This is a genomic window from Paenibacillus azoreducens (genome assembly GCF_021654775.1).
Lineage (GTDB): Bacteria > Bacillota > Bacilli > Paenibacillales > Paenibacillaceae > Paenibacillus_AQ > Paenibacillus_AQ azoreducens.
Genome location: NZ_AP025343.1, coordinates 6,450,001 through 6,507,671 on the forward strand (window position 1 = coordinate 6,450,001; position 57,671 = coordinate 6,507,671).

The following is a 57,671-nucleotide window of genomic DNA, read 5'->3' on the forward strand; positions in this document are numbered from 1 at the left end:
TAACCAATTCCTTTGTAACTCCATGTGAGACGTCCCACAACCCCGGCCAGCAAGCTGACCGGTTTAGGCTAATCCACGTTCGCTCGCCGCTACTGACGGAATCACTATTGTTTTCTCTTCCTCAGGGTACTTAGATGTTTCAGTTCCCCTGGTATGCCTCTTCACACCCTATGTATTCAGATGTGAGTGACTGACTATTACATCAGCCGGGTTTCCCCATTCGGACATCCCCGGATCAAAGCTTGCTTACAGCTCCCCGAGGCAGTATCGTTGTTCGCCACGTCCTTCATCGGCTCCTAGCGCCTAGGCATCCTCCGTGTGCTCTTAGTAGCTTAACCATATTCGCTCAAGTTTCGTGCTAAGTGCTCTGTTGCTCGCCAGTTTCTTGATTGGAATAAAACCAAGGTGGAAACTGTCTCACGAAGGATCACCTATCACGAATCTTTCGCTGCTACTTTTTACTTACTTGGTCAATCACTTGACACAAGTTCAGCTAAAAGGATATTTCTAAAACGCAAATTCGTTTCGTATCTAGTTTTCAAGGATCAAGACCGGCTCTCATGTCATTCTCACAAGTGGAATGAACAGAATCGGCGATTTGAAAGAGTGTTTGCTCTCTCAAAACTGAGCAACGAGTGAGATGGTTACTTTGCATTCGCAAAGTGATCCGGCAGCTTTCGCTGACCGTTACATTGTACCGCTTCGCTACGGAAGCGAGGTACTCCATAGAAAGGAGGTGATCCAGCCGCACCTTCCGATACGGCTACCTTGTTACGACTTCACCCCAATCATCTACCCCACCTTCGGCGGCTGGCTCCTTGCGGTTACCTCACCGACTTCGGGTGTTGTAAACTCTCGTGGTGTGACGGGCGGTGTGTACAAGACCCGGGAACGTATTCACCGCGGCATGCTGATCCGCGATTACTAGCAATTCCGACTTCATGCAGGCGAGTTGCAGCCTGCAATCCGAACTGAGACCAGCTTTGATAGGATTGGCTCCATCTCGCGACTTCGCTTCCCGTTGTACTGGCCATTGTAGTACGTGTGTAGCCCAGGTCATAAGGGGCATGATGATTTGACGTCATCCCCGCCTTCCTCCGGTTTGTCACCGGCAGTCATTCTAGAGTGCCCACCTTAAAGTGCTGGCAACTAAAATCAAGGGTTGCGCTCGTTGCGGGACTTAACCCAACATCTCACGACACGAGCTGACGACAACCATGCACCACCTGTCTCCTCTGTCCCGAAGGAAAGGTCTATCTCTAGACCGGTCAGAGGGATGTCAAGACCTGGTAAGGTTCTTCGCGTTGCTTCGAATTAAACCACATACTCCACTGCTTGTGCGGGTCCCCGTCAATTCCTTTGAGTTTCAGTCTTGCGACCGTACTCCCCAGGCGGAATGCTTAATGTGTTAACTTCGGCACCAAGGGTATCGAAACCCCTAACACCTAGCATTCATCGTTTACGGCGTGGACTACCAGGGTATCTAATCCTGTTTGCTCCCCACGCTTTCGCGCCTCAGCGTCAGTTACAGCCCAGAGAGTCGCCTTCGCCACTGGTGTTCCTCCACATCTCTACGCATTTCACCGCTACACGTGGAATTCCACTCTCCTCTTCTGCACTCAAGTCACCCAGTTTCCAGTGCGAACCAAGGTTGAGCCTTGGCCTTAAACACCAGACTTAAGCGACCGCCTGCGCGCGCTTTACGCCCAATAATTCCGGACAACGCTTGCCCCCTACGTATTACCGCGGCTGCTGGCACGTAGTTAGCCGGGGCTTTCTTCTCAGGTACCGTCACTCCGTTAGCAGTTACTCTAACGGTCGTTCTTCCCTGGCAACAGAGCTTTACGATCCGAAAACCTTCATCACTCACGCGGCGTTGCTCCGTCAGGCTTTCGCCCATTGCGGAAGATTCCCTACTGCTGCCTCCCGTAGGAGTCTGGGCCGTGTCTCAGTCCCAGTGTGGCCGTTCACCCTCTCAGGTCGGCTACGCATCGTCGCCTTGGTGAGCCGTTACCTCACCAACTAGCTAATGCGCCGCAGGCCCATCTGCAAGTGACAGATTACTCCGTCTTTCATTACCGCTTCATGCGAAGTGATAAATTATCCGGTATTAGCTAACGTTTCCGCTAGTTATCCCGGTCTTGCAGGCAGGTTGCCTACGTGTTACTCACCCGTCCGCCGCTAACCATCAGAGGAGCAAGCTCCTCATCAAGTCCGCTCGACTTGCATGTATTAGGCACGCCGCCAGCGTTCGTCCTGAGCCAGGATCAAACTCTCCAAGAAAGTTTGTGACTCATTTTGAATCTGACGAGAAATTAATTCTCATTTGCTTGATCATCGATTCAGACAGTTGTCATGAACCCGACAATCTTGCGTTTTGGTTTCGTTACCGAAACCTTTATCTCACTCGTTGTTCAGTTTTCAAAGATCAAAATCTTTCATTTTGTTCACCACCGCATCTCAGCGGCGACTTTTATAATATATCACGCGAACCACTATTTCGTCAAGCACTTTTTTCGATCTTTTTTTCAGTTCGATTTTTTGCTTGTCGAATCGTCGGGATTCATTCAGTCCCAAGCTTTCATGGGGCGAGTTATAATTTAACATATAAAACATTAGGGAGTCAACCTTTAATTAAAACATTAAATGCCTCATTTAACTTTCCCGAAAATATTGCGAATATGCATGATTCAAGGGGAGACGACATCCCTTCTCTCCCCCGCTTGCACTTGCAGCTAACATGAATTTATTCAGCGGAATAACGTATGCTCTGACTGCCATATCCCGCAGCCTCCGACCATACCACCGATTCTTTTGCCAAAGATCTGTTCACCAACTTACGCATGACGATCGGCAGTTCATTTCTGATCATGATGAGCTCCGGATGATGAATCAACTCTTCAATACTCCATGGTTTTGGCCTGCTTCTCAATATTTGCAAAAGAAGCGCGGAGCATTCAGCCATCTTGGACATAACAGAAAATTCGCAGGCGAGCAGGACGAGTTCCACACGCTGCCGTATGGTTTCCGTGCTTTGAGTCAATTCCTCATACAGTTTGAAGATTGCCGTATTAAGTTCCTTTACCTGTTCCCATACGGCTTTATCAGGCAAAACCTCGCGCTCGATAAGCTCTATTCTTGCCCAATGCTTCAGAGAATCCAAGACGCATTGATACGCGTCAATGACATACCCGGCCTGCATGTAGCGTTTTGCTTCGACATAAATACTTAAAAATCGCGAAAACTCATATAACATTTTCCGATCCCGAAGAGGCTGTCCAAATTCGTTATATTCCTTGCGCAGCATAGTCAGCTTGCCATCTTGATCCTTGACGATTTCACCTTCCATAAAATAGCGGACCATGTCTCCCTTTTCCCCGGCAATCAACCAGCGCTGAAGCGAATCCGCTCTGACATTCAAAATCTGGCAAGGTAAGTCCCCAACCAGCGTATGCTCCACAATCAGCTCCGCATTCTGCTCTTCATGGATGGCGAGAACGATGAAATCGAAGTCATGAAGCAGAGACCCATCAAATTTATGCGCTTCCTGACGATATATAATGGTTCCTATGGCATCGACATCAAACGACTCTCCATAAATAAAAGACAAATTGGACAAATCCATGTCTCCCTCCATGCATTCCTTGGCGAAAAGCAGCCAATTCAGTTATAATATACTTCTACATGAATATTGTTAGTTCCTTCTTTTTTTCAATCCAACTAATTGATGATAGGAGCCTGTGATCCATGATCTTCAAAACAGCAAAAATTGTCGCCTTCCGCACCTGGGGACTGCTGCTTACAATACTCGGCATGGGGCTGATGGTCCTTGGTACCGCGGGGATCGTCTTCTGGGGACAAGCCGGGAAGATCGTCGCCGGCATCGGTCTGGTCGTCGGGTTGATCGCCATGATGGGCAGCCTGGGGATTTATTTCTGGGCCGGGATGCTCTCCACAAGCGTAAAGCAAATCGAATGTCCCGAATGTCATAAACCGACGAAGATGCTCGGAAAAACCGACCGCTGCATGTTCTGCCGCACAATGCTGACAACGGATCTTCGGCAAGCGACCATAACGGATGACGAGTTGGAGGAGAGCCAAAAGCTTGAAACTCAAGCCACTCCTTCGTCGCCTGCCCAGCCACGATAATCCGCATCAGAACTCGGCACGAAACAATTACTGCAGCTTGAGGAACCGGAATTCAACTTTTTGCGTTTTTGACATCATCCAGAATATAACCACCAACCCTAAATAACCCCACAAAGTGGAGCCTATGCTTCGATGCTTATTCCAAATACTTTGCGGGGACCCCGGAAGTTTATACTTTCTGATATGTTAAAAAACCGGCCATCCTTTTCGGGAAGACCGGTTTTTTAATGATTCAATCATAAGATATAAGTGCTCATTTCGATGAAATATCTTTAAGAACCTCCCAGGCATCCTGGGTTCCAAAACTGCGGGTCCATGCCGCTACACCGCCAAGCTCAAGTTCTTTTGCCAGCTTCACTCTTTCTGCCAGCGAGGTTTTATCTTCGATCCAGATTTTCTTCAAAACGCCATCTTCCGTATATTCCACGTAATTTTGTTTGACGTCGTCCAGATATTGGGGTTTCAGCTTTTTCTCCGCGATGATATCCTTTACGGTTTTCATGCCGACCGCCTTTGATGACACTTTCGTTTTGCCGTCCTTGATTTCCTCGGACCAGATCCGTGTATACAGCGGAACGGCCAATATCAATTTCTCCGGCGGGACATCGTCTTCTTCAAGAATTTTGCGGACTGCATCTTCCGCCCATGGCAGAGATGAGACAGAGCCTGCTTTCGGACTGGACGCCCAATGTTCGTCATATGCCATTAGTACGACGAAATCCGCCGTTTCGCCCAGCGAACGCCGGTCCAAAAAACGCGACCACATTTCGCTGCCTGATTTCGGCGTTACATCCACTGAAACGATCAAACCCTTGGCCCGCGCCAGCGGCTTCAGCTCACGGACAAACTGGGATACATTTTCCCCGTCTTTCGTTTTTACATTTTCAAAATCCAGATTAATGCCGTCCAAATGGTACATCTTCGCAAACTGGATCGTCTGGTTGATTGCGTTAAGCCTTGTTTCATATGTGGCCATCGCGCTGGATGTTATATCCGGATCAAAGCTATTATCCAAAAGCCCCCAAACATCAATCCCCTGCTCATGGGCTTTCTCTACATAAGCCGTGTCCGCCTTACTGCGAACATTCCCTTCTTTGTCAATGATGCTAAACCAGGTTGGGCTGACGACATTGACCCCGGATAACTGATCGATGACAGAAGGATCGGGCTTTTTCTTATAAACGGCCTCCCAAGCCAGGTTCACCGGTTTGCCTTGCCAGCTTCGCTCGGCTTGGGTCGGAGGTTGAGGTACGTCAGGAACCGTCTTCTTTTCTCCCAGCGTTACCTTTGTTTTCGGCACATAACCGGCATAGCCGTTATCCATCTGTGCAAAATACCAAGAGTCATCCGATCCCCAAATCCGCAGGGACGTGCCTCCAGGCATGTCGGCCAGAATCCGCTCATGCTTGGATGGCCCTTTTCTCAACGCAGTTTTCGAATCAGGTTCTCCAACAACCTCACCCATTTGTACCGTATCCCCGGCTCTCATCAGCAATATTGCGCCCGTATTCGGATCTTCGTGAAAAGTTATGCCGTACAGCTCCTTCAGCGGCTGGATCGGCATATACGGTACGCCGTTTTTTTCTTCCGGGGCAAAACAGAGCTGTATCTGCTTATTATTCAGCTGCGCTTTCGTTTCCCCGGTCTGTAAATGCATCACCTGCACCGGGGTCGTCAAAATGATCGACTGCGTCCCTTTTTCGTAACGAATATTAGGGTCGATCCCCTCCTGAAGCACCTGCAGAGGGAGCCGCAGCTGTTCGCCGGAACCATCGGCAGATTGATCAAGAAGCTTGCCTTTTACAAAAACGGGCTTGTCCATCCCCTTCCAATCCGGCTTCTCATGCAGCGGATTCGGAAGAATCTCGGTTATCGTAAAATACGCACCAGCCGCAACCAAGCATAATCCCAGCAGAATGGAAAAACGCCTTTTGGCCGAAGAGCGGTGCTTGCGTTTTCTGTTTCTAGTCAAAGGTTAATCCTCCGTTATGATTAATGTGTACTTTTTTTAGAAAACAGGATGCCTACAGCTTCCCTCTCCGAAAACAAGCTTGGCATCCAGCGCCTTGAACGTGCATTTTTCGATTTAAACGCATACTTGCGACCTTCCTTAAATAAAAAAACGCGGGAATCCATTACAGGAATCCGCACGTTTTTTCAAAACAGAACCATGAAACGGATGCTTCACTTATTTTTGCAGCTGCTGCAAACCCCGTACAGTTCCATACGCAAACCCTGGATCTGAAAGCCCGTGCTTTTCTCGGCAGTCTGCTCCACATCATGAAGGGAGGGGTAGCTGAAATCTTCGATTTTGCCGCATTTCTGACAAATCACATGGAAGTGATCCTCCACGTTCGCGTCAAAACGGCTCGAATTGTCTCCATAAGTCAACTCATGGACCATTCCCGCTTCAATAAGCATTTTCAAGTTATTATATACGGTTGCTACACTCATGCTCGGAAATTTAGGCTCCAGCGCACGATAAATCTCATCCGCCGTTGGATGACTCATGGAATCCATGAGGTAAGCCAATATCGCGTGACGCTGGGGCGTAATCCGAACACCATTCGTTTTCAATTGTTCCAATGCATGCTCGACCCGCGTCGACATCTTACCCACCGCCTTATAATTTAAGCAATTCATATGCTGCATTGAATTTAAAATGGATATAACTCTAGTCTGTTTATAATCTTTATAACTTTATTGTACGTTCATCATTTCAAATTTGTCAACGAAAGGACTCTCGTTGATAGAATTTGAAGCAAGGAATTACACTCCGATTCAATATTTATTCACAAATAAATCGCTGTTGCCTTCGATATGAACCTTATGTTCACCCAAACCTATTGTACCCATTATATTCTTTTTATCCACCATAAATTCCGCAAACTCGTTATGGATATCGCCGTAGCTGATCACGCCGTCAACTTCATAACTTCCTGTCTCGGGAAGAATGACTTTCAGCTCTCCAACGGCACTATAGATATCCCAGTCTCCTTCCACCACGCTGGAACGTACGGTTATGCCTCCATTTAAAGATTCCGTCTTTAAGCCGGAACGGACATCAGCAATATCGATATTGCCGTTTTTGGTACGGGCATCGATTTTCCCTAGCACACGGATAACCGACAAATTACCCACCTGCGTGGAAAGTGTGGCGGTATCGGAAATATCCACTGCCTGCACATTGCCCTGGCTTGTGGTGAGATCCACGGAACCCGTCACATTAAAAGCGCTGATTTTCCCGTTCAATGTGCTGCCTTTAACATTTCCCGTCACATGATCCATTTTTAGTTCCCCGTTCGCCGTCTCCATCGTTATTTGCTTGATGGCATCCACACGCTGTAGGCTGATGCTGCCGTTCATCGTGCGCAGCGACAGATCAAAATGTCGGTCTTCAGGAAGTGTAATCGTCAAGTTTATTCGGGGCTGCCTTTTACCTGATTGGCCGTACGGCTTAGCCTTAGTCTGAATAGTAATGGTGCTGCCTCTGTTGATTTCAAGCGTGGACTCCCTTCCGATCACTTCCGCTTCCGGCCCCGTAATCTGATCGACCCAGGTTTCCGCTTGCACGCCGATATCTGTAACCGGACCTCGCTGCACCACGATATCTCCGTTAATGCTTTCTACATTGATATTTTGAGTATCCATCTCCACAGGAACGGCAACCATATCTTTACCGACGCTGTTTCCCTCTTGTTCGCTGTAATCCACGCCGGCTGCCGTTAAATTCAGGCTCACTTTATTCCAAAGATGCAAATACTGCTTTTGTTCCGTTACGATAAACACCGATGCCGACAAAACGAGTGCCAGCAGTACGCCGCGCAGATCTAATTGAACCCTTCGCCCCGCTGCCTTGGTTCTCCATGCCGCGAAATAAAGCACCATGGATTCTATTCCCCAAAGTACGGCCAGCAGCGGCCACCATTTCGGCAGGAGCAGTAAATATTCCGTACCATACAGCGCATCGATAAGAAGCAGCACACCGGTTGCAATGAGCAGGAGGACAGCCGTAAATCTCCCGGCCCGCATTCTCCGTCTACGGCTCATCAAACCACCCCCATTCGATATGCTTCTGCAATCATCTTTCTCCCTCCCGGGATTGCTCAGACCGCCGCTGTTTCCAAAGAATCCAGACTTCCCGGATTCCCGCCCACAACCCTGCGGCGATCAAAACGGCTGCCACCGTTATTTTACTGTAATGTTCTATATAAAACTGCAGCCAGCCTGGTTTCTGATAAAAAGCAAACATCAACGCCCCGCCGACGATCAGCATAATCCCGAAAAACGGACCTCGTTCAACCGAAAAAGGATTCCGGTAAGCCTCCACTTCCCCATTGTCTTTATCGGATGTTTGCGCCCTGCGCAAAATAACAAAATCCGCGGCCTGCAGCACATCATACACATTGTAAAAATAAGCCACAGGTATCACCAAAGCCAATAGGATCAGCAATGGCACATTGATCTGCATTCCGATGGATGAAAAATATAAAAGGGCCGACGCGTCCAAAAGCAGGGTAAACATAAACGCAACCCCTTTGCGGTATAGGCCGAGGTAAACATGACCAAGTCCCGGGCATATGGCGGCCAGCAGCCCCGCGGTAAATTTCCGTTTTCGGGAAAACATGCGCCGGGTGCGGACTGCAGCGGGTTGTTCGCGCAGATCACGATCATCTGTCCTGCTTCTTCCCGGTCCCCCGGTTCTTCTGACGCTATGCATCCTTCCCAGCTCCCTTCCGCTTCCAAGATGAACGGCCGCTTCTCTCGTTACTGCTATCGTTCATTCTATGATAGTACCCTATATAACAAGGACAATAACAGGTAAATATATGGATGTTCATCCTCTAAATGCAAAAATCATTCCAACAAAAAACCCCCTATCGTAGGGGGTGAAACTGCGCTTTAATCAATCGAAACCATGGAGACTCCTTCCAATTTTCGGATACGGGAGGCAAGTGTAAGCGGGTCAAAAGCCCTTTTGCTTAAAACGTTTAATGATATCTCCACGTTGGTGGAAGGAGGCTGCAATTCGCCATATGGCGCGATGCTTCGCTCGTTGATCACGGCTTTTTTGACCGTAATATCCTCTTCCTCAAGCAATCCAGAAACGGTTTCCATAAGTCCGGGCACCGAAGTCGCATATATCGATATGAGATGGAGCTTACTGCTGCGGATATAACGCTGCTCCAGCTTGTTAAACACAACCAAAGTCAGAAGAATCAGAAGCGTTGCCATAATCGATGCGAAATAAAAGCCAGCTCCGATCGCCAGCCCGACAGCAGCAATAACCCATATGGAAGCGGCGGTTGTCAAACCTGTAATGGATTTGCCCGTGAACAAAATCGTTCCCGCCCCCAAAAAACCGACTCCTGTAATGACGGCCGATGCCAGTCTCGCAGGATCGATACGGATATTCACTTCATGCACGAATGCGGAAAATCCGTAAATGGACAACATGATGATTAATGTCGACCCCATACAGACCAATATATGGGTTCGAAGTCCGGCTGCATGATTGGAACGCTCCCGCTCCAAACCTACAAGTCCGCCCAGCAGAACAGACAAAAGCAGCCTCAGCAATATATGCGTATTATCAATATACCATGGATCCGCCAAAGCATATCTCTCCCTATTATGCAGTGCGCTAGCCTTGAAGACAGTGTTTTCCTGAACTTACGCCAATTTCCCCGCCCGTCTATGGAACGTCGTCAATTCGACGCCCGGGGCGACTTCAAACGTATCAAAAGGAACAAAACCAAACTTAAGATATAGCGCTACCGCTGGTTCGTTTTTGGCGCCTGTGGACACGATAAACAGCGGAATATTCAGATGTTCGTCCAGAACGTGGCGGATCAGTCTGCCCGCGATTCCCTTGCGGAAATGATCCGGATGCACCATCATACGCATCAACGTCAGCGAGCCGGGACTTTCATGCGCAGTTGCAACGGCTCCGATGAGTTCCCCATCTTCACTCAAGCAGCCGTAAAAGGTTTCTCCGCAATTCTGTAGTGTTTCATGCGTGTCAAGCAGCGGCGGGATATCATAAAACCCGATTTTTTCAGCTTCGATTCTGTAAGCAATATGCTGCAATCTCCAAATTTGGTCCACCATATCGTCATCCTGCAATGATAGCTTGATGATCATAGGCTCCTCCTATTCAGGCTATACGCCGCAAATGAAAAAAAGACCAGTAAATATAACCCCACAAAGTGACGTGTAGCCTTCGTAGCTTATTCCGATTACTTTGCGGGGACCCCGGAATTTTTTAATAACCCCACAAAGTGACATGCAGCCTTCGAGGCTTATTCCGATTACTTTGCGGGGACCCCATTCTTATATTAAAAAAAAGGCTTGTCCGGCGGACAAGCCAAAGACCCGTTCCCTGGTTTACTGCTTGAGCACTTCTTCCAACAGTTTGTTCACGATCGCAGGATTGGCTTTCCCTCTGCTCTCTTTCATGACTTGGCCGACCAGGAAGCCGATGGCTTTTTGCTTGCCCGCTCTGTAATCCTCGACGGATTGCGGATTCGCCTCTACCACCTGCTCGACGATAGATTTGATGGCACCTTCGTCGCTGATTTGCACCAGTCCCTTTTCTTCGACGATTTGCTGCGGAAGCTTGCCGCTTTCGAGCATTTCCTTGAAAACGGTTTTGGCGATTTTGGTGCTGATCGTTCCTTTTTCGATGAGGCCGATCATTTCACCCAATCCTTGACCTGTCAATTTCACATCGGAGAATTCCAGGTTGTTGCTGTTGAGATAGCCAAGAAGCTCGCCCATAATCCAGTTGGACACGGATTTTGCATCCTGCGTGTATTTCAGGCTGTCCTCGAACAGGTCCGCGATCGGCTTCGAGGAAGTAATAACCTCCGCATCGTAGCTTGGAAGACCGTATTCGGAAGTGTAACGCGCCTTGCGGGCATCCGGCAGTTCCGGAATCGAAACGCGTATGCGATCCTTCCACTCTTGATCGATATAGATCTTCACCAAATCCGGATCGGGGAAGTAGCGATAATCATGCGCTTCTTCCTTGCCGCGCATCGAGAGGGTTTTGCCCTGCGCTTCATCCCAGCGGCGGGTTTCCTGTACGACAACTCCGCCTTCATCCAAAATTTCGGCCTGGCGGTATTCTTCATATTCGAGACCCCTTTGCACGCCGCGGAAGGAGTTCATGTTTTTCAGCTCGGCGCGTGTGCCGAATTCCTTTTGGCCGTAAGGGCGGATACTGATGTTAGCATCGCAGCGCATGGAGCCCTCTTCCATTTTCACGTCGGACACTTCGCAGTATTGCATGATGGCGCGCAGCTTTTCCAAATAAGCGCGTGCTTCTTCCGGCGAAGAGATTTCAGGTTCCGATACGATTTCCACGAGCGGCGTTCCGACGCGGTTAAAGTCCACCAGCGATGCATACCCTCCGTCGATATGCGTCAGCTTGCCCGCATCTTCCTCCAAATGAAGACGGGTGATGCCGATCCGTTTCGTTTGGCCATCCACCTCGATATCGATCCAACCATGCTGCCCGATCGGCTGATCGTACTGGGAAATTTGATAAGCTTTTGGCGAATCCGGGTAAAAATAGTTTTTACGGTCGAATTTGCTCACATCCGCAATTTCGCAATTCAGCGCCATCGCCGCTTTAACCGCGTATTCTACCGCCTGTTTGTTTAGTACCGGCAGCACGCCGGGATGGCCCAGGCAGATTGGGCACGTATGCGTATTGGGCGGAGCGCCGAACTCGGTCGAACAGCCGCAAAAAATTTTGGACTCGGTCTTCAGCTCGACGTGTACCTCAAGTCCAATGACAGTTTCGTATTTTGAAGATGACATGGTTATTCCCTCCTTTAAAGTTCGTGTTCAAAAAGGTCGGTTTTCAGCACCGAGAAGGTTGGATGAAGTTAGGGACGAAAGGAGCGGAACGTACGTTTTGGGTACGTGAGCACCGGAAGGCCCGGCTGAATTCAAGATTCGATGCTGATTTTGCTTCCTGATTCACTTCGTGATCAAAAGCGGACTTTTTGAACAACCTCTTTAAGCCGATTTCTACAGGTTAGGCCGCTGTTTATGGTGACCGGTGTTTTGTTCGAAAGCTCCCGCTACGCGCAGTACCGTCGCCTCGTCAAATGGTTTGCCGATAATTTGCAGGCCGACAGGCAGGCCACCGGAGAAACCGCAAGGAACGCTGATCGCAGGAACGCCGGCAAGACTTACCGGGATGGTCAAAATATCGTTCAGATACATAGTCAGCGGATCGTCTACTTGGGCCCCCAGCTTAAAGGCCGTCGTTGGAGCCGTAGGTCCGATAATGACATCGTATTGTTCAAATACCTGATCAAAATCACGTTTGATCAACGTACGTGCCTTTTGCGCCTTTAAATAAAACGCATCGTAATAACCGGAGCTAAGCGCATAAGTACCCAGCATGATCCGGCGTTTGACCTCAGGGCCAAAACCTTGGCTTCGGGATTCATGATACAGATCCAGCAGATTTCCGGATTGTCCGGCACGTACGCCATAACGCACGCCGTCGAAACGGGCCAGGTTGGAAGACGCTTCAGAAGAAGCAAGCAAATAATAAGCGGCTACCGCGTATTCGGTATGGGGCAGAGACACTTCTTCGACAACCGCCCCCATGCTTTCGAGCACTTTCAGCGCAGCTTGCACGCTTTCCTTCACGGCTGCATCGACGCCTTCTCCCATATACTCTTTAGGTACGGCGACACGCAAACCTTTGACGTCTCCGGTCAAGGCGCTTAAGTAATCCGGAATGTCCACGTTGGCGGACGTGGAATCCATATGATCGTAACCGGCAATCGCCTGCAGGACATAAGCAGCGTCCTCGACGTTTTTGGTCAATGGTCCGATTTGATCCAGCGATGAAGCGAATGCTACCAGACCGAAACGGGATACGAGTCCGTAAGTCGGCTTCAAGCCAACGACACCGCAATAAGAAGCCGGCTGGCGAATCGAACCGCCGGTATCCGAACCGAGGGCAAAATAAGCCTCGCCCGCAGCGACCGAAGCCGCAGAGCCGCCGCTGGAACCGCCCGGAACGTATTCCGGGTTCCATGGATTGCGAACCGGATGGAAGCTTGAATTTTCGTTGGAGCCTCCCATCGCAAATTCGTCCATATTCAGTTTTCCGATGGTTACGGCATCCGCGCTCCGCAGTTTGCGCACAACGGTAGCGTCGTAAACAGGATTAAAGTTCGACAAAAATTGGCTGGCGCAGGTGGTACGGATTCCCTCCGTTACGATATTGTCCTTGATGCCGGCAGGCAGACCAAAAAGCAGTCCGCGCTCTTTTCCGGATGCCAGTTTGTCATCCAAGCGGCGTGCGTCGTTTCTGGCTCCCTCTTCATTCAAGGTCAGATAAGCGCCGATGCGGTCGTCTCGTTCCGAAATCGTGCGGAATGTGTCTTCCACCAGCTCCTGTACAGAAAGCTCCTTGTCATGAAGCTTGCTATGTATTTCTTTCAGATTTTGATTTAACAGGCTCAAGTTGCGCTCCTCCTTTCATATAAAAAACCTTCTATTCAAGTACGGCCGGAACTTTAAATTGTCCGTCTTCTTCCTCTGGCGCGTTTGCCATGACCTTTTCGATCGGCAGGCTTTCGCGCTGCACATCCTCACGCATCACATTGCTGACAGGCAGAACATGAGTTGTAGGCTCGACGCCGTCCGTATCGAGTTCATTTAATTTTTCGGCATATTGTAAAATAGCGTTCAGCTGTTCTGTGAACATCTGCTCTTCATCCGTACTCAAATTGAGCCGGGCAAGCTTGGCCACATGCTGAACGTCTTGATTGGTGATGCTCATAATTCCAACTCCTCCTTAGTCCATCTTCTTATATGTTAAAGGATTAAAGCCTCAGGATAACGTTTCTAATTATATTGTAGAACCTGTGACAATTCAATCCACGGCTTATCCCAGGCGCAGATACTTTCTGGCGCTCCGCTTTGTTTTTTGAGCATCTGTGGTGTCAATTGACCGCTTCAGATCAGTACGGACTTATATGCCTCCGGGTACTTCGGGGACAAATGCCGATTTCCAGAATTTCCGTATAACAAAAACGTCTATCGACGTACTTTCTAGGAAGACAGACCGCATTTAGCGGATGTTTTTCTTGCGATTATAGAATTGTTCAGCTTCGCTGAAAATTTATAAATTCTATAATCTTAAAAAATAACGGATAGATCATTAGAAACAGATTCGGAATCCACCATGCAGGATCAAACTCCTGCCGAATCCCCCAGTATGATATGGCCATCATGCCGGAACAAAAAGTCAGGACAAGCGAAATCAAAGCTGCGGATTTCCATACTGGTGATCGGTTGCGGTATAAATAAAGCGCCGTTAGGCCAGTCACCGAGACCAGCATATCTATCGGAAAAAACGACCAGTTCCATGCGATCAGAATCGGATTGCTGTAATCGGAATAAGCCCACTCCGGAGGGATGAGCCTAAGTGCCGTCGCACTGAAATAAAGGATAAACGATATATCGGTCAACAGAAAAAACCATTTCAAGATACGCATCGATGGTTCTCTTTTGATCAACCCGTTCATTTCAAAGCCCCCCCTTTTCTAATGTTCGCCACGCTGCTTCGCGTTACCCTCCACCGCGAGCTCCGTTTGTATCTCGGTCCCATTTCCTGCTGAAGACTTGCCAGCCCGATTGGACTCGTGGCCACTGTCTCCCAAGTTAAGTCCGAGGACTCCAAGAATGATCAAGAGGATCGAGATCGCTTTGATAAGCGTCATCGATTCCTGGAAGTACATATAACCGATGACGGCAATAGCTGCTGTGCCCAGGCCGGACCAGATGGCATAAGCAACGCTGACAGGTACTTGCTTCAGCGCCATATTTAAGCTGGAAAAAGCCAAAATATACAATACGATCATAAGAATAGACGGGACCATTCTGGTAAAACCGTTTGACAGCTTCATCGACACAGTGCCCCCAATTTCAAGCGCAATCGCAAAAAACAAATAAACCCAAGCCATTATTCAATCAATTCCTTTCCGGATGGATTGCTGCCCACTTCATCTTCGTTTGCAGGCGAAACAATACCATGCATCAACATATCAACCATTGATTCAACGGCGCTCGTCAGAGATACCGTCGTATTCATCAGAAAATCCGGATTATAGATGGCAAATGTTGCTCCGCGCATACACTCTATAACCGTCGGTACATGAACGGGGCGCAGCTCGCCGCTTTCGATTCCCTGATGAAGCAGTATCTCGACGGTCCCCCATTCCTCCTGCAGCAGAGAATCAATCTTCCTCCACTCCTGCGGGGCGTAACGTTTCATCTCCTCCAGCAATCTCGCGTCAACAAGCCGCAGACCACTCGGAACGATCGACAAAATGGCTTTTATTTTCCGCACTATGCTCCAATCCTCATCTTCATAAATGCGGCGCTGCGTTTGCAGCACTTCTTCAACTGCATCATCCACAATCGAGCTAATGATCTCTTCCTTTGAAGCGAAATGCTCATAAATCGTACGTTTGCTGATCCCGAGATATGCCGCGAGATCACCCATCGTAAATTTCAACCCTTTTTGAGTCAGCAGCGCCAGTGCGGCTTGCTGCAGTTTATCTTTCATGTCTGCCCTCCTGATATCTATGAATTCGGTAACATAGAAACTATTTTATTTTTCTTGGTACCAAAAGGAGTATATCGTCTTTTTCTGATCCTGTAAAATGCTTATGTAAAACTCTCCGCCGCGATTCCTGATGAAGAGAGGGACTTTTTAGGGGGAAAAGTAAAATGGCTTCTGATGGCGCGACGAGCTTTTCCAACCGCATCTCCCGATGCGTAATGGGTATGCGTAATGGGTGTTTGTTTACATAATGGCCCCGCGTTGTTTCAACAAATATTTATGGACGCAGGCGCTTTAATGGGCTAAAATATACCAAATTATTAATTATTTGCGCAAAGCGCGCACTAGGGAGGGTTATCGCTTGAACACGGAAATCACACAACCAGGCATGTTCGGTGAATTCGGAGGAAGTTATGTTCCGCCGCAGCTGCAGGGTGTTTTGGACCGTCTGGCCGAAGCATTTGAACATTATAAAAACGATCCTGAATTTATTGAGGAATTCAAAACGTATTTGCGGGAATTTGTCGGTCGGGAAAGTCCTCTCACATATGCCAAACACTTGAGCAAAAAGCTTGGCGGAGCCAAAATTTATTTGAAGCGCGAAGATCTGAATCATACCGGATCCCATAAAATCAACAACGTCATCGGGCAAATCCTGCTCGCGAAACGTATGGGTGCGCACCGCGTCATTGCTGAAACCGGAGCGGGACAGCATGGCGTCGCAACCGCAACCGTATGCGCCATGTTCGAAATGGAATGCATCGTTTACATGGGGGCCGAAGATGTCCGGCGCCAAGCGTTGAACGTATTCCGTATGGAACTGCTTGGCGCTAAAGTCGTATCGGTAACCAAAGGACAAGGCCGGCTTAAAGACGCCGTTGACGAAGCTCTAAACGATCTCGTCGAAAATTACGAGACGACCTTCTACCTGCTTGGCTCTGCGGTAGGCCCGCATCCGTTCCCGTCGATGGTAAAACATTTTCAATCTGTCATCAGCGAGGAATCCAAACGCCAAATCATCGACAAGGAAGGCAAACTGCCGGATGCCGTCCTGGCATGCGTCGGCGGAGGAAGCAACGCGATCGGTTCGTTCGCCCATTACATAGACGAGCCTGCCGTCCGTCTCATCGGTGTAGAACCGGATCAAGCCGCGACGCTGAATCAAGGCGTACCTGCTGTACTTCACGGATTCCGCTGTCTTGTTTTGCTTGATGAGGAAGGCAACCCGGCGCCGACATACTCCATTGCAGCCGGCTTGGATTACCCGGGCATCGGTCCGGAACACAGCCATCTGAAAGTTAGCGGCCGGGCAGAATACGTCACCGTGACAAACGAAGAGGTGCTGAATGCATTCCAGGTGCTGTCGAAGACTGAAGGCATCATTCCCGCATTGGAGAGCGCCCATGCCGTTGCGCATGCCCTGAAGCTGGCGCCGCAGCTCAGCCGCGACCAGGTGATCATCGTGAACCTCTCGGGACGCGGGGACAAGGATGTTGAGCAGGTGTTCGGGATGCTTCATGAGGCTAAATAATTTACGGTAAATATGGGGGATCGGCTTGCAAGTATCGGTACCCCTTTGGGGCAAATGCACCTTCATTTTCAATGACCGAAAGTTAACTTCTTTCAATGATGCTCACATCAAGAGTAGAAGATTAAAAGCTTGGGTGCGATAGATTAAAAAAAGTGAATTTTTGAGGATGAAGTATCTAATCCAGTTCAAAAGCCTGCACGAGCAGTCATTTTTCATCATGCAGCCAGCTGTCTGAATTCAAGCCAGATAAGATTGATACGAGTTGACTTGTTTTATGCCCAGGCTCAATCACTCTTGGATCTCGTTATGGATTGACTCTTAGTGCAGGCTTTTGCTTTTATGGTCAGTTGTGATGCGCTGTGATGCGCTGTGACTTGACGTGTGTGCTCGGATGCGCTGTGGTGTGCTGGGATGTGCTTTACGTGCTGTGTGCTTTGACGTGCTGTGTGCTTTGACGTGCTGCGTGCTTTGACGTGCTGCGTGCTTTGACGTGCTGCGTGCTTTGACGTGCTGCGTGCTTTGACGTGCTGCGTGCTTTGACGTGCTGCGTGCTTTGACGTGATTTAACGTGCTGCGGCGTGTTATACTGTGATGCGCTGTAGCAATATGATACGCTGTGATGTGCTTTTAATGTGCTGTGTGCCTTGACGTGATTTAACGTGCTGCGGCGTGTTATACTGTGATGCGCTGTAGCAATATGATACGCTGTGATGTGCTTTTAATGTGCTGTGTGCCTTGACGTGATTTAACGTGCTGCGGCGTGTTATACTGTGATGCGCTGTAGCAATATGAATGCGCTGTGATGTGCTTTTAATGTGCTGCGTGCTTTGACGTGATTTAACGTGCTGCGGCGTGTTATACTGTGATGCGCTGTAGCAATATGATGCGCTGTGATGTGCTTTTAATGTGCTGTGTGCTTTGACGTGATTTAACGTGCTGCAGCGTGATATACATTGATTCGCTATGATGTACTGTGATGCGCTGTGACGAGGCTGAATTCGAAATTGTTGCGAAAGTGCAGGTTTTCCAAGTATAATAGCCCGATTTCAGGAAAAAAATTGCGATAATACACTTTTTTTTCGTTGTTATAGGAACACGCGCCTCTCAAATGAGAAAATAGATGCACTTTCGCAACCATTTAATATAATCCTCGCTATTTAAGCTCCAAAAACTGCACTTTTGCATTTATTTAGAGTATAAGCCTATTCATCCCGCATGTGCCCACTCAAATTTTTGCTTGATTTTCTGTTCGCTTAAGATGAGACAACTTCGATCATATTAATTTGACTTACTTCTGTATTTCAATTTGTATATCAATCGCTTACTTCTGTATTTCAATCACTTACTTCTGTATATTAATCACTTACTTCTGTATTTTAATGACTCACTTCTGTACATCAATCACTTACTTCTGTATTTTAATGACTCACTTCTGTACATCAATCACTTACTTCTGTATATCAGTACTTTGTATATCAAATGACTTACTTCTATGTATCAAATGACTTATTTCTATACTTACTTCTGTGTATCAGACGACTTCAAACAAGCTAAGGTTGCTAACTTCCACCTCCAATAGACTCACTCTGAATTTCCTAAAAGGTCATACCTTCTTTTCGCTATTAAAAAAGAGCCGGCCATAGGCCGACTCTATTCTTAAATCCAGGCGCGCAAATTGACTTGCTTGATAAACTCTGCCTGTGAAAGCACCTCAGGTGCTGACTCTTCTTCTTCCTGTTCTTCTTCGCCGTTCATAATTTGATGAAACAGCTTTTCGTTATATGTCGCAAGGGCGTAATCGATCAGCGCTTCCCGCGTGGTCATCTCCACTTCATGCTGAATGAGCAGCTCCTCTGGCTGAACATCACCCGATGGCACGAAAAAGTTTCGGTTAATCTTAGGTACCCGGATCACATAATCAAACGCATTGTCCGGATTCCGGTCATAAGCAATCAGATAACCGTATTCCCCTATAGGAAGGTTCTGCTCAAAGGCGTCCGCGACGATTACTATCTTCTCCCCTAGTTGCAGCATCGTCTACCTCCTAGATGTCCTTTATTGTTTGTATAGTCTACTAAAAAAAAGTAGGCCTGTCTACGGAAACTCATAGAAAACTAAGCAAAAAGACTCAATTCTGCACAGCCCATACCCAGTAACCGTTATATTTAGAGTAACAGATCATTCCAGCCTCCTGCAAGCCTCAATCCGAAATTTAACCCGGCAGCCTCTTATAAAGATTATAGATGGAACATGAGGGTAGCCAAGAGAGGCGAGGATGACCAGAGAGGAGGGCCAGAAAATGGGTCTTCCGTAGGTTGGGGCCGGTGCGGGTTTCCAAGCGCTGTAGCTTGGCATGAAGCGGTTCGCAACTAAGCCAATCGTTCCATCGATCGTTTCTCAGCGGATAAGAAAAGGTATTACAGGCATGATGAAATTGAAATATTTCGCGTAAAGTAAAAAGAACGCAAACCGGGATTGATCCGCAGCTTGCGTGCTTCGCAAATGTAAATGAAAATGAAAATGAAAATGAAAATATAACATTAAGTTGACATCATTGTAGCAAAATTGTAATCATTTGTCCAGCCCTTTCCTCGATTTCTGTCGAGAAAAGGGGCGGAATAAGTTGTTTCAGGAAACATAAGGATTATGGGCGCGTTCATAGCCGATCGTGGTCTTCGGTCCATGACCGGGGTACACTTTCACTTCATCCTTGAAGGTAAAAAGCTTGTTATGAATCGAATCCAGCAAATCCCGTTCCCTGCCCCCGTACAAATCCGTTCTGCCGACACCGAGCTTGAAAAGCACATCGCCCGAGAAAAGATCATCCCCGCAGAGGAAGCTGACGCTACCCGGAGAATGGCCCGGAGTGTGATATACCTTGAAAGAATGTCCGATCAGCTCAAGCTTCTGTCCTTCTTCAAGTGCATATTCGGCGGGAGCCGTTGCAAGCGGCGGCGAAACCTGCGGCCAATTCAGCGAACCGTTCAGCTTCGGATTTTCAAGCCAGTCCGCTTCCAGATCATGCAGGTATACCGGGCAGTTTTTCAACTTACGGATTTCTTCCACGCCGCCCATATGGTCGAAATGCGCATGCGTCAACAAAATCGCTTCGATCTCCAGCGGCTCGATTTTTTTGATGAGGGCGCCGGGATTCATTCCCGGATCAATAATAACCGCACGGCCGGGATCTTCTCCCGTAAGCAGGTAAGCATTGGTCTGCAGCGGACCGAGGGAGAAAGTTTGAATGTTAAGCATATTCCGCGTTAAAACCCCGAAACCAGTTCACGCAGTTCTTTGATGATGACCGCATGATGTTCGGTTCCTTTCCCGTAAGCTGCAATAAGCTCTTTGCGGCACTCGGCCATTTTTGCCTCGTAATCGGGAGCTTCCCGATCGGGGTTCTCCTGCTTGAACCGGACCATAATTTGCTGCACATGGTCGGGACGAGGCCCCCATTTTCCCAACACATGACCCCCAGTATCCGTAAAAATGACCACAGGTACGCTTCGCCCGCCCATCGTCAAGAACTGGTCCATCACATCAAAATTCTCTTCCAGAATCAGAACTTCGGTAGGAATTTCCGCGGTTTCAAGCGCGCGGAACACCACCGGCACGTTGCGCACGACATCGCCGCACCAGTCCGCCGCCAGAATCAATACCCGCAGGTCGTCCCTGAATTTCAGGCTTTCAAAAAACTTGCGGTCTTCTTCGTTCCCCCAAGCAAACTGATCGTAACCGGCCTTGAATTCCTCCTGGTTTTTTTGCATCCCGTCAATAAACTGCTGTGGGGAAATCCCCGTATCCAATTTGTCCGCCAATTGGACTGCCATTTATTTCGTCCCCTTCCCGGATCTGGATTTCACCATTTTGATAACAAAATACACGATTAAAAGCGCCAGCGCAACAAGCAAAATCGGAGTGACGTAAGGCCCTGCCTTTTCATTAACATTCTCCCATTGATCGCCGAGGACAGATCCGAGATAAATAAACAGGATCGACCACGGAATCGTTGCCAGCGTCGTCAACAACGTGAAGCGCCAAATATTCATTTTGGAGATTCCCGCCGGAATCGAAATGGCATGGCGAACTACCGGAATAAACCGGGCGGTGAAAATAACGCCGGAGCCGTATTTACTAAACCACGCTTCCGCCGCATCGATATGCTTTTTATGAATAAAAATATATTTTCCGTATCTCTCGAGTACAGGTCTGCCGCCATAACGTCCGATCCAGTAAACAAACAACTGTGCGATTACACCGCCGATTACCCCGAATACCACGGCTCCCCAAAAGCTGATATTCCCTGAGGAAACCAAAAATCCTCCGTATGCAAGCACAATTTCACTAGGTATAACCTCAATCATTAAGCCCAGCATAATTCCGAAATAACCTAGACTTTCAACCCATAGAAGCAATTGACTGATGATATCCGATATAAAATGCACCCTGGCCCCTCTTTCTATAGTACTTATTTGTCCCTATCCCAAATCTATTCTAGCACACGAGCGGACATGACTTCTACTTACGCCCAATTGCCCGGGAAGAGGGTGTCTTCAACCGCGTTTGGAGCATATGGTGTGGAATAAAGGAGGTAGTTCAAATGCCGCCGATTTCAAACAGAAAAGATGCTCCGCTCCCTACGGCCCGAGGCATTCGCAGGGCTTGCAGCAAGGAGCTGTACCGCACGGTCAAGCGGCTGAAGGTATACGTTCCGGAAGATGCACTCCGCGATGGCGAAGCGCTCTATTACCGCAAGGTTATCAGCAATCTAATCTGGATTCACGAGAACCGCAGCAACCGGAAGCTTCTCTGCAACTGGTGGGACGAAAACGTTCGCGACGAGCTCGCCGAGTTATGGAACGTGGATGCGGAACATCTCAGCAATGCTTTTCGCGATGCTTTTGGCGGATAACATGCGCAGTTTTTCAAGAGATTTATAACCATCTAGAACGGTTTCCCGCGTAAACGTCAACCGCCTTTGCATATTGATGACGGCAATTCGTTGACTCGTCGTATTATCGCGTTTCGGATATCGTCCGCTCCAGTCGAGTCAGCTGTCTGCCCCACTCCATCGCCTCGCGGGTCAACCGGAAATCGCGGTCATTGCGCAGACTGGCCCCGTAATGATCTTTTGCCCGGTTCGCATAATCACGATAAAGCGCAAGCCCTGCCTGAACAATCCGGCGGGCTTCCTGTGCGTTGCCGGAGGACAGCTTCCTCTTCGCCAGTCTGAATAGCCCTTCCAGACTCCTCGTCTGCTCACCTGCGTTAAATTTGTCGCTGCTGAAGCCTACTTTCGCCCATTGTGCCGCTGCGGCGGTATCGCCCCGCCTGATCGCATTATCGGCAAGGGCAAAGATCAAACCGGAATGCCCGGGCGTGTAGGACAAACTCCGCTCCAGCACGGACCTCGCTTCTTCGGGCTGCAAGAACCGCGCAAGATCAAGCGCGGCCGCCGCATCGGCAGGGTTCCACCGGAGCGATGAACGCAGCAGGCTAATCGCTTTGGCTGGCGAAGATGCATAATAAGCCTCCTGATGAAGCCGGTACCCCGCCTCTCCCCGAATGGCCAGCATCACGCCCCCTGCAATGATACCGAGCCAAAGCAGCTGAAGCGGTACCCGGCCGGATGCAGGCAGCATTCCTTCCCGGCTAAGGCCCCAGAGCCTTTGCCGCACCAGTTCCGGATGAGGTTCAAGACCCGCAGCAGCCGAATTCGCTTCAGCCGAAGATAACGGAGCCCGTTCGCATGACAACCCCCAGGCTACAAGCAAAAACATCAGCAGCCACACAAGCCCGAAACTCCAATCGAGATCCGCCGCGCTGTGCAAAACAAAAACCAAGAATACCGGCAGCAGGCAGCGGCGGCAGCGGTACAGCAGCCATCCCGCCGCTGCAAGCAGCACAAGCAAAATGCAGGTGCCGATGATGCCTGTATTCAGCAGCATATCCAAGTAGCCGCTGTGCACCTGGCTGCCTACATAAGGATTCGACTGGACGGCTCGATACGAAAGCCGCCATGTCTCCCCGCCCTGTCCGAACCAGGGCGCATGCTCAAACAAGCGCCATGCATCGCGGTACATGGCGCCGCGCGCGGAGACGGTGCCGAAGTTTCTGACGATGCGCTCCTGCGCCGTCAGAAACACCATGCCCGCACCGGCACCCGCGAGCAGGCCGCCTGCGCCCCAGGCCAGGCGGCGCCGCACTGCCGCCTCGCTGCGCGCAAGGCGGCAAAGCCCCAGGCCGGCAAGCATGCTGCCGGCCCACACCCCGGCCAGCGCAAGCAGGCCGGGGACGGGTTGTACCGCCAGCAGCGCTGCTGCCAGCTGGCGGTACAGCAAGGCCGCGCCGGCCAGAGGCGCGGCCGCAAGCAGGAGCGGCGCCAGCATGCGCCGCCGCTCCAGGGCGAGGCCAGCGGCCAAGGCCACGCCGGCCGCGAGCCAGGCGCCGCGCGACTCGCTGAGGAGGAGCGCGGCGGCGTACGGCAGCAGCGGGAACGCAGCCCGCAGCAGGCGCGCCTGTCCGGCTTCGGACTCTCGCCGGAACAAGGCGGACAGCGCAAACAGCCGCTCCAGCAGGAATGCGGCCATCAGCATGCCAAAGGTGTTCGGATACTCCAGGAGGCCGGCAAGCCGCGCTCCCGTCGCGCTGATGCCTGGATTGGCGGAATACGCAATCGCATATGGCAGCGGAATCACGCCATAGACCGCCAGCAGCGCCGAACCGCAGAGCACGGCTCCTGCCGCATGCCAAGCCGCCGCAAGCACCGCTCTCCCCCCCTGCCGCCGCGCGGCGGAAATGGCGGACACGGCAAAGAGACCGTAAAATCCCCATCTGAGCAGCTGGTTCATCGTCCCTTGTACGGACAACGGTCCCAGCAGCCAGTGAACGGCATATACGGCCATCAATATAATTGGGCAGGCAATCAGGACTAACTCGGGCCAAGGGCGTGCAGCTCCCGCAGTAGCATGCTTCTCACGTCCAAAGACGCGCAGCGCCAGGGCAAGGACTCCTGCAAACAAGATCAACGAACCGTATCCGATCCAGACCGGATACAGCCCCGCCGTAAAATACAAGCCGGATTTCAGACAAGCCACCAGCAGAACTGCAATCAGCGCTGCCTCTCCCACTCCCTGAACCCAACGTTTCACGCCTTTGCCTCCCATCACCTTGTTATACCCGCGCCCAGGTGCCGGATCAACGTTCGGGCAGCCTATTCCGGCTTCGCCGCAGGCAGCAAATCCGCACATACCTTCTCCAGGTACGGCTTAGCTTTCAGGAAGTCCCGGAATGCTGTGTATTCGCGCCAGAGCTGCTCCTTATTGCCGCTTTGGCCCTTGACCGCCCGGATCAGAATGTTTTTCGGGGTATGCTCCAGATCGATAAATTCGAGCAGTTGGGTTTTATAGCCGAGAATATCCAGCAGCTTGGCCCGAATCCCGTCCGTTGCCAGCGCCGAGAAACGCTCCTTCAATATACCGTGCGCGAGCAGCGGCTCCATCACCGGGCTGTCTACCTGCCCGAACAGCTCATGTTGGCAGCAAGGAACCGACAGAATCACCGAGGCATTCCAGCGAACGGCCTTTTCCAAGGCCGCGTCCGTCGCCGTATCGCAAGCGTGGAGCGTAACGACCATATCGACCTGTTCCAGTTCGTTATACTCCGCAATATCACCAACCAGAAAACGGAGATTGTTGTAATTCAGCCTATTGGCCAACTGGTTGCAATGCTCGATGACATCCGCTTTGAGATCCAGCCCCACTACGTTCAGCGTTCTGCGCTCCTGAATGGCCAAATAATGATATAACGCAAAAGTCAGATAAGATTTCCCGCAGCCGAAATCGACAATCGTCAGCGGCCGTCCCTCCGGAAGCGAAGGCAGCACATCCTCGACCATCTCAAGAAAGCGGTTGATCTGTTTGAACTTATCATATTTGCGTGCCAGCACTTTGCCTTCTTCATTCATGATGCCAAGCTCGACAAGGAACGAAATCGGCTGCCCCTCTTCCAGCACATATTGCTTTTTGCGGTTATGCGCCAAATCCATGCTTGTTTTGGTCGGGGATTTGGTCAGAATCGATACTTTATATTTTTTGCTGATCCAAATTTGATAGTCCGCAGTTGGCGTGGAGATCAAACCCTGGCGAAAGGTTTCCTCGAACAGCTTCATAATCGCTGCTTCGGCTTCTTCGGCGGGAATATTTTGATGCACCACCTTGTTTGGATGCACATAGGCGAATTGATAATGTATTTTTTTCTTCAGCTCCACGGGTTTGATCTGAACCTTCGTAAAAGCTACGCCTTCCCGTTTGCGGAGCTGGCTGAGCGTCGCCGTGATCAATGTTGTTTCTTCTGTAATGTCATGGATGAGTTTACGTAAAGATTCCAAGAGAGTACATCTCACTTTCACATAGTTTCCAGGGAGAGCATTAACCCTTCACCCTCCGCTGCAGGTCTTCCAGTCCCTCTTCTACTTCGGTGCGGGGAAGTCCACCCGCCGAAAGCTCGTTATCGGTATGCTGCAAAAGCCTCTGGTAAAAGGCAAGGCCTTCTTCTTCCGTCAGTTCATGCTGATCCAGAAGGCGGAAAAGCACATTCTCCGCTTCATCATACCGCCCCTGCGCCTCTTCGTACCCAAGCAGCAGCTTGTCCGTTTTGGCCGGCAGTCTGTAGCCTTTGATCTGATCCTTCAACATCGCGATGCGTTCCGGCAGTTTCAGCATCGTATGGTCCGCGCCATGAAGGTCGGCATAAAGATACAAATGCAGCGTCTTCATCAAGCGGGTTAATCCTTCATCCTTGCGGCCCATATCCAGGTAAACGCCGCCCTCTTCCTCCAGGAGCCTCGCCACGCTCTGCAGCTTGTCGGCTTCGACAGCGCCTCCTATACGGAACATCTCTATCATATCTTCGGTGGACAGGGAATTCAAAAGCTTCGAGTTCAGGCGGAAATTTTTACTCAGCAGATCATCGATTTCCCATAGAGCCTCGACATATTTCTTCTGCTGCTTGAGTCCAAATACTTTCCCGACCATTTCAACCATATCTTCAACCATCTTCATCAAATAGTCTTTCCTGAACATGACGCTTCTCAATCCTTTCCCGTGAAAAATGCCGCTAATGGTATTGGCCAAATCTTTTGTTCTAACTGATTGTAAGACATTCGGCAGGCCAAAGCCAGCGGTCCATGGTTCATACTTTGCGGGGACCCAAAAAAACATATAAATTCTATAGTCTTTAAAAAGCCGGAACCCCCGCGCGGGAGAGCTCCGGCTTTATTTCATCTCATGAAGTAGTAACGCAATGAATCTTATTGCTTCAGCAGATTAATGATCGCTTTGCGGGCGGTCCTGCTGCAGAAAGCCTGTAATCACCCCGACCAGTTCTTCCGGCTTTTCCATCATGCTCATATGCCCTGAGCCCTGGATGGTCGCTTTCGTAATGTTCGGACCGTCGGCGGTAAATACCTTTTCTGCAGGAGCAATTCGATCCTTTTCTCCGGCGACAAGCAGGATTGGGAGCCTTGAACCGGAGATCACTTCCCGACGGTCCGGGCGCTCGCGCATGGCCAAAGCTGCTCCTGCTGCGCCTTGAGGTGGGGTCGAATATCCGATTTCCTTTGCTTTTGCAATCAATTCCTGATGAGTTTCGGCATTCTCCGGCGCAAACAACCCCGGAACCAAGCCATCGATAAACGCGGTCATTCCTTCCGTTTGGATCGTGCTTACCGCCTTCAGCCGTTTTTCCTTGCCTGCTTCGTCATCGGGATATCCCGTAGAGTGGATCAATCCAAAGCCATTCAGGCGGGAAGCATAACGCTCGGCAAAGGAAAGAGTGATGTAGCCGCCCATGGAATGGCCTAACATGGTCACCTTCGGCAGCTTCAGCTCGTCCAAAAGCTTCAGGAGATCATCCGCCATTTGCTCGATGGAATAAGCGCCAAGCGGGGCATCCGACGAACCATGTCCGCGCAGATCCGGCACTATGCAGCGGCAGCTTTTGGATAACAGCGGTACGACACGCTCCCAATATTCCGAACTGCCGCAAAATCCGTGCAAAAGCACTACAGCATCTCCCTGACCCTGGTCAGAAAACACAAGCGTATATCCGTCGCAAATTACTTTTTCCATCATGGATTCCTTCTTTCTTTATTTCAATTTTGGAATCGATTCGATCCTGCTTATAACTCAAGATTTGGCGTTTGTCGATATCCCGAGTTATGTATATACTTAAGCCAACGGCCAGCCGTTGAAACGCTTCCCTTCGGTTTGGTTCCAAAGTCCGAACGCCTCTGCGGCAGCCGAGGCAATCTGCCCGGCCATCGTCATTACATGGTACAGCGAGGTCATTTGCAGCGTAGAGTACGGCCTGGGACCCGCCGCGTTCACGATGCCGGCAATGCTATAATGTCCTACGGCCGGCAGCGTATGCCCTACCGATTGCGCCGGAAAAAGCGGCTCATCCGAAACCAGATAGCTTCCGACGGAATTCGGCTGCCCCAGGCAGGCATCGATGGCAACAATGACCTGATCTCCAGGAATGCTCGCAATGCTCTCTTCGAGACTGGAAGCGTCGCATGGAGAAGACAGCGTGCCAATGACGCGGGGAAAACCATAGGCGGCCAGTTCGCTCCCTGTCAGCGGGCCAAGCGCGTCCCCTGTCGAGCGGTCCGTTCCAATGCATAAAAAAGTAATCTGATCCAAATGATGTTGGCTGTGAATCTCCGCCAAAAAATCGCGGAGTCCGGCAGCCTGAATTTTTTGGCGGCTTCCGCCCTTTCCCCGGATCAAATGAGGGTCTTGAAAAGACATGGCTTGCGGGCCCTCCTTGCTCGTAACAGCAGTTTTCTTTTGATTTTACTGCAAAACGGCCGGCAATAAAAATCATTTTCTGTGCCGGGCGAAAAAGTCATGCTACAATGGTTACAGTTTGCCTGCAAGTGCGAGTTCAAAAAGGCCGGTTTTCAGCACCGAGAAGGTTGGAAGAAGCTAGGGACGAAAGGAGCGGAGCGTACGTAGTGGGTACGTGAGCACCGGAAGGCCCGGCTGAATTCAAGATTCGATGCCGAGTTCACTTCCTGATTCACTTCGTGTTAGATATAGAATTTATTCGTTATCTAGATACGCTGATAAAATTCTATATCGCAAGAAAAACTGCCGCTAAAGGTGGTCTGTCTGCTGTGAAGGTACGTCAATAGACGTTTTTCTTATCAAAAGCGGACTTTTTGAACAACCTCTGAAAGAATAGAAAACCGGAAAGGATGAACCCTATTTATGGATTTGTCTCAAAAAAATGCTGAAAATATCGAATATATGATCGAACAGATTAAAACCAAGCTGCGGATGGCCAGCGGCGCGGCTATGAGCTCCTCCGCCTTTTCGGTTGATCAATACGATGAGATCCGCGATGTATACGATCTTGTGATGACCAAATCGAACCTGAGCATCTCGGAAGTAGAGGCTTTAGCATCCGAGCTTGGCCGTTTACGCAACAAATAATCCGTTATCCGTTAAGCCAAAAAGCCCCCTCATGTCCTGCCGTCAGCACGTATGCGAGCAAGGAGCATAAGGGGGCTTTGATTATGACAGCTTTCTCAGGGAATTTCCGCGAGTATAAATTCCGCCTCCCCTTCGCTGCTTGTTCCTTTGATATAAAGATTGCAGCTCTTGCGAATGCGGGCCGAATCTCCCGGTTCCAGCTGGAATACGCCGTCATCGCAGCCGACTTCAAGATGGCCGGAAATCAGGAATAGATATACTCTCTTGTTTTCGCTTTGGCCGAGCACAAGTTCCCGTCCCGTTTCCAGCACGGGAATATAAAGCGATATATCCGCATGAATCGGCAACCCTGCTGTATTGCCCTGACCGGCAGCTCCCGATGCGACAGGGATGCATTTGTTCAGCCGTTCCTCCCTCGAAAAGTTCCGTGAACGCCATGACGGTTCATGGCATGGCCTGGAGGGCAGAAACCACATCTGTATAAACCGGACAGGTTCTTCTGCGGACGGGTTCCTCTCTGAATGGCTGATTCCCGTGCCGGCGCTCATGACTTGAACCGTTCCGGCAGGAAGAAGGGTATTATTGCCAAGGTTATCTTGATGCTCAAGCGTGCCGGTTACCACATAGCTCACAATTTCCAAATCATGATGGGGATGTTCCTTAAAACCTTGCATCGGACTCAAGCAGTTGTCGTTATGTGCCAGTATACAACCGAAATGCGCGTTGCTCGGATCATCATAATCGGCAAACGAAAAGCTGAATTCACTGCGAATCCACTCTTTCTCCGAGGTATGACGCTCCGCCGAAGTTACCACTCTAATCATTTGCATCCGCCTCCATGAGAAATGATTACGGGACTTAAAGCTAACTCCAAGTCGGTTGGTATCCCGTTTAGGTTGGAATACGTAATGTTTACCCCAAAGCCATGATAGCTAAAACATCTTTGTGCGCCGAAACAAAGAAAAAGCCTCTCCCGAATGGAACGGGAAAAGCTTGTAACGACTTCTATGGCTGCGTGAATCGCAGCTGGAACACCGTGTCGGCGTATCCTACCTTTTTGCCTGCATCATTGTAAATATCATGCGTAAAGTCTTCCTTCATCTGCCTGATCAATGACAGGTTGGCGTAGCCCGTTTGCTCCAGAATGGCTTGAACAATCAAGCCCCATTCTTCCTCCGAGCCGTCCAATACTTTAAACGCGATCCCAAGACGTTCCTTTTTCAGGCCAAAACAGTATACTCCCTTAAAGCCGCCTTTTGCGATAATATTGGAATCCTGCAAAACAAGGGAGTCGAGCCGGCCGCTCCCTCCGACCATTTCGGGGTGGCGGTTCATCGCCTGCGTGATGATTGTCACGGCCTCTCTTGTGGCTTCATCAGCAATCAGATCCGGACAAGCCAGCTTCACATAAGCGGAAGCCATGGCCGACAGCGGCAATCCAAACACAGGAAAGCCGCAGCCATCCGTGCCCAATACGATCTGCTCCGCCTTGATCCCGCACATCATCGATACCGTTTCAATGATTTCTTTCTGCACCGGATGCTCCGGGTCCGCATAACCTTCTAATGGATAACCTTTCATTTTGCAGTATGCCAGCACGCCCAGATGTTTGCCCGAACAATTATGGTACAAACGCCGCTTACTGCCGTCATGACGCAAAACATCCTCTTTGCTCCGTTCATTCAGCGGGTAGCTCGGCGCGCAGATCAGCTCCGTTTCCGACAAGCCTGTCTTTTGCATGAAACTCTCCAGTACTTCCACATGCTCGGGTTCCGCAACATGGGAAGCCGTCATAATGGCGATTTCCTTCCCGCTCAGCCCGAAGCGGGACGCAATGCCGCCGCGGATTGCAGCAATCGCTTGAAGCGGCTTTGCCGCGGAGCGGGTGAAGGTTACGAAATCCGGGTCGCCCGCAGACGCGGTCACTTCACCCCGTTCATTCACAATGCTTATATGTCCATGATGCGCACATTCCATGATGTCCGCGCGGTATTCTTTGACCAGTACCGATTCCATCGACCATCTCTCCTTTAGCTTATCGCTTAACCATCATACAACTAATTCAAAGGAGTATAAAGACCGCCTTTGAGGATAAAAAGCGACAGCTTTATCGATAATATTCGCGTTATTCCATGAATTATTGACGAAATTGCAAATTCTGCTTTTTTAGCGCCCTACATCTTATAATCTATGTTTCAGCTATACTTCTTCGGTTTATATACGAAGTAAGCAGAAGAACCGCTAAACATTTCCAATCCCAAGCGAAGGGGGCCATCATGCCTATGATCGCCCGCTGATTGGAACCCGTTTCTGGTTTTTTGCAAACGATGATTATAAATATGAACATGAAACAAGGAGAGATTTGAAATGAATAAAGAAGAAATGGAAATGGAATGCCCAACGCAATCAGGTAGAACTTTCTTAAAAGGAGCACTGATTGGCGGGCTCATCGGAGCTGCTGCGGCATTATTGTTCGCGCCAAAACCTGGGCGTGAGCTTCGCGGCGACTTGTCCGAGAAACTCAATACCGTGACGGACAAATCCAAAGAGCTTGCATCCACAGTCGGTGAAAAAGCGGCTGATCTGGCCAAAACGGTCACTTCCAAAACCACGGAGCTGTCCAGATCGATCAAGGAAGGCAAAAACAGCATTGTAGAGGGTGTCAAACAGGTCTCCGCCGATGTATCGGATGATCTGAAGGAAGTCTCCAGCGAGATTCAAGAAGCAAACCATGAACAAAGCCCCGAATGATCCGGGCGAACACCCCTTTGAATTAAGGCATGAGGTCAAAAGGCTGAACGGACGGCTGGATCAAATTGCCGCAGCATTGGAAAAGGCTGAAATCAAGGACATCATCCAAAATTATTCCAGCCCGAAGAGAAGACTTTGGACGAATTTCACTTCAGGCATCGCGCGTGGACTCGGGCTCTCTTTGGGGACCTTCATCATTTTGGGATGCCTTGGCTATATTCTGAGCCTGTTTGTCAAAATGCCGGTTATCGGCGAATATATCGCCGATCTGCTGCATTATATCGAAGAGTTTAAACGTTAAGCTTCATCATTGATATCTAAAAGCCTGAAAGCTCTGCCGCTGCAGAGTTCTCCGGCTTTTTTCGTTTTCGGCCACTCTCCCTCCACTTGTCCAATGCATCAGCCGGCGCATCCCCGGGCAAACAAGAGGTGCTTAGCAAAACTCCGTGTGGTCCCTGGGCCTCTTTCCATTATAAAAGGACACGCGGCATAATCTCAGGGAGAAAATGGCGTGCCCTTTAAAGTTTCCCGGCATGAATACGAAACAAACTCCACAGCTTGTCCCTCATCAGGATGAATTGGACATGATTTCTTTTAATTTTTCGGTAGCCCTCTTCTGGATACGGGAGACGCTCATTTGCGAAACGCCAAGCTTTTGCGCAATGGAACGTTGGGACTCGCCGTCCTGAAAGGCAAGCAGCAGCACCCTCTGCTCTTGCTCCTTCAATTGATTTAAAGCTTGCTGCAAGTCCATTCTTTTCTCCACGGAATCGTAGTCATCGGCCTCGGAACTGATCAATTCCCCAAGCGTGGCTCCTGTCTCTTCCTGCGAAAGCGGGGAATCCAGCGAAACGTAATGATAACATTCGCGTCCGGCCAGCACTTCCACCGTTTCCTCGGCGGACAGGTCCAGATACGCGGCGATCTCTTCCACATTCGGCGAGCGTTCCAGCTTCACGGTTAATTCATCGATGGCCTGCTGAACAAGCGCCCCCTTCTCTTTGATCCGCCGCGGCACCTGAATGTACCAGGATTTGTCGCGAAGGAAGTTTTTCATGTGGCCGATCATGCTTTTCATGGCATAGGGTTCAAAAGGAACCCCTAAACTGATGTCATATTGCTGAAGCAAACGAACCAGCGCCATTTGGCCGACCTGATATAAGTCCTCATACAGATCCGGCCGGTTACGCGCAATTTTACCAGCAGCCATTTTGACCATAGGTTCATATTTTTGGATTAGAACGGTAGCGATATCATTGTCTTTGGTCTGCTGGTACTCCCAAATCAAACCGACAGCCTCGCTCATGGACTCAGGGGGAGTCACTTTATCGTTCATACTTTTTCCTCGCTTCTCATGAGGCGTTTGGTCATGATGACCCTGGTGCCCCGTCCGGTCTCGTTTTCGATGCTCACATCATCCATGAGCGCTTCCATCAGGTAGAAGCCAAGCCCGCCGACTTCAACATCGAGCAGTTCTTTATCGTGAAGCGTGGCACTTCTGTTTGAAGCAATACGCTCAAAACTCTCCCCTTCGTCCCGAACCGTAATAGACAATACGTCTCTGTTTACTTCAAACATCACTTCCACCACGCCGTCCCGTTGATTATAAGCATAAAGCACCGAGTTGTTGCACGCTTCCGACACGGCTACTTTCATATCCTCAATATCTTCATAGGAAAAACCCATTTTCGAGGCGATCCCGTATAAATTTAATCTGACTATATCGACATATTCCGCTTGGGCCGGTAGAGTGATTACAACTCTTTGAACATCAGCATTCATTCTTTTTTCGATCCTTTCCTATTGGGAATTCTCAATGGGAGTGAAAAATTTGGAGATGCCCGTCATATCAAACAGCTTCTGGATCTGCCCGGGAACCTCATCCACAGCGAAACGTGCTTTCATCCCGTGTCTGGCCTTCAGAATGGACAACAGAATACCAATCCCCGTACTGTCGATGTATTTCAAATCCCTCATGTTAATGATCAAATCTAATGCGGAATCCCCGACAAGCGGTTCCATGACAAGCCTGAATTTGGGCGCAACCGATAAGTCCAGCTCCCCGCTCAAATAAACGGTGCAGCTCCCTTCATTTCGCTCTGTCGTTGCATTGAATTTTTCTGTTTTATTGGTATTCATATGCATCCTCTCCCGAAAATTTTTTTGTATGTTAAACATATCTGTCCGAAATAGCCTTCAAAGATGAAGTTCTCTGATATCTTCAAATAACCCGAAATGCAGTGCTTGAATCACTGCTCTCTTGATCCTTCAAGGGAATGATCCCCTGAACATGTCTTGCCTTCCTCATATCCGGGTCTGCATCGATTCTCTGGGCAAAGGGGCCGGATAGCGGGTCAATATGTCTTTGACGCTGCCCATCTGCACGGGTTTGCTGATATAATCATCCATTCCCGCCTCCTTGCAGCGGCTTTGAATGCCTTCCATCACGTTGGCCGTTATCGCCACGATGACCGGTCTGCTGCTCAATTCCTCTTCCCGCTTCCGGATCAGACGCGTGGCTTCCAGCCCGTCCATTACCGGCATTTGCAAATCCATGAAAATAAAACGGTAGCCCGAAGCAGCCATGGCTTTTTCAACTGCCTGTTTTCCATCCTCGGCGACATCCGCCCTCAGGCCCAGCTTGTTCAGCATACTTACCATCAGCTTTTGATTCACCGGATGATCATCGACAACCAAGACCACTGGTTCTTCTTTTTCACCGCCGCTAACCCGCAGATGAAATTCGTCGTCTCCCCTTCTCCCGTTCCCATCGGGTTCGGGCTCTTTGGCGACAATATTAAAAATAAAGGTCGCTCCTTTTTCCTCCGAGGGCTCCACTCTAATCTCCCCGCCCATCATCTCGACAAGCGAACGGCAAATCGCTAGCCCGAGTCCGGTGCCGCCATATTTACGCGTCATCGAAGAGTCGAGCTGCGAAAAAGGTTTGAACAAGCGGTCGATTTTATCGACGGAAATGCCGATTCCCGTGTCTTGTACTGCAAATTCGATGTCAATGGCATCTTCCGTCCGTCCTTTCAGGGAAACCATTAAGTAAACGCCGCCCTCATGAGTGAATTTAATGGCATTGGCGATCAAGTTGATCAGCACCTGGCGCAATCTGGCCATATCCCCGAAGATGACCTTGGGAATATGATCTTCGATAAAATACATAAGCTCCAGGTTCTTCTTCCCCGCTTCGACGGAAAACAGGCTGAAGACTTCCTGAATGCAGTTTTCCAGGTCAAAAGGGTACTCTTCAAGCTCCAGCTTGCCGGATTCCATCTTCGTAAAATCGAGAATATCGTTAATGACCGTAACAAGCGCATCGGCGCTGCTGCGGATAATCTTGGCGTATTCCCTCTGCTCCTCCTTCAGATCGCTCTCCATCAGCAAATCAACCATGCCGATCACCCCATTCATCGGAGTCCGGATTTCATGGCTCATCATGGCCAGAAATTCCGTTTTGGCTTTAGCGGCGATTTCCGCCGCTTCCTTCGCCTTGATCAATTCCTGATTGATTCGCTCCAGCTCATACGTTTTTTGCTGCAAAAGCATCGACTGGGTTTTATGTCTTTTATTGGTCAGATACATTTCAACGAAACCGTCGATTTTGGATTTCAAAATTTGCGGAATAAAAGGCTTCACCATATAATCGATGGCGCCGGCCGAATACCCCGCAAACAGATGCTCTGCCTCCTTGCTGTTCGCCGAAATGAAGATAATCGGAATGTCTTTTGTTTTATCTCTCGCTTTGATGAGCCTTGCCGTCTCGATCCCGTCCATCCCGGGCATTTGCACATCAAGGACGATCACGGCAAATTCACCCTTCAAAAGGCACCGCAGCGCCTCTTCTCCGGATGTAGCCTTTACCAAATGATACTGCTCGCTCTCCAGCACGGCTTCCAGTGCAAGCAAATTTTCCGGACGGTCATCCACCAGCAAAATATGAATCGGTTCTTGAACCCCCATGAAATCCTCCCACCTGCTCTACTTGATCTTTCGGTACATTTTTTCTACCCGGTCCAGCGGTTCGTAGCAATCACTGTACTCCGTAAATTGAATGGACTCTTTGGAGCCGAGAACCAATATGCCAAAACGGCTTAAACTTTCATGAAACAAGCCATGAACATGGTCTCGAAGCGTATCATTGAAATAAATCATCACATTCCGGCAAAAAATCACGTTGAACTCGTTAAAGGAACCATCCGTGGCCAGGTTGTGTTCGGCGAAAATAATATTTTTTTGCAAAAACGGCTTGAAAATAACCGAGTTGTATTTCGCGGTATAATATTCCGAAAAAGATCCGGTTCCTCCCGCTTCAATATAATTTTTAGTATATTGTTTCATTTTTTCGATTCCGAATATTCCCTGCTTGGCGATCGCAAGCGAGCGGTCGTTCATGTCTGTCGCATAAATTCTCGATTTTTCGTACAAACCTTCCTCATGCAGCAGAATCGCCATGGAATATACCTCCTCGCCCGTTGAACACCCCGCATGCCAGATCCGGATGTAGGGATACGTGCGAAGCAGCGGTACGATGGTTTCCCGGAAAGTCTTAAATAATCCCGGGTCTCTGAACATCTCCGTTACAGGAATCGACAAGTTATGGACCATGCGTTCAAAGACCGGACGTTGATGAAGCACCTGTTCCTGCAGCGCCGAAATGCTCGGCAAATTTTCCGAATGGATAAAATGCCATATCCGCCTCCGCAGGGAAGGGAGCGCGTAATTACGGAAATCGTAGCCGTAAAGCCGGTGAATGCCTTCCAGCAAAAGCTCCAGTTCGATATCTTCCCGCTCCCTGTTTCCGTTCTCCATCAAGCTGTCTTCATATCCATCCGCCATGCCAAAATCCATTCCTGTCTCCTCCTGGTCGCTTTCCTGTTACTGGACAATGTGAAATAGAGGTTGTTCAAAAAGTCCGCTTTTGAACACGCACTTATTATCTATTACCCTAAATGAACGGCTACGAATACAGCCAGACACGCATTAACGAAAGAAGCTGCTCGGTTTGGATCGGTTTCTTGACGTAATCCGACGCCCCGGCCTCAATACACTTCGAACGGTCTTCCTTCATGGCTTTAGCCGTCAGCGCGATAATCGGCAGCTTATGGAACTGCGGCTCCTGACGGATCCGGCGCATGGCCTCATAACCGTCCATTTCCGGCATCATCATATCCATCAGCACCAGATCAAACCCTTTGCCGCCATGCAAAATCTCGAGGGCCTCACGGCCGTTTTCCGCAAAAGTGACTTCCATGCCATAACTTTCGAGAACGCTGGAAAGGGCAAATACATTGCGAATGTCGTCATCCACCAGCAAAATTCGTTTGCCTTCAAACAACGCTTCCTTATTGTGCAGCTTCTGCAAAATCTTGCGTTTATCTTCCGGAAGGTTCGCCTCTACCCGGTGCAGGAACAGCGTCGTTTCATCCAGCAGGCGCTCAGGTGATTTCACATCCTTGATGATGATGGACTCGGCATATTTGCGCAGCCGCCTTTCCTCTTTGCTGTCCAAATCCTTGCCCGTATAAATAATAATCGGCAAATCTTCCAAATCCTCGTCCCGCTGGATCTGATCAAGCAGCTCGAAGCCGGTCATATCGCTTAACATTAAATCGAGTACCATACTGTCGTACCGATGGTTCCGCAGTTCATTCAGCGCTTCTTTCCCCGTGGAAACGGCTGTTATGACCACATCGTCATGATCTATCAGTTCAATGATCGAATTGCGCTGGGTCTCGTCATCCTCGACAATCAGCAGATGCTTGACGGAATTGGCCGTATACGATTCGATATGTGAAAACGCCTTTTCGAGCGCTTCTTTGGAGGACGGCTTCTTCAGATAAGCGATCGCTCCCATCTTGAGCCCCTGCTTCACCTCATCGACAACAGACATAATGTGAACCGGTATATGGCGTGTAGCCGACTTGCTCTTCAGCTCGCCCAGAATGGACCAACCATCCATCACCGGCAGCTGGATATCGAGAATAATCGCGTCCGGAAGATAAGATTGCGCCATCTTCAGGCCGACATCCCCCTGCAGCGCTACCAGTCCCTTGAATCCACGCCCTCGGGCCATATCCAGCAAAATGCCGGCAAAATTAACATCGTCTTCGATAATGAGCAGAACCTTATCCTGTTCATTGATGAACTCCCGGTCATCCTCCATCGTGGAAATTCCCGGATCATCGGTTGAGACCATGCTCATGGCGGCATTCGTCCTGCCCGTCTCTTGCGGACGGAGCAGCTCCTCGACGGCTACCGCAGCTTCCGAACGGTCGCTCTCCGCTGCCTTGTCCGTGGTCGGCAAATACAATGTGAAGCGGCTGCCCCGGCCTTCTTCGGATTCCACTTCGATACCGCCCCCCAGCAGCCTCGAAAGTTCACGGCTGATGGACAAGCCAAGGCCGGTTCCGCCGTATTTGCGGCTTGTGGTGCCGTCAGCCTGCTGAAACGCTTCAAAGATGAGATCTTTCTTATCCTCGGGTATACCAATGCCGGTATCCTCCACGGCGATAGCAATATAAGATTTGTTGTGATCCAGATAGGAAGGCAAAGCTCCTGCTTCAATCCGGTTGACACTGAAGGTGATGGAACCGCGGCTTGTAAATTTGAAAGCGTTGGACATCAGGTTGCGGATGATTTGTTTAACCCGGTGTCCATCCGTTACCAAAGATTCCGGAAGATCATCCCCATAATCAAATTGAAGCAATATCTGCTTTTTAGTGCTCAGCGGCATGAAATTTTGATGAACGAAATTTTTCCATTCCTGCACCGATACCCGTTCCCGGTTGATTCCCATTTTGCCCGCATCAACCTTGGCCAGATCCAGTATTTCATCGATCATTTTCAGCAGATCGGAGCCGGATGCGTAAATCGTGCGTGCATATTCGGCCTGCTTGTCGTTCAGGTTGCCTTCCTTATTCTCGGCCAACAGCTGGGACAAGATCAACAGACTGTTCAGCGGCGTCCGCAGTTCATGCGACATATTGGCCATAAACTCCGATTTGTACTTGCTGGTGACGGCAAGCTGCATGGCCTGCTGCTCCAGCTTCAACTTGGCTTCTTCGACTTCGATGTTCTTCTCTTCAAGATGCTGCATCTGTTCTTCCAGCGCACGCGTCTTGGCAATCAGTTCCGTATTGAAATGCTCAAGCTCCTCCTGCTGCCGCTGCAGCAAATCCTCCGATTTTTTGAGCGCCTCGGCCTGCTCTTCGAGATTCTCGTTGGAACGTTTCAGCTCTTCCTGCTGCGTTTGAAGCTCCTCGGATTGACATTGCAGTTCTTCGGTAAGCGCCTGCGATTCCCGCAACAGTTCTTCAACGCGCATTCTGCCGTTGATATTGTTGATGACGATTCCCAAATTAGCCGCAAGCTGGAATAAGAGCTGTTTATGCAAATCCGGGAAAGGCTCAAATGCCGCCACCTCAATGACGCCCTGCAATTTTTCTTCAAAAAGAATCGGCTGAATCATCAGGTGACCGGGCTTGATTTGACCAAGTGCAGAAGAAACCGCCAAATAATTCTCCGGCACGTCCGTCATGATCGGCTTGCGATCCAATGCGCTTTGGCCGATCAATCCTTCCCCGAATTGGATTCTCGCTTTGGATGTTACTTCACCTTCTCCGGCATATGTGCCGTTCAGAACCAGGAAATTCGGCTCTTTATCTTCATCATAGATGTATATCGCCCCATACGTTGCTCCCAGGATCGGCGTAAATTCACTGATAAAGGCCTGGGACACCTGCTGCCTGGAGTTCATTCCCCTCATCAGCTCGGTTATCCGGCTCACATTGGCATTCAGCCAGTTCAGATCCTTTTGCGCTTGCAGATAGCTGAGTTCCATTTCTTGCTTTTCGATCAGATTCCCCGCCATCTCCTTGAATACTTGCGCCACTTGGCCAATCTCATCCTTGGAATCCACTTTAATCCGGCGGATCGCCTTGAAACGTCCCTGGCCGAAGCTGTTGACCATCAAGGACACCGCGGTGAGTCCCTTGGCAATGGTCGGAATCACCCATATAATCACCGCAAACCCAAGGGCAAGGCCGCAGATCATAATCAGGGTGGTGATGCGGATCGACTGTTTATAGCTTTCCTTGGACTTCGCAATTTCGCTATCAATCTGCGTATCTTGAAAGGCGGACAATTGATTGACGCTGTCGAGGGCTTCAAGCTGCAAAGTTAAACCGCTCGTATTGCGGTAATTGTTGGCCTCATCCCACAGTCCCTGGGATACAAGCGATAATTGCTTTTCCTCATATAATTTGAATCCTGTCCAAGCGCTCTGAACCCGGGCCAGGATCTGTTTTTCTTCCGCCGTATTGCTGCTTGCCAGGAGATGATTCAGATTTTGTTCCCCATTTGCGGTCATATCCTTTATCTGATGTTTGGCTTCCTCCAGCGAATCTCCCTGATTCAGCAACAGATTGACCAGCACCCGCGAAGTATTATTCACTTGGGCCTTCACTTCGCTGGAGTATCTTACTTTCAGATATCTTTCCTTGTATATTTGATCGAGCTGCTTGTCCATGTCTTTTAAACTATTGTATCCAACCGCCGTAAGTACGATTAGAATCGCCATCAAAACGCCGAACCCGGCAAGCAGCTTGGTTTTTAATTTCATTCGGGCGTTTCCCCCTCTTTAAGCGAAATCCATACGAGGCATTTGTCGTCTTCCCGCTCCCTGGCCCCTTTTTCTTCAAAAAAGTCCTTGAACATCCTGGCTTCGTCCCAATGATGGGGATGCTTCAAACAGTTGATCAAATAGTTCACCTGCTCCTCTTGTTCACCCTCCACCACTTCAAGCAGCCCGTCCGTATATAACGCGATATGCCCTTCTCCTTCGTAATGAAGCGTTTGGGGCTCAATATCCATTTTGTCGAAGAGCCCTACCGGGCAGCTCACCTTATCCAGCATCTCCACCTCCCGGCCATTTTGAAAAAACAGCGCCGGCGGATGCCCCGCATTGACGTAATCAATCCGCTTCATCACCGTATCCACCACCAAATAAATCGCCGTAAAATAGTACTGGACAAGCTGATTCTCAATATGCAGCTGATTAAAGCGGCGGTTCAGCTCCTGAATCACTTTTTCTGGTTCGACATAGGTAGTTACCGTATCCTTCAACACCGATGCGATAAACATCGTAAACAAGGATGAAGATATCCCATGTCCCATCATATCCAGCAGCAGAACGCCATAACGGCCTCCCCCAAGCGAATACCAGGCATACAAGTCGCCTGCAAGCTCGGCGGAAGGCTGATAGATGGCATGAACCTCAAAAGCATCGTCTTCAATTGGTGGACTGAGTACTGCATTTTGCACCAGCGCGGCCAGCTTCAGTTCATCCTGGATGCGCTGATCGCGTTCCTTGTGCCAGTCATTTTCCCGCTTCAGCCGCAGTGCCAGCCGGATTCTGGCCATCAGCTCCACTCTGTTGATCGGTTTGGTGACATAGTCGACCGCTCCGGCATCCAGTGCTTCCGCCAGCTTTTTGGAATCTCCCACCGCTGTCACCATAATGATCGGTATATCCCGCAGATGCTCATAACGCTGAATCACGCGGCAGGCCTCGATACCGTCCATTTCGGGCATCATCATGTCCAGCAGAATCAAATCCACGTTAACCTGGCCACCTGTTTTGGGCTCATCATCGCTGCCCCGAATTCCCAGAACTTCAAACATCCCCTCGGCGGATGGTGCGGAATCGATATCCCTATAATTCTCTTTTTTCAGGATTTCCCGGATGATTACGATATTGGTCGGATTATCGTCAACAATTAATATACTCATAACACTCTCCCAGCGACGTAGACGTATATAAATGGGGATTAGTTGTAATCCCTGAACCTAGCCAATATTTACTTCCTATATACTAGCATATCTATGCGCAAAAAATGCCAGAGAGCATGAGTATCCCGTATGCTCCCAATCGCTTTCTATCCAAAACATAGATAAGGAATGGGATTCAACCATCCCATTCCTTATCTATATTCTTGATTCATATCGGGCGGACTAGCTTGATCGCAGACTACTCTTTTCCAGCTATGACAAGCACTTTGCCAAGATCGAGCTCTCTCTCGTAAAACTGGGCTTCAGCTTCCGTAAACCCTAGAGAAGTGATTTTGGTCCGAAGCTGGTCACCCCGGGAACGAAATACATTGGCAAGAGCATCAAACATGCCTTCTTCTTTGATGCCTATCTCGTTTGCGCTTGCCGTGTCGGCAATCCGGTCCGTCCGGTCGCCGTCATGGGCCAGTACATAGATATCATCACGCAGATATCCGCTGTTCCGGAGACGGTTCACTTCCTCAACGGCTTGAATTCCGTTGTTTACGACCTTTGCATAAGATTTTGCATGGTTAGTTGAATTCATGATTTTCACTCTCCCTTAGCCATTTGTAATCCCGCTCATGTACTTCTTAACCTCGGGCTTGAGAGATGAAACGCTGTTCCTTGAATTGCTTTCTTTGTTTCATTCCGTCCTGCTGTCGAAAAAATCCGCGCCTTGTACTGCACCCGTATTCGGATCCCTATATAATTTGACCGCATGAAATCCCCTGATAAACACGCTTCCGTCCTCAGACACAAACTGCGGTTTCCCCAGCATATTTTCAACGTCGCTTGGTTTTAGCGAAACCCAGTTCCCGTTGATCCGCATTTTTTCTGCGCTCACGGGAATATGAACGTAGTCCACCATTCCGTCGCATATGCCAGCCACAGCGTCTTTATAGTGATATTCATTGCAGCCGGTCCAACGGTCATGGGTGACCCGCAGCGGTTTTCCTTTTTTTACAAGCACATCCCGCGAGGTATCGCTTAATGAAATCCCGTTCATCGTGTCAAAATGTTGCAAAGGCGGCTTCATCTTGACGGCTTGATCCTTGGCTGGACCTGCCACAGCCGCATGATGGGCCGCCGTTTCTGATGTTGCAAGACCGGCAGCAGGCGAAGCGGCAGGCATCAAGGACAATGGAGAAAGCACACTTACCAGCAAAGCAATTATTTTCAGCATCTTTCCCCCCCTTTCTGCAACTTTCACTTTAGCCTTCGACCGAAAGTTTTAACTGCGGACCTTCTGCCATACGGTAGCTGCAATATCCGCCCATTTCATCCAGCCTGGGTCTGATTTTTTTGAGGCAGCTTCGCCCCCGGCCGTATAAGACGACTGCGGACGCTCTTCCGGTGCCGGGGATGCAGGCCGAGCGGCAGATGGACGAACACCCCTTCTGGCTTTGGTCTGCCTAAAACCCTGAACCATGGCTGCAGAGGCTTGTTTCGCAGCGAGCGTAATTTCGCTGAGCGCCTCGCCCACATGATTGACCGAATCCATTACCGGATCAATCAGCTTCATTTTGTGCTGGACATCTGCGGTCACTTCGCTGGCCTGCCTGACAACCTGCTTGACCTCATAGCCGAGCTCATCGACGGTCTGCTGGATCTCCTGCAGCGTTTTAGCCGCTTGCTCAAGCGAATCTTTTGCAGCTACGAGCGTTTTGACCAAATAGATGACCAAAACGACAAAAGCAGCGGCAATAACGGCAACACTAACTCCAACGAGCATTAAAATACCCCTCTTCTGATATGGCTTGAACAACGTCTCCCCCGATCAAACCATACCTCTCTATTTTTTGTTGTAATACCCCTTAGTTACCCGATCCATCGAAACCCGAAACAAGATAGCCAAGATAACGCCTACTTCCATGAAACGTGGAAAAACCAAGCGCTTTAATGCGCGCCTGGTTTTATGGTTTCGGTCGATCCTTAGTGGATCGGACTATTTCAACAGCAGCGACGGCAGCGACATCCAGTCGACCTTGAAGGTCAATTTGACGCCTTCCTGCAAAAACTGGATTTGATCCACGGTCAGCATCTCCGGCAAATGATCCTTGAGGTGCACTTCAATGCTGCCAAGACCAAGCTGCGCTGAAGGTATCCGCAAGGATTTAATTCGCGTCGATTCATGATGCAGCTCGAGCACGCTGCCGCTTGCTTCCATAAAGAATGTCAGTTCCGCGCCAAAAGGAATCATCCCGTTCCATTTTCCGTTAATATCTGTCGTTACCTCTTGTCCGCTAAAATGGAATTCCGCGCCGGTGACGGTAATCTGCTGCGGAATATCCCCCAGATGCTTCAGCAGCTCCTTTTTGGCCAGTTCATTTAATTCGCTGCCGCTGAGCGTGATTTCCGGCTTTTGCGTCTTCAGCATTTCGACGGCCTTGGCTTTGACATCGATATCCTGATACCTCAGATCCAGCTTCTTATCAGGAGCAATATACCAAATTCCGACTCCGCATACAATGACGGCAAGCACAATCAATGTGAGCACAATCCGAAACAGTATTTTCATATTCCGCCTCCTTTCCATCCCGGGCAATCTCTATCGCCCGTATATTCTCCTATTATACTGAAATCCTTTATGAATCACGAATCGCCGTAAGAAAAACGTCTATCGACGTATTTTCATAGAAGACAGACCGCGCTTAGAGATAGTTTTTCTTGCGATTATAGAATTGTTCAGCGTAGCAAGAAAATTTATAAATTCTATAATCTTCAAAAAAAACGGCCCTCTCCGCCCGGAAAGGAGCCGTTTCTTATCCGATGAACCGTTTTATACTAAACCGCTTTTTTCGACGACTTCCAGCCAGCGTCTGGCAATCACTTCATGCCCGGCTCCCGACGGATGCACTCCGTCATACAGCCAATAGGTAGGTTCGGCTCTTTTTGCGGCCTCATCCAATGCATCCTGCAGAGGCACAAAAACCGTACCGAACTCTTCCGCGAGCCGGCGCACAATACCTTGATATTTGCCGACCAGCTTCTGCCACTCATCCCATTTCCCTTCCGTCGCAGATCCTTGAAGTATAAACGGTTCGCATAGGATTAAACGGGTGTTTGGCAAAACTTCCTTCGTCTCTTCAAGCAAATGTCTGTAAGCTCTTTCAAAACGGTCCGTTACGCCGCTTGGCTCTTCCGACATCGTTCGCCACGCGTCATTCACTCCGATCAGGATGCTGATTGCATCCGGCTGCAAGCTGAATGCATCCTCATTCCAGCGGGCATACAAATCGGAGACCCGGTTGCCGCTGATCCCCCGGTTAATGAATTGCGGATTTTTTTCCGCATAATCAGTCGCCAGCTTGGCCGCAATCAAAAATACATAGCTTTGGCCGATAAAATGATTTTGAAGAAATCCTCTATCCCGGTTTGCATCTGTGATCGAATCCCCTTGGAACAAAATTACTGCGTTTTCTTTCGAAATCACGTCCATCACTCCAAGCTCCTGGTTGATTTTTGAAGCATTTTACTATAGATTATACTGAATATCCGTATTATTTGGTAGATTATAGAATGATATCAATTTCAGCAAACCGCTGAATGTATTATGGTTCAATTTACCAAACTCGGGTTATTCCTACTATATGAGCACCAGCATTATTCATGTCAAGGAGGAGAAATACTCATGAAAAAAATCATGGCTTTTGCAGTTGCTGTCGGATTGATGGCTTCCATGGGAACGGCTGCTTTCGCGGATGCAGATAACAAGGGGGCCGATCAAGCGCAAACTTCGGCGCCGGTTACAGGCACTTCCACAACAGTCGTGGAACCTACAGAGAAATATAGCCCGCCAAGCTCGCAGCCAAGCAGCACTGGAGGCACGTTGACGCTGGAGATTACGGAAGCGACTCCTTTCTATTTCCAGCCAGAAGGCAAACTCGCAAATACACTGGCGCCGCAAACCGTGTTCAGTACGGGCAAACGCGTGGCCGATACGAAAGGCAATGGCGAATGGCTTGAAATTTATACTTGGCTCGGCAATGCCTGGATGCATATCCCTACAGCCAAATAATCTTCGGCTACATAGCAGCTGAACCATACTAAAATAACCCCGCAAAGTGTATCGGAAAGAAGTAAGGGCGCCTCTCAAAGAGGGGCGCTTTTGCGGAGCAAAAGTACTGAGTGAAGCCTCTGCTTCGATACTTATTCCAAATACTTTGCGGGACTCCAAAAAACTAATCTACAAAAAAAGGACCGGCATTTTCCCGGTCCTTTTTTCTTACGATTTTATTTGATTACGCTGCCTCCATACAGGAAACGCAGCTTCCATGAGTTGCTGAAGTCCGTGACCACAACGCCCCCGGCTTCAGTGGAATACGTATGCAGCAGCTTATTGTCCCCTAGATATACGGCCACATGGGTAATCCGCTCCTGATCCTTATTCACCCCTGCATATGCGGAAGCGCCTGAACCTTTATAGCTCATAAAAAACACCAGATCACCGCGTTTCAGCTGATCAGGATTGTAAACAGCCTTGCTGTTTTCCTTCACCCAGGTTCCTTGCTGGCGGGAATCCATCGGGAGCGTAATGTTTGCCCCTTCTTTGAATATTTGGCGGGTAAACGCCGAGCAGTCGAATGTGTTCGTCTGATTGCGGTCGGAACCATATTCATAAGGAGTGCCCAAATATTTCATGCCGGTTTGAACCATCTGCTCAATGGCTGCGCTGACATTCGTTCCGGGAGCTGGCGTTACGGTACCGGAGTCATGATCCGGCTTGTTGGATGATCCCGATTCCGAACTTGATCCTGATCCGGATTCCGTTCCGGGAGCCCCATCCTCTGCAAGCGTTATGTATTTATCCGCGGAACTGGTATAGCCCACTTGCCCCGACGAGGTTTTCACTTTATAAAAATAAACAGTGCTTTTGTCAAGGATCGTTACCTTTTCGCCGTTTTTCAAGTAACCTACAACCTCGCTCGACATCGAAGGCTTGTCCCTTAGTCTTACAGTGGCCTGAATAATGCCTGTTTGCAAAGTTTCATTCTTTTGCGTCACTGCTGCAGCAGCTTGAGCCTTGGAATCTGCCGGGACCATGATTGCCGTGGAAACCGCCGCAGAAACAAGCAGGCATCCAAGCAAAATTTTCTTGATGTTAATCATGTCATTCCTCCTTGTGCTGACTGATATGAAACGTTGTTGTCCCCATTATAGTCATAAGGCAGGAAATACCATATGCTCCTTTTCTCACAAAATACCACTCCAAATATTAGCACTAGACAGGACTTAAGTCTTGATTTCTCCTTGTATTATGATTATAAGGAAAATAAAGGAATATATTTCCTGAGAACAAGATACATAACTTTAAAGATTACTTATCGGTAACTTCCAAGACTATCAACGATTCAACTACGGATTAGATTGAATATGCAGGAGATGAGGACATTTACATACTTTTAACTAAATGGTAATATATAGGTGGTTAATTATTTATTTCTATATCTATTTCTATTTCTACTTCTTTAAGAGGAGGTGAGGAAGTGAATACCGTTACTTCGGAGTCTAAAAACTTGGGGGAACTGATACAATACCATCGAAAAAATAAAAATTTAAGCTTATCAAAGCTGCAAGAAATTGTCGGCATTGATAAGGGCAGCTTGTCGAGAATTGAAAGCGGGGGAGTCAAACGTCCGGATTTTCAGTCCATATTATCCATTGCTGCTGCATTAGATATTCCCCATAACGACATCGTAGAACAGTATATCGAGCTTGGACATAAATCAGAGGTGATCTACTCCATTTTGCAGAACGAATTGGCAACAATCGAGCATCCGCCGCTCATTTATAAAATAGCCGCCAAGTTTCTTGAAACGCCAAGCGAAGATAGCTTCGAGCTGGTTCAGGAATTGTACCAAACGATAGACTCCGTAGAAGATGCCCCCATTCAATTATCTCTATGCCACCTCATCATTGATTACTCGCGTTCCCATGGAATCATGCCCTATATTGCTAAAGGATTGTACCGGAAATACATGATTGAAAGAAATGATTTCAGCAAATTAAAGGAAACCTATCAATCAGGAAAATATATTTTGGATTATGCAAACTTCCTTAGTGACAAGGAAAAAATAATAGCACATTATAGCCTGGCTGTTCATGCGTATAACCTCATGCTATACGAAGAGTGCATCAGCTTATGTTCGTATATCTTGGAGAAGGATGAACCACTAGGTGAGTATAAAGCAAAAGCTGTTTACAGTATCGCTTGTTCATACCATTATTTGGGACAATATGAACAATGCCGAGTTTATCTTGAAGAATGCAGTAAATTCCCGTTCTCCTACATATCCGATAATGCCAGACTGATGAAGTTGATAACGAATGGGAAATTAGGGAACACGGAATCGGCCATTTTACAATTAGAGGACTATTTAAAAAATCCATCAGACTATAACCTCATTTACGCAGTAACTGAATTATTCAATCTTTATCTTTCTATAAACGACTTTGTGTCAGCGGAAAGACTCTTAAAGTATGAAGATTGGATGCTGGAGAGTATTAATGATGAACGTGTAACACCATTTAAAAAATCGAGGTTAGCATATTTTTATTTGCTTAAAGGGATTTTGTTGCTTAACATGCAATTATGTGGGGAAGCATTCGACTGTTATATTGAAAGTACGTGGAAGTATATGGATATCGGCATGTATGATAAAGCAATCCTGAGTTTGTTGCATATTAGTCATGCCATAATGAAAGATGAAACACTCCTAACCATGGAGGTTGTGAAGAAATTAGATCTAATGTTCGATCAATTAATAAAGAAAGGATTGATAGCATGAAAAAGCTGTTTTCAAAAACGCCGATCCTTTTAGTTGCAATATTACTGGTTGCTTTAGGAACTGCACTTATTCCTAATGTTGTGTCCGCAGATCCACCTTGGGTATCACCCACATTCAAAAGTAGTCCACATCACTGATATGGGTATGGGATAGCCTGTAAGTTATTCGGTATATCGTTTTATTCATATATGCTTAAAAATGGTCTTATTTGTTAAAACGCCTGCCTGGGCGTTTTTTGTTATATTGAGTATAAAATTGTTGCGCAATAACCCAAAATAGGCTATTTTTACCAACTCCATCTATAATCAAGTGCAAGATGATATTTATGGATGGGGTATGAAAATGAACCGGATAAACTCATGTACCGGCACTCTAGTGCCATATTACTTTTTATGTGAAGAACCTATCACCTTAATAGAAAAAATTGAAAACACCCGCAGGGAATTGATAAAGGTTGTCAACGAAAGGAAGAGTTTAACAGACGAAGCGGTTTTAAAATTGAGTCAAGAGTTAGACATCTATCTTTTGGAGTGCCAGAAAAGGAAATAAGCTGTAAAGATATTCTGTCGATGCAAACGAAACTGGGAAACGTTATTTCAGCTAAAAAGCTGCCTTTTCAGATGTAACGAAACACAGAAGCGTTATTCAGGCGAAATCTCGATCCAACACCACAAATTCTGAGCAATAGCGATACCCTGTTTCGTTAAAAAATTTGGAAGCCTCTTTTTGCTCAAATAACGACTGCAAGTTTCGTTAGACAAGCGGAATGCCGATAAGAACTCCTTCAAGTGAAATGCGTCAAAACATTTGAACACTCAGCGCCGCCATGCAGACATTAAAAACGGGATGGTCCCGAAGGCCAGCATCGTTTCGCCTCGGCACAATCCCTTATTTTTTGATGGCAAGCCCGTGAACTCCCGGCTCCAATATGTCCACATCCTTGGGTTCCACATGAACATGCACATTCATGATGTTATGCATATCCGTAAGCCGCTCTTCGATTTCGTCGCTGATCCGATGTCCTTCGATAATGCTCAGACGGGGATCGACTTCGATCACCACATCCACCAGAACATGATTGCCGTGAACCCTTGCTTTGACATCCTTAATGCCTTCGACGCCCGGCGTGCTGCCGATGGCGCTGCGCAAATCCTTCAACTCCTCCTCATCAAAGCCGTCGGTCAAACGGTAGGTCGAATCCCGGAAAATATCCCATGCCGTTTTGCAAATCAGAAGCCCGACCGCAAAAGCTGCGACCACATCCAGACATTTCAGTCCGAATTGCGCGCCGACAATGCCAATCGCCGCTCCAACACTGACGATGGCATCCGAAAAATTATCTTTAGCCGCAGCCATGAGCGCCTGGCTATTAATTTTTTTCGCCAGATTCCGGTTGTAGAGGTATACCCCGTACATGCAGACCGCACACACCGCCGCAATCCCGGCAGCCCATAAATCCGGTTTCGCTTCTATGCCCGAAAACAAAGACCGCGCCGCATCGAACAGTACTTGAATGCCGACCATCGCCATAATAAATGAAGAAAGCAGCGCCGCCACCGTCTCCGCCCGGAAATGCCCGTAGGCATGATCGGAATCCGGCGGTTTCCTTGATATGCGCAGACCGACCAGGACGGCAAGTGAGGCGATAATATCGGTTACGTTATTAAAACCGTCGGCGACCAGCGCGCTTGATGCGAACAGGTAACCGCTCACCAGCTTAAAGGCGGAAAGGATCAGATAGGCCGCGATGCTGACCCACGCTCCCCGCTCCCCTTTTCGTATATCATCATATATGTTCACAGTCCGAAGCCACCTTTTTCATCAGGTTTCCTAAGTACTTTTTAATCCTAACAAACGAAATCCGTGTGGGTCTACAGAAACATAATTGCCGCGGGTCAAGAGGTTTTGTCTTCGGAATCTCTTGTGGGAAGCCGCAAAAACGGATAAAATTGAATACACATGCTTAAGGGAGGTCCGCCCATGTCCGATAATAATCAATCCAAAAAGGTCAATCTGGCTGACGCAATCCGTGCCAAGCTGGAGCAGAAGAAACAGCAAAACACATCTTTTAAACCCGGCGGATTTCAAGGGAATTCCCCGGCAGCGATGAAAAGCCAAAACAATAAAAAGCCAAACAATCAGCGCCGCCGCACCGGCGGTTCATGATGGGAAACGGGCTTTAGCCCTGAAACGCCAAAAAAAGCTGCTCCCCCTTGCCGGGAAAGCAGCTTTTTTTGCATATTCAAGCATCGGCTCTTACAAGCCGTCCGGATACATTTTCTCGCGGAGCGCCTTGATTTCTTCGCTTTCAAGATATTCATCGTAGGTCATTGCTTTATCGATAATGCCTGTAGGCGTAATCTCGATGATGCGGTTGGCAATCGTCTGAATAAACTGATGGTCATGCGAAGTAAATAAAATCGTTCCGTCGAAATCGATTAATCCGTTATTCAATGCCGTAATCGATTCCAGATCCAAGTGGTTGGTAGGTTCGTCAAGCAGCAGCACGTTTGCGCCGTTCAGCATCATTTTGGCAAGCATGCAGCGCACTTTCTCGCCCCCTGAGAGAACGCTGGCTTTCTTCAGGGCCTCTTCCCCGGAGAACAGCATCCGGCCCAGGAATCCGCGCAGGAACGTTTCATCCTGATCCTTGGAGTATTGGCGCAGCCATTCAACCAGGTTCAGATCCACCCCGTCGAAATATTCCGAGTTGTCTTTCGGGAAATACGCTTGAGTCGTGGTTACGCCCCAAGAGAATTCGCCCGCATCGGGTTCAGTGCGTCCCATCAGCACTTCGAACAGCATCGACTTCGGCAGGCCGTTCGGGCCCACCAACGCGATTTTGTCGCCTTTGTTTACAACAAAGCTCAGATCGTCCAGCACCTTCTCGCCATCCACCGATTTGGTGAGGCGGTCCACCGTCAACAGCTGCTTGCCGGCTTCGCGCTCCGGTTTGAAGTTAATGAACGGATATTTGCGGTTGGACGGACGGATGTCATCCAGCGTAATTTTATCCAGCTGCTTCTTGCGGGACGTCGCCTGCTTGGACTTGGAAGCATTCGCGGAGAAGCGTTGAATAAATGCCTGCAGCTCTTTGATTTTCTCTTCCTTTTTCTTGTTGGATTCGCGCTGCAACTGGAGCGCCAGCTGGCTGGATTCATACCAGAAGTCGTAGTTGCCGACGTACAGCTGGATTTTGCCGAAGTCGATATCCGCAATATGCGTGCAAACCTTGTTCAAGAAGTGACGGTCGTGGGATACCACGATAACAGTGCCTTCGTAATCCATCAGGAAGTTTTCAAGCCATTGGATCGATTCAAGGTCCAAGTGGTTGGTAGGTTCGTCAAGCAGCAGGTTGTTCGGACGGCCGAACAGGGCCTGGGCCAGGAGCACGCGGACTTTCTCGTTGCCGCTCAGCTCTTCCATCTTCTTGTCGTGCAGTTCGCGCGGAATGCCGAGGCCGATCAGGAGCGCAGCCGCATCCGGCTCGGCGTCCCAGCCGTTCAGCTCGGCGAACTCTCCTTCAAGTTCACCCGCACGCAGACCGTCTTCCTCAGAGAAGTCGGCTTTGGCGTACAAGGCATCCTTTTCTTTCATAATGTCATAAAGACGGCTGTGTCCCATAATAACGGTTTCGAGAACCGGATATTCGTCATATTCAAAATGGTTCTGCTTCAGGACGGCCATCCGTTCGCCCGGTGTCATATGAACTTCGCCGATGTTGGCTTCGATCTCCCCGGACAGAATTTTGAGGAAGGTCGATTTACCGGCGCCGTTGGCACCGATCAGACCGTAGCAGTTGCCTGCGGTAAATTTTATATTCACATCTTCAAAAAGTGCGCGCTTTCCGTAACGGAGCGTCACGCCGCTTGTACTGATCATTAAGCATTACCATCCCTTTCACATATACTTCTGCACATTATAGCATAAAAAGAAGGTCTTATCGACGTATCTCCGCTGGAGAAAGGGCTTTCCCTTTCGCATAACAAAAACATCCTATCAGTTCCCGCTCCTGAAGGGTGGAATCATGATAGGATGTTTACATTAAAGCTTACGCCGGGTTATTTCTCTTGCTCTGTCAAAAGCATCCGGCGGATAGGTGTTAATGGCCGCAGTTTAAGGCTGAATCCGCAGCGTTTCCCCATGCTTCAGCACCTGAATGCTCTCCGCCTTAATTCCAAGCCGCTCCCGCTCGGCCTCCATCCGGTCCAGCGCCTCCCGCGCCGTATCATCCGCCAGACGGAACGTGCCGTAATGCATCGGAATCATCGTTTCCGCGCCGACATCGAGAAAAGCCTGCAGCGCTTCTTCGGGATTGACATGCTGCGTACCCATAAACCATTCCGGCTCATATGCCCCGATCGGGATCATCGCGGCATCGATATGATAACGTCTCCCGATCTCCTTAAAACCGGGAAAATATCCGCTGTCCCCAGCGAAATACAGGTTTGGCGGCGTCCGCCCCGCTTCCCGGCCGGAAGCAGGCTCCTCTGCATCAGCCGGTTGAAGGACATAACCGCCCCAATGCGAGGTGTTCGTATCAAATGGAGTCCGCCTCGTCCAGTGCTGTGCAGGTACAAAAGAAATTTTCACGCCCCGAATGACCGCATCTTCCCACCATCCCAGTTCGACGCAATTGCGGAATCCTTTACGGATCATTTTCCGGCGCAGCCCGACCGGCACGAACAGCTTCGTTTCCGCTCGGTACAACTTGCGGATGGATGCCACATGCAGATGATCGTAATGGGAATGCGAGATCAATATGACATCAACGGGCGGCATATCGCGGATGCCGATACCCGGTTCACCCAATCTGCGGTCTAGTCCCATCCGTCTTGCCCAGACCGGGTCGGTCAGTATATTCAGTCCTTCGTATTGAATCAGAAACGTTGAATGTCCGATCCAAGTGATGGACGTGTCCCGGCGGTTCGCATGCAAATATTCGAGTTCGGGAACCACGTTTGGCACAAGGTAGGATAAGTCCTTTTTCTTGTTTCTTCGTTCCCGGCGCCATTGTTTGAAATCTTTTACGGTATGGTCCGTACTGACGCTGTCCATGTTGCCGTAACGCATTTTGGGCAAATTGCTCCCCTCCTTCTCGTACAAGCCGTTAACTCCATTTTACCCGGAAAGGAACCCGGCGTACCAGCAGAGATAGAGCGCATCCCGGGAAAGCCTACTCGTCCCTGGGATCGTTGTAAATGCCGATGTAGACGGCCAGAAACAGGAGCGATGCGGCCACAACCCCTGACGGTGCAATGAAGATAAAGAAATCTTCCATGAAACTTCACCCTTTCTTCGCAGAGCTGCCGCGGACATATTTGGCGTCAAATAAAAACAGCCGCATAAGTAAAACCAGTGATGGAATGAGCACAATGAGCCCCAGGCCAAACGCCGTAATCAGCGCGATCGCCATCGTATCATTGGTGAAATTCTCGTAAATATTGATTTGCTTATACAAAACATAAGGCAGATGGGAACGGCCGTAGCCGAACCATGCGAACGCAAATTGCAGCATAACCATCATAAAGCACCAGCCCAGATGCCGCCTGCTCCAAACCAGATACACGGCAATCAGGAAGCAGAGGAATGAGGCGGCAAACATCCACGCGTTCTCCAGCATGCCCCGAAAATGCTCCGGATTTTGCCGATTGATCTCAAAAAACGCCAGCAGTGCAGCCGCAATTGTCGGGCCGCTCCACGCAAGGGCATATCGGCGCAAAATTTCAAACGCCCCCTGATCGCCGCTCATCTTCGCATAATAGCTCAAAAACATCGCCGATATGTACAGCACGCTGACCAGTGCAAGCAAAATGACGGACCAAGTATAAGGATTAGCGAAGAAATGGGGCCAGGACACCTCCACCTTCGCATGCCGCACCGTGATCACTCCCCCTTCCGAAATCGCGAGAACCGTTGACAGCGCAGCCGGAATCAGAATGCCAGTCGCCCCATACAAAGCCATATACACCTTATTGTTCTCTTTGCTGCTTCCATAAGTGTTAAATGCGTAATACACCCCGCGCACGGCCAGCAATACGATGACCAGACTTCCGGGAACAAGCAGGGCCGTACCGTAATAATAAGCCGCATCCGGGAAAAAACCGATCAACCCGATATAAAAAAATATCAAAAAAACATTCGTGACCTCCCATACCGGCGAAAGGTAGCGCTGGATGATGTTATGCACCAAATTCCCATGCCCAAGCGCCACGCTGTAGAAGCTGAAAAAACCGGCGCCGAAATCAATGGAAGCAACAATAATATATCCGAATAAAAATACCCACAGCACGGTAATCCCAATCAGTTCGTAGTTCATTTACGGCCTGTCCCCTTTCATTTCCAGCGCCTTGATCTCTTCCATCGCATCTTGATTGCGGAACAGCTTGCTAAGCACCCTGATGCAAGAAAGGCATACTACGAAATACAAAATAACGAACAGCACAACGAGCAAACCCACGTGACCGGATGTTATGGCGCCTTCCGCCGTCTTCATGTATCCGCGCAAAATCCAGGGCTGGCGCCCGACTTCCGTAAACATCCAACCTGCTTCAATCGCCACAAATGCGAGCGGGCCCAAGGCCATAATCCCGATCAGCAGCCATCTTGGATAAGCCTTGCCGCCAGGCACCCATCCGCGGAGCATGTACAGAAGCGGAATCAATACAAGCAGACCGCCCAGCGCGACCATGGCATCAAAATAATAGTGGATTGAAAGCGGCGGACGTTCATCCTCCGGGAAATCATTCAACCCGATAACTTCCGTACGCGGCGAATTGCCTGCCAGTATGCTGAGCGCGTAAGGGATCTTCAGCCCGTAGCGGACTTCGTTATCTTTGCCGAGCACACCTCCGAATACCAGAGTCGCATATGGACGGGTGTCAAAATGCCACTCGCCGGCAGCCAGCTTCTCAGGCTGGTATTTGGCCAGGTATTTGCCGGAAAAATCGCCAACCATCGCGGTGGCTACGGCAAATACAAAAGTGGACACCATGGTCAGCTTCAGCGCCTTTTTGAAATAGACATGCTTTTGTCCGCGCAGCATGCTGTAAGCGGCAATACCGCCAAGAACACCTGCGCAAAAGGTATAGGCCGATACGAGCACATGGGCCACCTTGGTTGGCGTAGCCTTATTAAACATCGCTTCGAGCGGACGAATATCCGTAAGTACGCCATCCGTCAGCGTAAAGCCCTGCGGCGCGTTCATAAAGGCATTAACCGTCGTAATGAACAACGCGGACGCCGACGAGCCAATGGCAACCGGAATCAGGAGCGACAAATGGACTAGCTTGCTTCTGAACCGATCCCAGGTATACAGATAGATTCCGAGAAAAATGGCCTCAACGAAAAAAGCGAAAGTTTCCATAAAAAGCGGCAGTGCGATGGCTTGTCCCGCTACCCGCATAAACGAAGGCCATAGGAGGCTGAGCTGCAGCCCGATGGAAGTGCCTGTCACGACTCCAACGGCCACCGTGATCACGAACCCTCTGGCCCACCGGCGGGCCAGGAGCGTATAATGCGGGTCATTCGCGCGAATGCCCCTCCATTCCGCCAACGCGATCATAACCGGAATACCGACGCCCAGCGACGCAAAAATAATATGCACGAACAGGGTCAACCCGGTTAGAAACCGGCTCAGCAGCACGGGATCAAGAGATGTCATAAACTTTGAACCGCTCCTTCCTTCAGCCTTTTCTATCTGTTTTTAGTCCCAATAGCCGATAAAACGCAAAAATCCTTTGACGGCGCCATAAAGACATACTGCGGCGACGAAGACACAGACTGCAGCCAGCATCTTTTCCTGCTTTCCGATCAGCTTGATCAACCTCCATGATTTCCGAAAATCACCGCAGTTGGGTTATGTTCGTAAACAGTTTGGCTCAAAATTCCCTTTCATATCCAAAGAGTTTTTGTCAGAGGCAAACTAAGGTACAATATGAAATAGATCACATATAGCTTGGCCGTCAACTTCGGTCGCAATAAAGGAGGTTAACTTGCAATGAAAATTAAATTTATAGAACCGACACCGAGTCCGAACTCCATGAAACTGCATTTGGATGAAAGCCTGGAGCCAGGAATCCGCAAAACATATACACTTGAAAATGAACGTTCCGCTCCAGCCTGGATCCGGGAGATGCTGCATATAGGCGGGGTAAAAAGCGTATTCCATACGCTTGACTTTGTAGCGCTTGAACGCCAGGGCAATGCCGACTGGTCGGTCATTCTGGGGGAGGTGCAGGAACGTTTCGGTCAGGAAGGCGTGAAAAATGCGCTGCTGGAGGATGTAGAGAATTCCGCCGACCATTTTGGCGAAGCCGAGGTGCTGGTGCAGTTTTTCCGGGGCATCCCGATGCAGATCCGCGTTAAATCCGGCAAGCAGGAAGAGCGTCGAGCGCTGCCCCAGCGGTTTACGGAAGCGGTTATGGAAGTCGCGGCCGCAACCTTGATCAAAGAGCGAAAACTGAAGGATTACGGGGTCCGCTACGGCGAACTGCAAGAAATCGCGAACGAAGTGGAGCAGGAGCTTGAAGCGGCATTTCCGGAGGAACGCCTCAAGCAAGTGATTCAGCAGGCGATTGCCCATGGCGCCAGCAGCGAGGAATTTGAGGAAAAACGCCGCGAATTGAGCGGTGAAGAACTCCGTGAAGCGATGAACAGCACGGATTGGCGTGTGCGTTATGCCGCGCTCGACGGCATGTCGCCAACCGAAGAGCATCTGCCGCTCCTTCAAAAGGCGCTTCACGACGAAAAAATGCAAACCCGGCGGCTGGCGGTTGTGTACCTTGGCGATTTGCGCACGCCGGAAGCGATGGAACTGCTGTATGAGGCACTGAAAGACAGCTCGCCTACCGTGCGCCGCACAGCCGGGGACACCCTCTCGGACATCGGCGATCCGGCGGCTACGCCTGCCATGCTTGCCCTGCTCAAGGACAGCAGCAAAATCGTCCGCTGGCGCGCTGCCCGCTTCCTGTACGAAGTGGGAACGGAAGACGCCAAAGAAGCGCTGCAGGAAGCCGTCGATGATCCCGAGTTTGAAGTCAGTCTTCAGGCACGGATGGCGCTCGAGCGGATCGAATCCGGCGAGCAAGCGGCGGGAACCGTGTGGCAGCAAATGGCCAGACGCGACCGTTCCTAAAGCGAAAAATCGGGCTTTTGAAAGTTGTTCACACTTTACTTATAACCATAACGCAAAAAACCGAAAACCCTGAACAGCGGCCAAATCACGGCGATAACCGTTGATGGCCGCCTCCGTTTCCATATATATCTATTGCCATCCAATTGGCATTGCTTTAGTATTAGTAACGAATAAATACTTGAAGATAACCTCATCCTGCAAAGGTGAGGTAGAGGTTGCAAAAGCGATGAGTAACTGCCGGGGAGGCGTAAGGACCGCCGATACATCCGGGAGCGAAGGGCGCTTTTGCCGAAGTGTGCGGTTCGTCCTTCCGGATCCGCATGCTGGGGCTGTACCCGAAAGGGACAGAACTGTCACGGTCTTTCGGCACTTCTGA

Annotated in this window: 53 protein-coding genes, 2 rRNA genes and 1 riboswitch (2 of these 56 only partly in view); of the genes, 11 read left to right on the forward strand and 44 right to left on the reverse strand. The window is 49.4% G+C overall.

Features of this window, described 5'->3' with window-relative positions:
* From L6442_RS28870 to L6442_RS28880, 3 genes are all read right to left on the reverse strand, one after another.
* Positions 1-338: ribosomal RNA gene (locus L6442_RS28870) — 23S ribosomal RNA — on the reverse strand (it extends 2,591 nt beyond the left edge of the window).
* A 391-nt stretch (positions 339-729) separates the two neighbouring features.
* Positions 730-2,283, reverse strand: a 16S ribosomal RNA gene (locus L6442_RS28875).
* Together the 16S and 23S rRNA genes form the textbook arrangement of a ribosomal RNA operon.
* Before the next feature lie 463 nt (positions 2,284-2,746).
* Positions 2,747-3,625 carry a nucleotidyltransferase-like protein gene (locus L6442_RS28880; protein ID WP_212978991.1) on the reverse strand — a complete coding sequence of 293 codons (879 nt, stop codon included), beginning with the start codon at positions 3,623-3,625 and terminating at the stop codon, positions 2,747-2,749.
* Positions 3,626-3,747: 122 nt separating this feature from the next.
* On the opposite strand from L6442_RS28880, the gene L6442_RS28885 reads away from it, so the two are divergent.
* Positions 3,748-4,149 (forward strand): YgzB family protein, encoded by a 402-nt coding sequence (locus L6442_RS28885; RefSeq protein WP_194235627.1) that lies wholly within the window; start codon positions 3,748-3,750, stop codon positions 4,147-4,149.
* 253 nt (positions 4,150-4,402) lie between these two features.
* Here the strand turns inward: L6442_RS28885 and L6442_RS28890 are convergent, their stop codons facing one another.
* From L6442_RS28890 to L6442_RS28945, 12 genes are all read right to left on the reverse strand, one after another.
* Positions 4,403-6,121, reverse strand: a complete 1,719-nt coding sequence (locus tag L6442_RS28890; protein WP_212978992.1) for a glycosyl hydrolase family 18 protein — start codon at positions 6,119-6,121, stop codon at positions 4,403-4,405.
* 212 nt (positions 6,122-6,333) lie between these two features.
* The gene (locus tag L6442_RS28895) at positions 6,334-6,759 is read right to left on the reverse strand and encodes a Fur family transcriptional regulator (RefSeq protein WP_194235629.1); all 426 of its coding nucleotides are present in this window, start codon (positions 6,757-6,759) and stop codon (positions 6,334-6,336) included.
* 171 nt (positions 6,760-6,930) lie between these two features.
* Positions 6,931-8,199 (reverse strand): DUF4097 family beta strand repeat-containing protein, encoded by a 1,269-nt coding sequence (locus L6442_RS28900; RefSeq protein ID WP_212978993.1) that lies wholly within the window; start codon positions 8,197-8,199, stop codon positions 6,931-6,933.
* Positions 8,200-8,230: 31 nt separating this feature from the next.
* On the reverse strand, positions 8,231-8,869 hold the full coding sequence (locus L6442_RS28905; RefSeq protein ID WP_194235631.1) for a hypothetical protein: 639 nt from the start codon (positions 8,867-8,869) through the stop codon (positions 8,231-8,233).
* Between the two features lie 182 nt (positions 8,870-9,051).
* Positions 9,052-9,765 (reverse strand): MgtC/SapB family protein, encoded by a 714-nt coding sequence (locus L6442_RS28910; protein ID WP_194235632.1) that lies wholly within the window; start codon positions 9,763-9,765, stop codon positions 9,052-9,054.
* Between the two features lie 57 nt (positions 9,766-9,822).
* Positions 9,823-10,293, reverse strand: coding sequence for a GNAT family N-acetyltransferase (locus L6442_RS28915; RefSeq protein WP_212978994.1), 471 nt, complete (start codon positions 10,291-10,293; stop codon positions 9,823-9,825).
* Between the two features lie 243 nt (positions 10,294-10,536).
* Entirely contained in the window at positions 10,537-11,976 is a 1,440-nt protein-coding gene (gene gatB, locus L6442_RS28920) for an Asp-tRNA(Asn)/Glu-tRNA(Gln) amidotransferase subunit GatB (RefSeq protein WP_212978995.1), read from the reverse strand.
* Between the two features lie 213 nt (positions 11,977-12,189).
* Positions 12,190-13,647 (reverse strand): Asp-tRNA(Asn)/Glu-tRNA(Gln) amidotransferase subunit GatA, encoded by a 1,458-nt coding sequence (gatA, locus tag L6442_RS28925; protein ID WP_212978996.1) that lies wholly within the window; start codon positions 13,645-13,647, stop codon positions 12,190-12,192.
* Between the two features lie 31 nt (positions 13,648-13,678).
* Entirely contained in the window at positions 13,679-13,966 is a 288-nt protein-coding gene (gatC, locus tag L6442_RS28930; protein WP_194235552.1) for an Asp-tRNA(Asn)/Glu-tRNA(Gln) amidotransferase subunit GatC, read from the reverse strand.
* 325 nt (positions 13,967-14,291) lie between these two features.
* Entirely contained in the window at positions 14,292-14,714 is a 423-nt protein-coding gene (locus tag L6442_RS28935; RefSeq protein WP_237100123.1) for a DUF5360 family protein, read from the reverse strand.
* Positions 14,715-14,732: 18 nt separating this feature from the next.
* Positions 14,733-15,152 carry a DMT family transporter gene (locus tag L6442_RS28940; protein ID WP_212978997.1) on the reverse strand — a complete coding sequence of 140 codons (420 nt, stop codon included), beginning with the start codon at positions 15,150-15,152 and terminating at the stop codon, positions 14,733-14,735.
* Complete coding sequence (locus L6442_RS28945; RefSeq protein WP_212978998.1) at positions 15,152-15,757, reverse strand: TetR/AcrR family transcriptional regulator; 606 nt, start codon at positions 15,755-15,757, stop codon at positions 15,152-15,154. Before L6442_RS28945 ends, L6442_RS28940 begins: the two co-directional genes overlap by 1 nt.
* Positions 15,758-16,142: 385 nt before the next feature.
* Here L6442_RS28945 and trpB point away from each other — a divergent pair, with 385 nt between their 5' ends.
* A complete protein-coding gene (gene trpB, locus L6442_RS28950; protein WP_212979109.1) occupies positions 16,143-17,285 on the forward strand; it encodes a tryptophan synthase subunit beta in 1,143 nt (380 codons plus the stop codon).
* 1,656 nt (positions 17,286-18,941) lie between these two features.
* Here the strand turns inward: trpB and L6442_RS28955 are convergent.
* The 4 genes from L6442_RS28955 to uptA form a co-directional block, all read right to left on the reverse strand.
* Positions 18,942-19,319 (reverse strand): ATPase, encoded by a 378-nt coding sequence (locus L6442_RS28955; protein ID WP_194235549.1) that lies wholly within the window; start codon positions 19,317-19,319, stop codon positions 18,942-18,944.
* A 594-nt stretch (positions 19,320-19,913) separates the two neighbouring features.
* The gene (locus L6442_RS28960; protein ID WP_212978999.1) at positions 19,914-20,540 is read right to left on the reverse strand and encodes an MBL fold metallo-hydrolase; all 627 of its coding nucleotides are present in this window, start codon (positions 20,538-20,540) and stop codon (positions 19,914-19,916) included.
* An 8-nt stretch (positions 20,541-20,548) separates the two neighbouring features.
* Positions 20,549-21,115, reverse strand: coding sequence for a thioredoxin family protein (locus L6442_RS28965; protein ID WP_212979000.1), 567 nt, complete (start codon positions 21,113-21,115; stop codon positions 20,549-20,551).
* Positions 21,116-21,730 carry an undecaprenyl phosphate transporter UptA gene (gene uptA / locus L6442_RS28970; protein WP_237100124.1) on the reverse strand — a complete coding sequence of 205 codons (615 nt, stop codon included), beginning with the start codon at positions 21,728-21,730 and terminating at the stop codon, positions 21,116-21,118. It abuts the gene before it with no gap.
* Between the two features lie 155 nt (positions 21,731-21,885).
* Between uptA and L6442_RS28975 the strand changes: the two genes are divergently transcribed.
* Positions 21,886-22,197, forward strand: a complete 312-nt coding sequence (locus L6442_RS28975; RefSeq protein WP_194235546.1) for a dehydrogenase — start codon at positions 21,886-21,888, stop codon at positions 22,195-22,197.
* 103 nt (positions 22,198-22,300) lie between these two features.
* Here L6442_RS28975 and L6442_RS28980 read toward each other — a convergent pair whose 3' ends face one another.
* The 5 genes from L6442_RS28980 to yyaC all read right to left on the reverse strand — a co-directional run bounded on the left by L6442_RS28980 (position 22,301) and on the right by yyaC (position 28,096).
* Positions 22,301-24,535 carry an O-antigen ligase family protein gene (locus L6442_RS28980; RefSeq protein ID WP_212979001.1) on the reverse strand — a complete coding sequence of 745 codons (2,235 nt, stop codon included), beginning with the start codon at positions 24,533-24,535 and terminating at the stop codon, positions 22,301-22,303.
* On the reverse strand, positions 24,499-25,674 hold the full coding sequence (locus L6442_RS28985) for a class I SAM-dependent methyltransferase (RefSeq protein WP_212979002.1): 1,176 nt from the start codon (positions 25,672-25,674) through the stop codon (positions 24,499-24,501). Before L6442_RS28985 ends, L6442_RS28980 begins: the two co-directional genes overlap by 37 nt.
* A gap of 40 nt (positions 25,675-25,714) precedes the next feature.
* Positions 25,715-26,368: a DUF6483 family protein gene (locus L6442_RS28990; RefSeq protein WP_212979003.1), complete on the reverse strand. Its 654-nt coding sequence runs from the start codon at positions 26,366-26,368 to the stop codon at positions 25,715-25,717.
* 243 nt (positions 26,369-26,611) lie between these two features.
* The gene (locus tag L6442_RS28995; RefSeq protein WP_212979110.1) at positions 26,612-27,415 is read right to left on the reverse strand and encodes an alpha/beta fold hydrolase; all 804 of its coding nucleotides are present in this window, start codon (positions 27,413-27,415) and stop codon (positions 26,612-26,614) included.
* 99 nt (positions 27,416-27,514) lie between these two features.
* Positions 27,515-28,096, reverse strand: coding sequence for a spore protease YyaC (yyaC, locus tag L6442_RS29000; protein ID WP_212979004.1), 582 nt, complete (start codon positions 28,094-28,096; stop codon positions 27,515-27,517).
* Between the two features lie 462 nt (positions 28,097-28,558).
* Between yyaC and L6442_RS29005 the strand changes: the two genes are divergently transcribed.
* The gene (locus L6442_RS29005) at positions 28,559-28,783 is read left to right on the forward strand and encodes a DUF1128 domain-containing protein (RefSeq protein ID WP_212979005.1); all 225 of its coding nucleotides are present in this window, start codon (positions 28,559-28,561) and stop codon (positions 28,781-28,783) included.
* Between the two features lie 95 nt (positions 28,784-28,878).
* On the opposite strand, the gene L6442_RS29010 is transcribed toward L6442_RS29005, so the two are convergent.
* A complete protein-coding gene (locus L6442_RS29010; protein ID WP_212979006.1) occupies positions 28,879-29,607 on the reverse strand; it encodes a pirin family protein in 729 nt (242 codons plus the stop codon).
* A 181-nt stretch (positions 29,608-29,788) separates the two neighbouring features.
* On the reverse strand, positions 29,789-30,799 hold the full coding sequence (locus L6442_RS29015; protein ID WP_212979007.1) for an asparaginase: 1,011 nt from the start codon (positions 30,797-30,799) through the stop codon (positions 29,789-29,791).
* A 351-nt stretch (positions 30,800-31,150) separates the two neighbouring features.
* Between L6442_RS29015 and L6442_RS29020 the strand changes: the two genes are divergently transcribed.
* Both L6442_RS29020 and L6442_RS29025 read left to right on the forward strand, forming a co-directional pair.
* A complete protein-coding gene (locus L6442_RS29020) occupies positions 31,151-31,534 on the forward strand; it encodes a YtxH domain-containing protein (RefSeq protein WP_212979008.1) in 384 nt (127 codons plus the stop codon).
* Positions 31,515-31,835 (forward strand): DUF5665 domain-containing protein, encoded by a 321-nt coding sequence (locus L6442_RS29025; protein WP_194232478.1) that lies wholly within the window; start codon positions 31,515-31,517, stop codon positions 31,833-31,835. Before L6442_RS29020 ends, L6442_RS29025 begins: the two co-directional genes overlap by 20 nt.
* Positions 31,836-32,102: 267 nt before the next feature.
* Here the strand turns inward: L6442_RS29025 and L6442_RS29030 are convergent, their stop codons facing one another.
* The 12 genes from L6442_RS29030 to L6442_RS29085 form a co-directional block, all read right to left on the reverse strand.
* Positions 32,103-32,870 (reverse strand): sigma-70 family RNA polymerase sigma factor, encoded by a 768-nt coding sequence (locus L6442_RS29030; protein ID WP_212979009.1) that lies wholly within the window; start codon positions 32,868-32,870, stop codon positions 32,103-32,105.
* Entirely contained in the window at positions 32,867-33,316 is a 450-nt protein-coding gene (gene rsbW / locus L6442_RS29035) for an anti-sigma B factor RsbW (RefSeq protein WP_212979010.1), read from the reverse strand. Before rsbW ends, L6442_RS29030 begins: the two co-directional genes overlap by 4 nt.
* Before the next feature lie 18 nt (positions 33,317-33,334).
* Positions 33,335-33,673, reverse strand: a complete 339-nt coding sequence (locus L6442_RS29040; RefSeq protein ID WP_194232481.1) for an STAS domain-containing protein — start codon at positions 33,671-33,673, stop codon at positions 33,335-33,337.
* Between the two features lie 165 nt (positions 33,674-33,838).
* Positions 33,839-35,503: a response regulator gene (locus L6442_RS29045; protein WP_212979011.1), complete on the reverse strand. Its 1,665-nt coding sequence runs from the start codon at positions 35,501-35,503 to the stop codon at positions 33,839-33,841.
* Between the two features lie 18 nt (positions 35,504-35,521).
* Positions 35,522-36,391 (reverse strand): CheR family methyltransferase, encoded by an 870-nt coding sequence (locus L6442_RS29050; RefSeq protein ID WP_212979012.1) that lies wholly within the window; start codon positions 36,389-36,391, stop codon positions 35,522-35,524.
* 109 nt (positions 36,392-36,500) lie between these two features.
* Positions 36,501-40,163, reverse strand: coding sequence for a response regulator (locus L6442_RS29055; RefSeq protein ID WP_212979013.1), 3,663 nt, complete (start codon positions 40,161-40,163; stop codon positions 36,501-36,503).
* Complete coding sequence (locus L6442_RS29060) at positions 40,160-41,332, reverse strand: SpoIIE family protein phosphatase (protein ID WP_212979014.1); 1,173 nt, start codon at positions 41,330-41,332, stop codon at positions 40,160-40,162. The genes L6442_RS29055 and L6442_RS29060 overlap by 4 nt, the downstream gene beginning before the upstream one ends.
* A 238-nt stretch (positions 41,333-41,570) precedes the next feature.
* The gene (locus L6442_RS29065; RefSeq protein ID WP_212979015.1) at positions 41,571-41,915 is read right to left on the reverse strand and encodes a YflT domain-containing protein; all 345 of its coding nucleotides are present in this window, start codon (positions 41,913-41,915) and stop codon (positions 41,571-41,573) included.
* 99 nt (positions 41,916-42,014) lie between these two features.
* Positions 42,015-42,554, reverse strand: a complete 540-nt coding sequence (locus L6442_RS29070; protein ID WP_212979016.1) for a hypothetical protein — start codon at positions 42,552-42,554, stop codon at positions 42,015-42,017.
* 48 nt (positions 42,555-42,602) lie between these two features.
* Positions 42,603-43,103 (reverse strand): DUF948 domain-containing protein, encoded by a 501-nt coding sequence (locus L6442_RS29075; RefSeq protein WP_212979017.1) that lies wholly within the window; start codon positions 43,101-43,103, stop codon positions 42,603-42,605.
* 213 nt (positions 43,104-43,316) lie between these two features.
* Positions 43,317-43,889 (reverse strand): hypothetical protein, encoded by a 573-nt coding sequence (locus tag L6442_RS29080; protein ID WP_212979018.1) that lies wholly within the window; start codon positions 43,887-43,889, stop codon positions 43,317-43,319.
* A 261-nt stretch (positions 43,890-44,150) separates the two neighbouring features.
* Positions 44,151-44,810, reverse strand: coding sequence for an SGNH/GDSL hydrolase family protein (locus tag L6442_RS29085; RefSeq protein ID WP_212979019.1), 660 nt, complete (start codon positions 44,808-44,810; stop codon positions 44,151-44,153).
* 192 nt (positions 44,811-45,002) lie between these two features.
* Here L6442_RS29085 and L6442_RS29090 point away from each other — a divergent pair, with 192 nt between their 5' ends.
* Positions 45,003-45,389: a hypothetical protein gene (locus tag L6442_RS29090; protein ID WP_212979020.1), complete on the forward strand. Its 387-nt coding sequence runs from the start codon at positions 45,003-45,005 to the stop codon at positions 45,387-45,389.
* 215 nt (positions 45,390-45,604) lie between these two features.
* Here the strand turns inward: L6442_RS29090 and L6442_RS29095 are convergent, their stop codons facing one another.
* The gene (locus L6442_RS29095; protein ID WP_212979021.1) at positions 45,605-46,480 is read right to left on the reverse strand and encodes a C40 family peptidase; all 876 of its coding nucleotides are present in this window, start codon (positions 46,478-46,480) and stop codon (positions 45,605-45,607) included.
* 377 nt (positions 46,481-46,857) lie between these two features.
* Between L6442_RS29095 and L6442_RS29100 the strand changes: the two genes are divergently transcribed.
* Both L6442_RS29100 and L6442_RS29105 read left to right on the forward strand, forming a co-directional pair.
* Complete coding sequence (locus L6442_RS29100; protein ID WP_212979022.1) at positions 46,858-48,159, forward strand: helix-turn-helix domain-containing protein; 1,302 nt, start codon at positions 46,858-46,860, stop codon at positions 48,157-48,159.
* A gap of 342 nt (positions 48,160-48,501) precedes the next feature.
* Positions 48,502-48,708, forward strand: coding sequence for an aspartyl-phosphate phosphatase Spo0E family protein (locus L6442_RS29105; protein ID WP_212979023.1), 207 nt, complete (start codon positions 48,502-48,504; stop codon positions 48,706-48,708).
* Between the two features lie 339 nt (positions 48,709-49,047).
* Here L6442_RS29105 and L6442_RS29110 read toward each other — a convergent pair whose 3' ends face one another.
* Positions 49,048-49,959: a cation diffusion facilitator family transporter gene (locus L6442_RS29110; protein WP_212979024.1), complete on the reverse strand. Its 912-nt coding sequence runs from the start codon at positions 49,957-49,959 to the stop codon at positions 49,048-49,050.
* Between the two features lie 180 nt (positions 49,960-50,139).
* Here L6442_RS29110 and L6442_RS29115 point away from each other — a divergent pair, with 180 nt between their 5' ends.
* On the forward strand, positions 50,140-50,325 hold the full coding sequence (locus L6442_RS29115; protein ID WP_194232494.1) for a hypothetical protein: 186 nt from the start codon (positions 50,140-50,142) through the stop codon (positions 50,323-50,325).
* A gap of 90 nt (positions 50,326-50,415) precedes the next feature.
* Here L6442_RS29115 and L6442_RS29120 read toward each other — a convergent pair whose 3' ends face one another.
* The 4 genes from L6442_RS29120 to L6442_RS29135 all read right to left on the reverse strand — a co-directional run bounded on the left by L6442_RS29120 (position 50,416) and on the right by L6442_RS29135 (position 55,822).
* Positions 50,416-52,041 carry an ABC-F family ATP-binding cassette domain-containing protein gene (locus L6442_RS29120; protein ID WP_212979025.1) on the reverse strand — a complete coding sequence of 542 codons (1,626 nt, stop codon included), beginning with the start codon at positions 52,039-52,041 and terminating at the stop codon, positions 50,416-50,418.
* Positions 52,042-52,275: 234 nt separating this feature from the next.
* Positions 52,276-53,241 (reverse strand): MBL fold metallo-hydrolase, encoded by a 966-nt coding sequence (locus L6442_RS29125; protein WP_212979026.1) that lies wholly within the window; start codon positions 53,239-53,241, stop codon positions 52,276-52,278.
* Between the two features lie 205 nt (positions 53,242-53,446).
* A complete protein-coding gene (locus tag L6442_RS29130) occupies positions 53,447-54,478 on the reverse strand; it encodes a cytochrome d ubiquinol oxidase subunit II (protein WP_212979027.1) in 1,032 nt (343 codons plus the stop codon).
* On the reverse strand, positions 54,479-55,822 hold the full coding sequence (locus tag L6442_RS29135; RefSeq protein WP_212979028.1) for a cytochrome ubiquinol oxidase subunit I: 1,344 nt from the start codon (positions 55,820-55,822) through the stop codon (positions 54,479-54,481).
* A 336-nt stretch (positions 55,823-56,158) separates the two neighbouring features.
* Here L6442_RS29135 and L6442_RS29140 point away from each other — a divergent pair, with 336 nt between their 5' ends.
* Positions 56,159-57,295, forward strand: coding sequence for a virulence factor (locus L6442_RS29140; RefSeq protein ID WP_212979029.1), 1,137 nt, complete (start codon positions 56,159-56,161; stop codon positions 57,293-57,295).
* Positions 57,296-57,496: 201 nt separating this feature from the next.
* A riboswitch (Lysine riboswitch) is annotated at positions 57,497-57,671 on the forward strand (it continues 33 nt past the right edge of the window).

Excerpts from the sequence above, each read along its gene's own strand:
- L6442_RS28895 (WP_194235629.1), bottom strand. The coding sequence starts at position 6,759 with ATGTCGACGCGGGTCGAGCATGCATTGGAACAATTGAAAACGAATGGT.
- L6442_RS29090 (WP_212979020.1), top strand. The coding sequence starts at position 45,003 with ATGAAAAAAATCATGGCTTTTGCAGTTGCTGTCGGATTGATGGCTTCC.
- L6442_RS28955 (WP_194235549.1), bottom strand. The coding sequence starts at position 19,319 with ATGCTGCAACTAGGGGAGAAGATAGTAATCGTCGCGGACGCCTTTGAG.
- L6442_RS29020 (WP_212979008.1), top strand. The coding sequence starts at position 31,151 with ATGAATAAAGAAGAAATGGAAATGGAATGCCCAACGCAATCAGGTAGA.
- L6442_RS28975 (WP_194235546.1), top strand. The coding sequence starts at position 21,886 with ATGCCGCCGATTTCAAACAGAAAAGATGCTCCGCTCCCTACGGCCCGA.
- L6442_RS29030 (WP_212979009.1), bottom strand. The coding sequence starts at position 32,870 with ATGAACGATAAAGTGACTCCCCCTGAGTCCATGAGCGAGGCTGTCGGT.
- gatC (WP_194235552.1), bottom strand. The coding sequence starts at position 13,966 with ATGAGCATCACCAATCAAGACGTTCAGCATGTGGCCAAGCTTGCCCGG.
- L6442_RS28995 (WP_212979110.1), bottom strand. The coding sequence starts at position 27,415 with ATGGAAAAAGTAATTTGCGACGGATATACGCTTGTGTTTTCTGACCAG.
- L6442_RS29050 (WP_212979012.1), bottom strand. The coding sequence starts at position 36,391 with ATGGATTTTGGCATGGCGGATGGATATGAAGACAGCTTGATGGAGAAC.
- rsbW (WP_212979010.1), bottom strand. The coding sequence starts at position 33,316 with ATGAATGCTGATGTTCAAAGAGTTGTAATCACTCTACCGGCCCAAGCG.
- L6442_RS29015 (WP_212979007.1), bottom strand. The coding sequence starts at position 30,799 with ATGGAATCGGTACTGGTCAAAGAATACCGCGCGGACATCATGGAATGT.
- L6442_RS29005 (WP_212979005.1), top strand. The coding sequence starts at position 28,559 with ATGGATTTGTCTCAAAAAAATGCTGAAAATATCGAATATATGATCGAA.
- L6442_RS29135 (WP_212979028.1), bottom strand. The coding sequence starts at position 55,822 with ATGACATCTCTTGATCCCGTGCTGCTGAGCCGGTTTCTAACCGGGTTG.
- L6442_RS29025 (WP_194232478.1), top strand. The coding sequence starts at position 31,515 with ATGAACAAAGCCCCGAATGATCCGGGCGAACACCCCTTTGAATTAAGG.
- L6442_RS29105 (WP_212979023.1), top strand. The coding sequence starts at position 48,502 with ATGAACCGGATAAACTCATGTACCGGCACTCTAGTGCCATATTACTTT.
- L6442_RS29070 (WP_212979016.1), bottom strand. The coding sequence starts at position 42,554 with ATGCTGAAAATAATTGCTTTGCTGGTAAGTGTGCTTTCTCCATTGTCC.
- L6442_RS29115 (WP_194232494.1), top strand. The coding sequence starts at position 50,140 with ATGTCCGATAATAATCAATCCAAAAAGGTCAATCTGGCTGACGCAATC.
- L6442_RS29120 (WP_212979025.1), bottom strand. The coding sequence starts at position 52,041 with ATGATCAGTACAAGCGGCGTGACGCTCCGTTACGGAAAGCGCGCACTT.
- L6442_RS28935 (WP_237100123.1), bottom strand. The coding sequence starts at position 14,714 with ATGAACGGGTTGATCAAAAGAGAACCATCGATGCGTATCTTGAAATGG.
- gatB (WP_212978995.1), bottom strand. The coding sequence starts at position 11,976 with ATGTCATCTTCAAAATACGAAACTGTCATTGGACTTGAGGTACACGTC.
- L6442_RS28885 (WP_194235627.1), top strand. The coding sequence starts at position 3,748 with ATGATCTTCAAAACAGCAAAAATTGTCGCCTTCCGCACCTGGGGACTG.
- yyaC (WP_212979004.1), bottom strand. The coding sequence starts at position 28,096 with ATGTCTTTTCAAGACCCTCATTTGATCCGGGGAAAGGGCGGAAGCCGC.
- L6442_RS29140 (WP_212979029.1), top strand. The coding sequence starts at position 56,159 with ATGAAAATTAAATTTATAGAACCGACACCGAGTCCGAACTCCATGAAA.
- L6442_RS28900 (WP_212978993.1), bottom strand. The coding sequence starts at position 8,199 with ATGAGCCGTAGACGGAGAATGCGGGCCGGGAGATTTACGGCTGTCCTC.
- L6442_RS28915 (WP_212978994.1), bottom strand. The coding sequence starts at position 10,293 with ATGATCATCAAGCTATCATTGCAGGATGACGATATGGTGGACCAAATT.
- L6442_RS29080 (WP_212979018.1), bottom strand. The coding sequence starts at position 43,889 with ATGAAAATACTGTTTCGGATTGTGCTCACATTGATTGTGCTTGCCGTC.
- trpB (WP_212979109.1), top strand. The coding sequence starts at position 16,143 with ATGTTCGGTGAATTCGGAGGAAGTTATGTTCCGCCGCAGCTGCAGGGT.
- L6442_RS29055 (WP_212979013.1), bottom strand. The coding sequence starts at position 40,163 with ATGAAATTAAAAACCAAGCTGCTTGCCGGGTTCGGCGTTTTGATGGCG.
- L6442_RS29040 (WP_194232481.1), bottom strand. The coding sequence starts at position 33,673 with ATGAATACCAATAAAACAGAAAAATTCAATGCAACGACAGAGCGAAAT.
- L6442_RS29095 (WP_212979021.1), bottom strand. The coding sequence starts at position 46,480 with ATGATTAACATCAAGAAAATTTTGCTTGGATGCCTGCTTGTTTCTGCG.
- L6442_RS29065 (WP_212979015.1), bottom strand. The coding sequence starts at position 41,915 with ATGAATTCAACTAACCATGCAAAATCTTATGCAAAGGTCGTAAACAAC.
- L6442_RS29045 (WP_212979011.1), bottom strand. The coding sequence starts at position 35,503 with ATGGGGGTTCAAGAACCGATTCATATTTTGCTGGTGGATGACCGTCCG.
- L6442_RS28965 (WP_212979000.1), bottom strand. The coding sequence starts at position 21,115 with ATGGCAGTCCAATTGGCGGACAAATTGGATACGGGGATTTCCCCACAG.
- L6442_RS28905 (WP_194235631.1), bottom strand. The coding sequence starts at position 8,869 with ATGCATAGCGTCAGAAGAACCGGGGGACCGGGAAGAAGCAGGACAGAT.
- L6442_RS29085 (WP_212979019.1), bottom strand. The coding sequence starts at position 44,810 with ATGGACGTGATTTCGAAAGAAAACGCAGTAATTTTGTTCCAAGGGGAT.
- L6442_RS29130 (WP_212979027.1), bottom strand. The coding sequence starts at position 54,478 with ATGAACTACGAACTGATTGGGATTACCGTGCTGTGGGTATTTTTATTC.
- L6442_RS28980 (WP_212979001.1), bottom strand. The coding sequence starts at position 24,535 with ATGTGCGGATTTGCTGCCTGCGGCGAAGCCGGAATAGGCTGCCCGAAC.
- L6442_RS29060 (WP_212979014.1), bottom strand. The coding sequence starts at position 41,332 with ATGAGTATATTAATTGTTGACGATAATCCGACCAATATCGTAATCATC.
- L6442_RS29010 (WP_212979006.1), bottom strand. The coding sequence starts at position 29,607 with ATGATTAGAGTGGTAACTTCGGCGGAGCGTCATACCTCGGAGAAAGAG.
- L6442_RS28990 (WP_212979003.1), bottom strand. The coding sequence starts at position 26,368 with ATGTTCAGGAAAGACTATTTGATGAAGATGGTTGAAGATATGGTTGAA.
- L6442_RS28945 (WP_212978998.1), bottom strand. The coding sequence starts at position 15,757 with ATGAAAGATAAACTGCAGCAAGCCGCACTGGCGCTGCTGACTCAAAAA.
- L6442_RS29075 (WP_212979017.1), bottom strand. The coding sequence starts at position 43,103 with ATGCTCGTTGGAGTTAGTGTTGCCGTTATTGCCGCTGCTTTTGTCGTT.
- L6442_RS28880 (WP_212978991.1), bottom strand. The coding sequence starts at position 3,625 with ATGGATTTGTCCAATTTGTCTTTTATTTATGGAGAGTCGTTTGATGTC.
- L6442_RS28940 (WP_212978997.1), bottom strand. The coding sequence starts at position 15,152 with ATGGCTTGGGTTTATTTGTTTTTTGCGATTGCGCTTGAAATTGGGGGC.
- L6442_RS28960 (WP_212978999.1), bottom strand. The coding sequence starts at position 20,540 with ATGCTTAACATTCAAACTTTCTCCCTCGGTCCGCTGCAGACCAATGCT.